The organism is Cohnella pontilimi (assembly GCF_005049045.1).
Lineage (GTDB): Bacteria > Bacillota > Bacilli > Paenibacillales > Paenibacillaceae > Cohnella > Cohnella pontilimi.
The window spans coordinates 288,357-346,027 of record NZ_SUPK01000003.1; the positions used below are offsets into that span (position 1 = coordinate 288,357).

The 57,671-nt window shown below is 53.8% G+C and carries 56 protein-coding genes and 1 pseudogene (1 of these 57 only partly in view); 19 read left to right on the forward strand and 38 right to left on the reverse strand.

Features of this window, described 5'->3' with window-relative positions; all coding sequences use genetic code 11:
* Nucleotides 1-190 precede the first annotated feature (190 nt).
* Nucleotides 191-349: a hypothetical protein gene (locus tag E5161_RS20735; RefSeq protein ID WP_169306630.1), complete on the forward strand. Its 159-nt coding sequence runs from the start codon at nt 191-193 to the stop codon at nt 347-349.
* On the opposite strand, the gene E5161_RS08130 is transcribed toward E5161_RS20735, so the two are convergent.
* The 4 genes from E5161_RS08130 to corA all read right to left on the reverse strand — a co-directional run bounded on the left by E5161_RS08130 (nt 346) and on the right by corA (nt 4,019).
* A complete protein-coding gene (locus E5161_RS08130) occupies nt 346-996 on the reverse strand; it encodes a LysE family translocator (protein ID WP_136777219.1) in 651 nt (216 codons plus the stop codon). The two genes, E5161_RS20735 and E5161_RS08130, sit on opposite strands and share 4 nt — an antisense overlap.
* A gap of 32 nt (nt 997-1,028) precedes the next feature.
* Entirely contained in the window at nt 1,029-1,709 is a 681-nt protein-coding gene (locus E5161_RS08135; RefSeq protein WP_246042145.1) for an HAD family hydrolase, read from the reverse strand.
* Between the two features lie 15 nt (nt 1,710-1,724).
* On the reverse strand, nt 1,725-2,939 hold the full coding sequence (locus E5161_RS08140) for an MFS transporter (protein WP_136777220.1): 1,215 nt from the start codon (nt 2,937-2,939) through the stop codon (nt 1,725-1,727).
* Between the two features lie 129 nt (nt 2,940-3,068).
* Complete coding sequence (corA, locus tag E5161_RS08145) at nt 3,069-4,019, reverse strand: magnesium/cobalt transporter CorA (protein WP_136777221.1); 951 nt, start codon at nt 4,017-4,019, stop codon at nt 3,069-3,071.
* 153 nt (nt 4,020-4,172) lie between these two features.
* Between corA and E5161_RS08150 the strand changes: the two genes are divergently transcribed.
* Nucleotides 4,173-5,012, forward strand: a complete 840-nt coding sequence (locus E5161_RS08150) for an alpha/beta hydrolase (protein WP_136777222.1) — start codon at nt 4,173-4,175, stop codon at nt 5,010-5,012.
* Nucleotides 5,013-5,086: 74 nt separating this feature from the next.
* Here the strand turns inward: E5161_RS08150 and E5161_RS08155 are convergent, their stop codons facing one another.
* Nucleotides 5,087-5,503, reverse strand: coding sequence for a c-type cytochrome (locus tag E5161_RS08155; RefSeq protein ID WP_136777223.1), 417 nt, complete (start codon nt 5,501-5,503; stop codon nt 5,087-5,089).
* A gap of 270 nt (nt 5,504-5,773) precedes the next feature.
* Between E5161_RS08155 and E5161_RS20740 the strand changes: the two genes are divergently transcribed.
* Nucleotides 5,774-5,917 carry a hypothetical protein gene (locus tag E5161_RS20740; RefSeq protein WP_169306631.1) on the forward strand — a complete coding sequence of 48 codons (144 nt, stop codon included), beginning with the start codon at nt 5,774-5,776 and terminating at the stop codon, nt 5,915-5,917.
* A gap of 251 nt (nt 5,918-6,168) precedes the next feature.
* On the opposite strand, the gene E5161_RS08160 is transcribed toward E5161_RS20740, so the two are convergent.
* Nucleotides 6,169-6,726, reverse strand: coding sequence for a manganese efflux pump MntP (locus E5161_RS08160; RefSeq protein WP_136777224.1), 558 nt, complete (start codon nt 6,724-6,726; stop codon nt 6,169-6,171).
* Between the two features lie 134 nt (nt 6,727-6,860).
* Between E5161_RS08160 and E5161_RS08165 the strand changes: the two genes are divergently transcribed.
* From E5161_RS08165 to E5161_RS08195, 7 genes are all read left to right on the forward strand, one after another.
* Nucleotides 6,861-7,319: a WGxxGxxG family protein gene (locus E5161_RS08165; protein ID WP_136777225.1), complete on the forward strand. Its 459-nt coding sequence runs from the start codon at nt 6,861-6,863 to the stop codon at nt 7,317-7,319.
* Between the two features lie 142 nt (nt 7,320-7,461).
* A complete protein-coding gene (gene pqqA / locus E5161_RS21395; protein WP_425456483.1) occupies nt 7,462-7,533 on the forward strand; it encodes a pyrroloquinoline quinone precursor peptide PqqA in 72 nt (23 codons plus the stop codon).
* Nucleotides 7,534-7,581: 48 nt separating this feature from the next.
* Entirely contained in the window at nt 7,582-8,502 is a 921-nt protein-coding gene (pqqB, locus tag E5161_RS08175; protein WP_136777227.1) for a pyrroloquinoline quinone biosynthesis protein PqqB, read from the forward strand.
* A gap of 1 nt (nt 8,503) precedes the next feature.
* Complete coding sequence (pqqC, locus tag E5161_RS08180; RefSeq protein WP_136777228.1) at nt 8,504-9,217, forward strand: pyrroloquinoline-quinone synthase PqqC; 714 nt, start codon at nt 8,504-8,506, stop codon at nt 9,215-9,217.
* Nucleotides 9,214-9,492: a pyrroloquinoline quinone biosynthesis peptide chaperone PqqD gene (pqqD, locus tag E5161_RS08185; RefSeq protein ID WP_136777229.1), complete on the forward strand. Its 279-nt coding sequence runs from the start codon at nt 9,214-9,216 to the stop codon at nt 9,490-9,492. Before pqqC ends, pqqD begins: the two co-directional genes overlap by 4 nt.
* Nucleotides 9,483-10,571: a pyrroloquinoline quinone biosynthesis protein PqqE gene (gene pqqE, locus E5161_RS08190; protein ID WP_136777230.1), complete on the forward strand. Its 1,089-nt coding sequence runs from the start codon at nt 9,483-9,485 to the stop codon at nt 10,569-10,571. The genes pqqD and pqqE overlap by 10 nt, the downstream gene beginning before the upstream one ends.
* Before the next feature lie 7 nt (nt 10,572-10,578).
* Entirely contained in the window at nt 10,579-11,559 is a 981-nt protein-coding gene (locus tag E5161_RS08195) for a dipeptidase (protein WP_136777231.1), read from the forward strand.
* On the opposite strand, the gene E5161_RS08200 is transcribed toward E5161_RS08195, so the two are convergent.
* The 3 genes from E5161_RS08200 to E5161_RS08210 form a co-directional block, all read right to left on the reverse strand.
* Entirely contained in the window at nt 11,526-12,638 is a 1,113-nt protein-coding gene (locus E5161_RS08200; RefSeq protein WP_169306632.1) for a carboxypeptidase-like regulatory domain-containing protein, read from the reverse strand. The genes E5161_RS08195 and E5161_RS08200 overlap by 34 nt on opposite strands.
* 85 nt (nt 12,639-12,723) lie before the next feature.
* Nucleotides 12,724-14,445 carry a pyrroloquinoline quinone-dependent dehydrogenase gene (locus E5161_RS08205; protein WP_169306633.1) on the reverse strand — a complete coding sequence of 574 codons (1,722 nt, stop codon included), beginning with the start codon at nt 14,443-14,445 and terminating at the stop codon, nt 12,724-12,726.
* Nucleotides 14,446-14,691: 246 nt separating this feature from the next.
* Entirely contained in the window at nt 14,692-14,940 is a 249-nt protein-coding gene (locus tag E5161_RS08210; protein WP_136777234.1) for a hypothetical protein, read from the reverse strand.
* Nucleotides 14,941-15,143: 203 nt separating this feature from the next.
* Here E5161_RS08210 and E5161_RS08215 point away from each other — a divergent pair, with 203 nt between their 5' ends.
* Nucleotides 15,144-15,554, forward strand: coding sequence for a cupredoxin domain-containing protein (locus E5161_RS08215; protein WP_169306634.1), 411 nt, complete (start codon nt 15,144-15,146; stop codon nt 15,552-15,554).
* A gap of 146 nt (nt 15,555-15,700) precedes the next feature.
* Nucleotides 15,701-16,195: a hypothetical protein gene (locus E5161_RS08220; RefSeq protein ID WP_246042146.1), complete on the forward strand. Its 495-nt coding sequence runs from the start codon at nt 15,701-15,703 to the stop codon at nt 16,193-16,195.
* Between the two features lie 27 nt (nt 16,196-16,222).
* On the opposite strand, the gene E5161_RS08225 is transcribed toward E5161_RS08220, so the two are convergent.
* From E5161_RS08225 to E5161_RS08335, 23 genes and pseudogenes are all read right to left on the reverse strand, one after another.
* The gene (locus E5161_RS08225) at nt 16,223-16,537 is read right to left on the reverse strand and encodes a KGG domain-containing protein (protein WP_136777366.1); all 315 of its coding nucleotides are present in this window, start codon (nt 16,535-16,537) and stop codon (nt 16,223-16,225) included.
* 178 nt (nt 16,538-16,715) lie between these two features.
* Entirely contained in the window at nt 16,716-18,830 is a 2,115-nt protein-coding gene (locus E5161_RS08230; RefSeq protein ID WP_136777236.1) for an amylo-alpha-1,6-glucosidase, read from the reverse strand.
* 20 nt (nt 18,831-18,850) lie between these two features.
* Nucleotides 18,851-19,687 carry a carbohydrate ABC transporter permease gene (locus E5161_RS08235; RefSeq protein ID WP_136777237.1) on the reverse strand — a complete coding sequence of 279 codons (837 nt, stop codon included), beginning with the start codon at nt 19,685-19,687 and terminating at the stop codon, nt 18,851-18,853.
* A gap of 16 nt (nt 19,688-19,703) precedes the next feature.
* Complete coding sequence (locus tag E5161_RS08240) at nt 19,704-20,579, reverse strand: carbohydrate ABC transporter permease (protein WP_211246711.1); 876 nt, start codon at nt 20,577-20,579, stop codon at nt 19,704-19,706.
* A gap of 87 nt (nt 20,580-20,666) precedes the next feature.
* Nucleotides 20,667-22,052 carry an ABC transporter substrate-binding protein gene (locus E5161_RS08245; RefSeq protein ID WP_136777239.1) on the reverse strand — a complete coding sequence of 462 codons (1,386 nt, stop codon included), beginning with the start codon at nt 22,050-22,052 and terminating at the stop codon, nt 20,667-20,669.
* A 178-nt stretch (nt 22,053-22,230) separates the two neighbouring features.
* Nucleotides 22,231-23,250: a LacI family DNA-binding transcriptional regulator gene (locus E5161_RS08250; RefSeq protein ID WP_136777240.1), complete on the reverse strand. Its 1,020-nt coding sequence runs from the start codon at nt 23,248-23,250 to the stop codon at nt 22,231-22,233.
* Nucleotides 23,251-23,417: 167 nt separating this feature from the next.
* Nucleotides 23,418-26,342, reverse strand: coding sequence for a glucoamylase family protein (locus E5161_RS08255; protein WP_169306635.1), 2,925 nt, complete (start codon nt 26,340-26,342; stop codon nt 23,418-23,420).
* Between the two features lie 540 nt (nt 26,343-26,882).
* Entirely contained in the window at nt 26,883-27,368 is a 486-nt protein-coding gene (locus E5161_RS08260; protein WP_136777241.1) for a DinB family protein, read from the reverse strand.
* 284 nt (nt 27,369-27,652) lie between these two features.
* Nucleotides 27,653-27,874: a hypothetical protein gene (locus E5161_RS08265; RefSeq protein WP_136777242.1), complete on the reverse strand. Its 222-nt coding sequence runs from the start codon at nt 27,872-27,874 to the stop codon at nt 27,653-27,655.
* Between the two features lie 19 nt (nt 27,875-27,893).
* Nucleotides 27,894-28,742, reverse strand: a pseudogene (rpoD, locus tag E5161_RS08270) (RNA polymerase sigma factor RpoD); the annotation flags it as partial.
* 302 nt (nt 28,743-29,044) lie between these two features.
* Entirely contained in the window at nt 29,045-30,559 is a 1,515-nt protein-coding gene (locus E5161_RS08275; protein ID WP_136777243.1) for an alpha/beta hydrolase family protein, read from the reverse strand.
* A gap of 30 nt (nt 30,560-30,589) precedes the next feature.
* Nucleotides 30,590-31,363, reverse strand: coding sequence for an ABC transporter permease (locus E5161_RS08280; RefSeq protein ID WP_136777244.1), 774 nt, complete (start codon nt 31,361-31,363; stop codon nt 30,590-30,592).
* Nucleotides 31,356-32,276 carry an ABC transporter ATP-binding protein gene (locus E5161_RS08285; RefSeq protein ID WP_136777245.1) on the reverse strand — a complete coding sequence of 307 codons (921 nt, stop codon included), beginning with the start codon at nt 32,274-32,276 and terminating at the stop codon, nt 31,356-31,358. The genes E5161_RS08280 and E5161_RS08285 overlap by 8 nt, the downstream gene beginning before the upstream one ends.
* A 95-nt stretch (nt 32,277-32,371) precedes the next feature.
* Nucleotides 32,372-33,295, reverse strand: coding sequence for a sensor histidine kinase (locus tag E5161_RS08290; protein WP_136777246.1), 924 nt, complete (start codon nt 33,293-33,295; stop codon nt 32,372-32,374).
* A 4-nt stretch (nt 33,296-33,299) separates the two neighbouring features.
* The gene (locus E5161_RS08295; RefSeq protein WP_136777247.1) at nt 33,300-34,004 is read right to left on the reverse strand and encodes a response regulator transcription factor; all 705 of its coding nucleotides are present in this window, start codon (nt 34,002-34,004) and stop codon (nt 33,300-33,302) included.
* A 171-nt stretch (nt 34,005-34,175) separates the two neighbouring features.
* Nucleotides 34,176-35,135, reverse strand: coding sequence for a Gfo/Idh/MocA family protein (locus E5161_RS08300; protein ID WP_136777248.1), 960 nt, complete (start codon nt 35,133-35,135; stop codon nt 34,176-34,178).
* 510 nt (nt 35,136-35,645) lie between these two features.
* Complete coding sequence (locus E5161_RS08305; RefSeq protein ID WP_136777249.1) at nt 35,646-35,972, reverse strand: SCP2 sterol-binding domain-containing protein; 327 nt, start codon at nt 35,970-35,972, stop codon at nt 35,646-35,648.
* 21 nt (nt 35,973-35,993) lie between these two features.
* Nucleotides 35,994-36,428: a PaaI family thioesterase gene (locus E5161_RS08310; RefSeq protein ID WP_246042147.1), complete on the reverse strand. Its 435-nt coding sequence runs from the start codon at nt 36,426-36,428 to the stop codon at nt 35,994-35,996.
* Nucleotides 36,429-36,452: 24 nt separating this feature from the next.
* The gene (locus tag E5161_RS08315) at nt 36,453-38,141 is read right to left on the reverse strand and encodes a long-chain-fatty-acid--CoA ligase (protein ID WP_136777250.1); all 1,689 of its coding nucleotides are present in this window, start codon (nt 38,139-38,141) and stop codon (nt 36,453-36,455) included.
* A 28-nt stretch (nt 38,142-38,169) separates the two neighbouring features.
* The gene (locus E5161_RS08320; protein ID WP_136777251.1) at nt 38,170-39,951 is read right to left on the reverse strand and encodes an acyl-CoA dehydrogenase family protein; all 1,782 of its coding nucleotides are present in this window, start codon (nt 39,949-39,951) and stop codon (nt 38,170-38,172) included.
* A 33-nt stretch (nt 39,952-39,984) separates the two neighbouring features.
* A complete protein-coding gene (locus E5161_RS08325) occupies nt 39,985-41,169 on the reverse strand; it encodes an acetyl-CoA C-acetyltransferase (RefSeq protein ID WP_136777252.1) in 1,185 nt (394 codons plus the stop codon).
* A 24-nt stretch (nt 41,170-41,193) separates the two neighbouring features.
* Complete coding sequence (locus E5161_RS08330; protein ID WP_136777253.1) at nt 41,194-43,590, reverse strand: 3-hydroxyacyl-CoA dehydrogenase/enoyl-CoA hydratase family protein; 2,397 nt, start codon at nt 43,588-43,590, stop codon at nt 41,194-41,196.
* On the reverse strand, nt 43,590-45,776 hold the full coding sequence (locus tag E5161_RS08335; protein ID WP_136777254.1) for a heterodisulfide reductase-related iron-sulfur binding cluster: 2,187 nt from the start codon (nt 45,774-45,776) through the stop codon (nt 43,590-43,592). The genes E5161_RS08330 and E5161_RS08335 overlap by 1 nt, the downstream gene beginning before the upstream one ends.
* A 166-nt stretch (nt 45,777-45,942) precedes the next feature.
* On the opposite strand from E5161_RS08335, the gene E5161_RS08340 reads away from it, so the two are divergent.
* The 3 genes from E5161_RS08340 to E5161_RS08350 are packed head-to-tail and all read left to right on the forward strand — an operon-like array spanning nt 45,943 to nt 48,309.
* The gene (locus E5161_RS08340; RefSeq protein ID WP_136777255.1) at nt 45,943-46,524 is read left to right on the forward strand and encodes a fatty acid metabolism transcriptional regulator FadR; all 582 of its coding nucleotides are present in this window, start codon (nt 45,943-45,945) and stop codon (nt 46,522-46,524) included.
* A gap of 22 nt (nt 46,525-46,546) precedes the next feature.
* Entirely contained in the window at nt 46,547-47,314 is a 768-nt protein-coding gene (locus tag E5161_RS08345; RefSeq protein WP_136777256.1) for an electron transfer flavoprotein subunit beta/FixA family protein, read from the forward strand.
* 20 nt (nt 47,315-47,334) lie between these two features.
* On the forward strand, nt 47,335-48,309 hold the full coding sequence (locus E5161_RS08350) for an electron transfer flavoprotein subunit alpha/FixB family protein (protein WP_136777257.1): 975 nt from the start codon (nt 47,335-47,337) through the stop codon (nt 48,307-48,309).
* 61 nt (nt 48,310-48,370) lie between these two features.
* Here E5161_RS08350 and E5161_RS08355 read toward each other — a convergent pair whose 3' ends face one another.
* A complete protein-coding gene (locus E5161_RS08355) occupies nt 48,371-48,688 on the reverse strand; it encodes a winged helix-turn-helix transcriptional regulator (RefSeq protein ID WP_136777258.1) in 318 nt (105 codons plus the stop codon).
* A 199-nt stretch (nt 48,689-48,887) separates the two neighbouring features.
* Here E5161_RS08355 and E5161_RS08360 point away from each other — a divergent pair, with 199 nt between their 5' ends.
* Genes E5161_RS08360 through E5161_RS08375 form a run of 4 tightly spaced genes read left to right on the forward strand, consistent with a single transcriptional unit; the run spans nt 48,888 to nt 51,859 of the window.
* The gene (locus tag E5161_RS08360; RefSeq protein WP_136777259.1) at nt 48,888-49,295 is read left to right on the forward strand and encodes a DoxX family protein; all 408 of its coding nucleotides are present in this window, start codon (nt 48,888-48,890) and stop codon (nt 49,293-49,295) included.
* Nucleotides 49,296-49,309: 14 nt separating this feature from the next.
* Nucleotides 49,310-50,158, forward strand: a complete 849-nt coding sequence (locus E5161_RS08365; RefSeq protein ID WP_136777260.1) for a VOC family protein — start codon at nt 49,310-49,312, stop codon at nt 50,156-50,158.
* A 33-nt stretch (nt 50,159-50,191) separates the two neighbouring features.
* Complete coding sequence (locus E5161_RS08370) at nt 50,192-51,244, forward strand: LLM class flavin-dependent oxidoreductase (RefSeq protein ID WP_136777261.1); 1,053 nt, start codon at nt 50,192-50,194, stop codon at nt 51,242-51,244.
* Nucleotides 51,245-51,265: 21 nt separating this feature from the next.
* Complete coding sequence (locus E5161_RS08375; RefSeq protein ID WP_136777262.1) at nt 51,266-51,859, forward strand: NADPH-dependent FMN reductase; 594 nt, start codon at nt 51,266-51,268, stop codon at nt 51,857-51,859.
* Between the two features lie 55 nt (nt 51,860-51,914).
* On the opposite strand, the gene E5161_RS08380 is transcribed toward E5161_RS08375, so the two are convergent.
* From E5161_RS08380 to E5161_RS08400, 5 genes are all read right to left on the reverse strand, one after another.
* A complete protein-coding gene (locus E5161_RS08380) occupies nt 51,915-52,412 on the reverse strand; it encodes a DUF1854 domain-containing protein (RefSeq protein WP_136777263.1) in 498 nt (165 codons plus the stop codon).
* Nucleotides 52,412-54,604 carry an ABC transporter transmembrane domain-containing protein gene (locus E5161_RS08385; RefSeq protein ID WP_136777264.1) on the reverse strand — a complete coding sequence of 731 codons (2,193 nt, stop codon included), beginning with the start codon at nt 54,602-54,604 and terminating at the stop codon, nt 52,412-52,414. Before E5161_RS08385 ends, E5161_RS08380 begins: the two co-directional genes overlap by 1 nt.
* A gap of 26 nt (nt 54,605-54,630) precedes the next feature.
* Nucleotides 54,631-54,897, reverse strand: coding sequence for a CD3324 family protein (locus E5161_RS08390; protein WP_136777265.1), 267 nt, complete (start codon nt 54,895-54,897; stop codon nt 54,631-54,633).
* A gap of 546 nt (nt 54,898-55,443) precedes the next feature.
* Entirely contained in the window at nt 55,444-55,770 is a 327-nt protein-coding gene (locus E5161_RS08395) for an STAS domain-containing protein (RefSeq protein WP_136777266.1), read from the reverse strand.
* Between the two features lie 15 nt (nt 55,771-55,785).
* Nucleotides 55,786-57,671, reverse strand: the 3' portion of a protein-coding gene (locus E5161_RS08400; RefSeq protein WP_136777267.1) for a FapA family protein. Its footprint extends 175 nt past the window's final position; only the last 1,886 of its 2,061 coding nucleotides appear in the window; its start codon lies off the right edge, out of view — the gene reads right to left on this strand; it ends in the stop codon at nt 55,786-55,788.

Genomic DNA, 57,671 nt, shown 5'->3' on the forward strand with positions numbered 1-57,671 from the left:
CACGTCGACGCTCCTTCAACTCTCATGCTCTATATTCTAGCCGAAATATGGTGCATCGAGTAGCTCCTTGGTAACCCCCACCCACCGGTGGGACCCGCTTAACGATCATCCGCCGCCAAGCACCGCCGGCCGGGTGGGCGCATATCGTGTAACACACGTTACGCGCTCACGCGAAAAAGGAGGAAAGACCATGGCCAAAACTAGGCGCCCCGGCAATCGGCCCCTGCTGCGCAAGGGCTCCATCCAAGCCGGGCTTTCCCGGTCTGCGAAAAGAAAAGCACCCGCCACAAGAGCAGGCGCTCGCAAAGGCGGCAAGGTGCGCATCCATCACCACACTCCTGCCCCTTAACCGAACAAAAGAAACAGCGCAAGCGTCGCGTATAATAGACCTTCCGCGATGCTTGTCCGGCGGCGGGCGGCTTCCCCTCTCTGTAAATATCGCCTTCCTAACCGTCCCGCAAACATCGCAACCAAGTGGAAAATGACGAGCGATTGAAGCAGAAACGTGAAGCCCAGAACAAACATTTGCACCGGCACAGGACCCGCACCTTGCCGGACGAAGCTCGGAAGGAACGCAATAAAAAACAGCGATACTTTGGGATTCAGCACATTCATCAAAATCCCCCGCCGATACAACCGGCCATAGGACATAGCCACAGGCCGCTCCTGCCCGGCAGCCACCTCCGAAGCCGAAACCGGCGCCGCCGCCGGCTTCGCAGGCTTCAAGCACATCCACGCCAAGTACAACAAATACAAAGAGCCGGCCGTTTTCACGGCCGGCATGGCGTAAGGCAAACCGTACACGACGGCGGAGACGCCCAGCGCCGCGGCGGAGATGTGCGCGAGAAGCCCCGTGCACAATCCCAGCGCGATGGCCGAGCCCTGCTTCGGCCCGCCTGCGGCGCTTTGGGCGATGACGAATAGGATGTCCGGGCCGGGCATCAACGTCAGAATCACGGAAGCCCCCAAAAATGCCATCCAAACGCCCATGTCCATCCGCCCGTCTCCTCTCTCCATTTTCGCATCACTTAATCGATCGATTTCAGAGCCAGCTTCTCCAGCAATTGCTCCAGCGGTTGATCCGCCAAGGAATCGATCAGCAAATCCGCATCGGCGCCAAGGAAATCCATCTGCCTCGTCACCGCATTGGGTACGGCGATCGCATGCATGCCCGCTTTTTTCGCAGCCGTCAAGCCGTGCAGGGAGTCCTCCACCGCAACGGCTTCCGCCGGTTTCACGCCCAAATCGGCGACAGCCAGCCGGTATAAGGCCGGATCGGGCTTTACCCGCTCCACGTCATCCGACGTGCGGATCGTTTCAAAATACTCCCGTATCCCCTTGGACCGCAAATGCCGCTCAATCCATTCCCGCGTGGAGCTGGACGCGAGTCCGATCGACAGCCCGAGCCGCCGCGCCTCCTCCAGCCATTCCTTCACGCCTGCGCGCAGCTCCGCCTGGTCGGCTTTTTCCGTGAGATCCGCCTCATACCGCGCCCTCATCAGTTTATGATCCAACGGGCGTCCGATAAGCTGCTCCAGATCCGCATAAGGATCATAGGGGCCGCCGACGGTGCCGATCCCGAGCGCCCATCGGGCGAGCGCCAGCTCCTGGCCGTGTTCCTCGAAAATGGTGCGGACCACCTCGAATGCCAAAGTTTCCGTGTCCAACAACGTTCCGTCAAAATCGAATACGATCGCTTTTATAGCCAATGTGTGTCAGCACTCCTATCTCTCGTTAACCATTTCTCTGAGTACGCCGCGGCGCCACACCGCTCCCAGGAAAGATATCGCGTAACAAACGGACGCTCCGATATAAATCATCTGGATCCCGTAGCGGTCCGCCAGCCACCCGGCCACCAGCAGCGAAACGCCGAACAGCACGGAAATGAGCGTCGTTCGAGCCGCGAATACGGACGGCATTTCTCGTTTCGGAGCGGCAAACTGGATCATCGTCGTCCCGGCCAATCCGGCAGCGGATTCCGCGAAACCGATCACCACCATGACAGCCAGCGCCATCTCGGGATGTACGGTGAACGAGAAAATCAGCACGCTCAAGGCCAGCCCTCCGCTTCCGGCGAGCAGAAGGAAGGCCAGCTTCCGCCTGGCGTCCTGGACGAACTGGCCGATGCCCCAATTCGCCGCAATCAGTCCCGCGCAGAATGCTCCGTTCATCCAGCCCCACCATACTTCGCCGACGCCTAGCTGCTGTTCTGCGAACACGAGAAGCAGCGCTCCCGCGAACGCGGCGGATAACAATCCGCCCCAAACATCCATCCAAAGCAGCAGGCGCAGTGAGGGCACGCGCAAGAACATTTTCCAGCCTTGCAGTAAGGACTTGGCTCCCCCCGCCTCCTCTTCCTCCTCGGACGCTTCGAATCCGGACTCCTCCCGAATCAGCAAGGAAGACACACCAGCAAACAGCAACAAGAGAGCCGCGACCCACAAGGACGCAGCGGAACCCAGCGCGGACACCGCAATGGCTCCGCCCGCCCATCCGGCAAGCGAACAAGCTTGGCTGACAGCTCCCAATGTTCCGTTTGCTTTTAGAAGCTCATCATTTTCTACGATCCTAGGCACCAAGGAAGATCTAGCGGGACCCGCGACTCCTTCCAGCACGGATAATACCAGGACGGCGGACGTGAGCCATTCCACCTGCGCGCGCCCGGCGAACGTTCCTAAATACAACGCCAGTAAAGCCAGACCACAGCATTGAACGAGCAGGCAGAACGCGAGCAGCCGGCTGAGACGGTATCTCCGCAGGACAAGCGGCGCCCCGAAGCTTCCGGTCGACATGCCGATCACCCTCAGCAGCGGGAAGAGTGCGGCAACGGCAGCCGAGCCGGTCTGGCGGTACAACGTGGTCACCAACGCCAATATATACAAAATATCGCCCAGCGTCGAACAAGCCTGGCCGGATAATACATAACGAAGCCGTTTCATCCGTCAGCACCAATCCTTATTTATTTAGTTGTCAAAGTTACAGGATTGGGCTGTCGGCTTACAACGGTATCCCTCCGTTCCTTTCTCCTTGATTTCAAGTATATCATTCGACTGGCGAATACGTTCGGGTTAATCGAACCAGCCTTTGCGTCTGAACCATATGTACATACCGATTCCCAGCCCCGCCATCACGACGAGCACGGTGAAATAACCCCAACGGGTGTGCAGCTCGGGCATATTTTCGAAATTCATGCCGTAAATGCCCGCGATAAAGGTAAGCGGCATGAATATGGTCGTGATCACCGTCAGCGTCTTCATGATCATGTTCATCCGGCCCGAGCGGATTGAGTCGTAGCTGTCTCGTAAATCCGAAGTCATCTCGCGATTGGACTCGATCATATCCGTCAGCTTGAGGAGATGATCGTGGATATCGATAAAATAGGCGATGTGTTCGCGGACGCCGGGAATTTTGTCGGTGTTGATGACCCGGTACAGCAAATCCCGCATCGGAATGACCGTCCGGCGCAGCCGAAGCAGGTCCGTCCGGATTTCATACACTTCGTTGATGAGCGTCTGCAGCTTCTCCTTGGCTTCGCGGTCTTCCATATCGTTCATATGGTCCTCGATGCGGTACAGCGTCGGAAAATAGTTGTCGACAATTTTGTCCAAAATCAAATAGGCGATGTAGTAATGGTCTAGTTTCCGGGACCCGGCATTCTCCTTAACGCGCCGCCATGACTCTTCGATTTCGTGTGAAGGGTTGAGATGGAATGATACGATTCCCCGAGGCCCCAGAAATAAGTTGAGCTCGTCCGACTCCAGCGTCGATGGATCCACCGCGTGCAGTACGAAAAAATGCGTATCCTCATAGTGGTCGAGTTTGGGCCTCTGCAGCAAATGCAGACAGTCTTCGATCGCGAGCGGATGAAAATGAAAATAGCTGTCCAGCAGCTTCGTTTCTTCCTCCGTCGGGCAGTCAAAATCGACCCAGAACCACTGGATGGAAGGTTCGGTCAAGTTATGCAAAGGAATGTTCTCGATGAATTCCCCTTGTTCCGTTACGGCCAGCGTACGAAGCAAACGCGATCACCTCTTACGGCTCATTATGCCCCTCCCGCCATCCATTTGGCAACAATTGCTCTTGAAGTACCGGCTCGAAGGAGACTATCGGCAAAGTATCGAATAATGTGAGATAATACTTTCACCTATTAGAGCGCGGAAGGGGTTTTCTCCTTGAAGTATCGTGAGTTTCAGTGGCATTCCCCCGAAGGCAAGCCGGGCTTCGCTTGCGAATGGCTGCCCGATGAACTTTCCGGCATACAAGCGGTCGTAGTTATCGTTCACGGCATGGGCGAGCATACCGGCCGATATTTGCACGTGGCGGATCACCTGACAACTCACGGCTATGCGGTTTTGGCGTTTGACCAGCATGGCCATGGGAGGACGGACGGCAAGCGAGGACATATCCGTACATACGACAACTTGCTGGAAGGCGTCGATTTCCTGCTTGCTGAGGCCGAGCGGCTGTTTCCGGAGAAGCCCCGCTTTCTATTCGGACACAGTATGGGCGGCAATGTTACGCTCAATTATTTGCTCCGACGGCGTCCGCAAATTGCGGGTGCGGTGGTGACGGGCCCTTGGTTGAAGCTGGCGTTCGATCCGCCGGCCGTCCGGGTTGTTATGGCCCGCGCGATCAATAGGCTGTATCCGGCCTGGACGGACAACCGGCCGCTTCAGCCCAATCATTTGACCTCGGATCTCGAGATGGTCCGGCGCATTAAAGAGGATCCTTTAGGCCATGGCAGCATTACGGCGAGATTTTTCCTCTCCGTACAGCACGCCGGCCTTTGGGCGCTGAAGCATGCTTCGGAGCTGTCGGTGCCGGTGCTGCTCATGCATGGCGGCGACGACAAAGTGACGTCGATCCACGCGAGCCGCCGTTTCGCCGAGTTGGCAGGCGATAGGTGCAAGTTCATGGAGTGGCCGGGACTTCGCCATGAGCTCCATAATGAAGCGGAGCGCGATAAGGTGTTCGCCGTGATTCGCGAATGGTTTGCCGAGCGGTTGTCATAAGCCTTGGCGCACAAAGACCCGATTCTTCCGGTGTTTCCGGTTGAATCGGGTCTTTGGCTATGCTATGAGCCGAGTTACTTCTTCGCGCTCAGCCAGTTCGCCAGCGCATGAATCTGGTCGTCGGACAGCGTGCCTTTGAAAGCGGGCATACCGCCGCCGCCGTTGCTGATTCTGGTCGCGATGTCATCCGCGGACAAGCGGGCGCCCACGTTGCTGAGCGCCGGCCCCGCCCCGCCGCTGAGATCGGCCGCGTGGCAGGCCAGGCATTGCTGCTGGTACAGAGCCGTCGCATCGGCGGTGCCGCCTGTGGGCGACGCCGTCGGCGAAGCTGCCGGAGAGCCGCCGGGCGAAGCCGTCGTCGTTGCCGTAGGCGTTCCGGCTGGCGTTCCCGCCGGAGGAGTCTGGTCCGGCGCGCCATTATTGTTTCGGTTGCAGGCCGGCGCCAGGAAAATCAAAGAGAAGCCGAGTACGAGTACTCCAATTTTCTTCATTCCACTTACCTCCCGATTCATCGCTTGAACAGCGTGGGGTCAACTGTTAGAGTCCCCCAATTGAACCGGGCCATACGCCAGGTTCCTTCTCATCCCCTGAAAATTTCGCCAAAAGAATACGAGACCCGCAAATGGACATTCTAGGAGAAGCAATATTGCCATTTTTGGCAGCAGCAGGTGACGAGATGGACATTCAAAACGACCTGGTCGGCCATTTGACCGAATTGCGCAAACGGTCTCCTCATCGTCGGCGCAGGTTTTATCACCGCGATGTGCGGAGGCTTGTACCTCTCTCCTCATATTCTCCGGCAGTTGAAGCAGCTTTCGTCCGCGGCCTCGATCAACGGCATCATAGAGGACGACAAAGCCGAGCCGATCGAGCTCGGGAAAGAAGAGCGGCACAAGTTGACTTGAGCGGCGACATTAAACAGTCCCGCTTCTCCTGGACGAGAGACGGGACTGTTTGCGTCGGTTGCTTATTGCACCTGTAAGACTGTCCCACAATCTTATTTCCGCCGACCGCAGCTCTCGCTTACCTGTAAGACTGTGCCACCATCTCATTCCCACCGACCGCTGCCCGAACTCACCTGTAAGTCTCGTCACGTCCGTGTACATGACGCCGAAGGCAACCCCAGTCCCTTGCAGGGTTGCTCGACATCACCGATTCAGCTATACAGGAAGGCAAAGTTCTCGATAAGCATCCAAACGCCTATCAACCCCAGCACAACGCCCGACGCTTTTTCGGCCCATTCTCCAAGGTAAGGCTTGAGTTTGGCGCCGAAAGTAACGCCGATCATGGAGAATGTGAACGATTGGACAGCTATCAGTATGATCGTGAGCACGATTGGCGCTTGCATCAATCCGGCGGTAAAACCTACCGCGAGCTCGTCCAGGCTGATGCCGGTCGCCACCGCAATTAACGGCCACCCGGCGAGCGGTTTACCATGCGCCGTATGATCATCCTCTTCCCTGTCGAAAAAAAAGTAAATTGCCACTCCGATCAATAACAGAGCTCCAATCACGGATATCGCGCCTTTAAAATAATGACTGAGCGCTCCTCCGATGATGATGCCGGCAATCGGCATAAGGGATTCGGCTGTTGCGAACACAAGCGCGTAATTTATCTTGTTCTTAGGCTCTTTTCTTAGTCCCAACGAAGCGGAGACGACTAACGCATCGAAACCTAACGACAAGGTTAAGATCCAAGCGAACACCATTTCCATGACGATGCTCCTTCCGTCCTGATTACCAATATATAAGCTTGGACATCTCTATAGTACAGGCTTGGTATAAGTTCGCAGCATTCGTGAGACCTTAACGGAAGGATATAAATCATAACTCGAAGGCAGGTAAGTCCATGAGAAGCACAATGTTACGCGGATTAATTGTCGCAGTCGTATTTCTCCTATTTGCGGTTCCGGCTTATGCCCATTCCGCAACGTCAAACGGAGGAAACGGCGGGCTTGGCAACGGAATGGGAACAAATACGCAGGGTGGCATGCACGATGGGATCTCAGCGCATCGACACGGTAACAAGATAAACGTCCAGTCGATCGACGGCTCCACAATAACGACGCACAAGCGCGATGTCAGCATATATGGAACAGGAACGGGCACTCAGTTCTTGAACGTAAACGCGAATGATTCCAAGATGACGGACGGTAATCCGGGGGATCGAACGCAATCGTACACGAACGACGGATATCGCGCGCTGGGGACAACTTCCTCCAGAGGCATGGGATGGGGTTGGCTCGGGTTGCTCGGATTGCTCGGGCTATTCGGAATTCGGAGCCGTAATCCGCAACGCGATCGCTAAGAAGAGATGCCAAAGATTAACGATGCAGGTCACCTTCCGAAAGCGGATGGGATCTGCATCGTTATTTTTGCTTCTTGGACATTCTGATGCCGACATACAATCAATCAGAAACACGTTGCGATTTCAGGAAGGAGGTGTCACCATGTGGGTTAAACCTGAGTTTAAGATCGTTGAGCTTTGCGCCGAAGTGACGGCCTATGCATATCGCAAATGATGGAGTATGCCGGAGAATCCGGCATCTCTTTCCTAAAGGGGATTCGTGATGATTATTAAGCTGCTGGGCTCCGCCGCGGGAGGAGGATATCCTCAATGGAATTGCGCTTGCTCCAATTGCAATCGCGCGAGATCAGGCGACCCATCCGCGCGCCCCAGAAGGAATGATTCCCTGGCCATAAGCCCGGATGGCAGTCGTTGGGTTCTACTGAACGCAAGCCCGGATGTCTGTCTTCAGACGGAAGAGAACGTGTGCCTCCATCCGGGTCCATCCATGCGCGGCTCCCCCATTCAAGTCGTCTTCCTTACCGACGCGGAATTGGATCATACGACCGGACTTCTTCAGCTCCGGCAAGGCTCGTCCATTGATGTCTATGCGACGCCGCCTGTTCTCGGCGCGCTTACGGACGGCTTTCCGGTGAGACGGATCGTAGAACCTTACTCAAGCTTTAGGTGGCACGAGATGAGTTTGGAGGAATCTTATGCCCTTTTTGGGGCAAAATTATCGATATGTCCGTTTTATTTGGGCGATAAGCCCCCTCGGTATATCAGCGCGAGTCCGTTTCGAGAAGCGGCTCAGCAGCTGGAAGCCTGGAGCGTCGGCTATCGCATAACAGACCTGGGGACGGGCGGAATCGCCGTCTACGCACCGGGGATCGAGGCGTGGTCGGAAACGCTGGAGCGGCATCTGGACGGCGCGGATTGCGTTTTCTTGGATGGAACCTTCTGGGTTGGCGACGAGCTGCGAAAACTTGGCGTATCGGAATTGCATGCTTCCGATATGGGTCATCTTCCTGTTGCCGGATCCGACGGAAGCGCCGAACGGTTCGCGCACTCGCCGGCCCGACGCAAAGTATATATTCACATCAATAATACGAATCCCATTCTGCTAGAGGATTCGCCGGAACGGCGAATGTTGACCGATATGGGCATCGAAATCGGATTTGACGGGATGGAGTTGGAGATTTGAAATGTTGAAATCGAATTTGCTCTCGAACGAACAATTCATATCGTGCTTACGACAAGTAGGAGAGGATCATTATCACGACAAGCATCCCTACCATATCAAAATGCACGAAGGCAAGCTTTCCCCTATTCAACTGCGGGCTTGGATCGCGAACCGGTTCTATTATCAGAAGAATATTCCGGTCAAAGACGCGCTTATTCTGTCCAAGCTGCCATCCCGGGAAGATCGCCGGGAATGGATTCAGCGGATCATCGACCATGACGGCCGGGAAGGCAACGATGGCGGCATCGAGGCTTGGATTCGTCTGGGTGAAGCGGCGGACATTCCGAGAGAAGAAATGTTGGATGAACGCCACGTGCTCCCTGCTGTCAGGTTCGCCGTCGACGCCTACGTGAACTTTTGCCGGTTGGAGCCCTGGCACATCGCCGTTGCCTCCTCCTTGACGGAGCTGTTCGCGCCTACGCTCGTCTCTAAGCGGATCGGCGTATTCGAGCAGCTATACCCATGGATTCGTCCGGAAGGGCTTGCCTACTTTCAAGCCCGGCTGACTCAAGCTCCACGCGATGCGGATCACGGTTTGAGCCTGGTATTGCGCGAATGCAGGGATCGCAGAGACCAAGAGCAGGCGATCGATGCTTTACGGTTCAAGTGCAATGTTCTCTGGGCACTGCTGGATGCTTTAAGCTTGGCGTACCCTGACGAGGAGAACGGCAGATGAGCGCCGTAAAGCTGTCGGATCGGCCGAGTCTGCGCAGTCCGGGCCTGATGAAGTACGACAAAGCCCGGCAAACGGAATTGTTGCTGCTGCCGGAGCGGGTCGTCGAGCTTAACGATACGGCGGGTGCGATTCTCCGGCTTTGCGATGGTCAGCGTACGGTCACGCAGTTGATCGAAGAACTCGAGACGGTATACGTCCAGACCGGCCTGGGGGACGATATCGTCGCGTTCATCTCTTCAGCGGCGGAGAGGGGTTGGTTGGAACTATGCAACTAGATTTGCCGTACGCATTGACCGCGGAAGTCACGCATCGTTGTCCCCTTCACTGTCCCTACTGCTCGAATCCGATCGAGCTGCGCCAAAGGGAGAATGAGCTGTCGACTGATGAGTGGCTGAGCGTGCTTACGCAAGCCGGTGATCTTGGGGTTGCGCAGGTTCATTTCACGGGAGGAGAACCGCTGCTGCGGCAGGATCTGGAGGTCCTCGTCCACTGTGCCAGGGAAGCGGAACTATACGTCAATCTCATCACTAGCGGTATAGGATTGACGGAAGAGCGTCTTAGACAGCTCTCGGAGGCCGGAATTAACAGCGTTCAGTTGAGTGTACAGGCCTCATCCGCCAAGCTGGCCGATTCGATCGCCGGTTTTAATTCGCACGAACTGAAACGTCAAGCCGCGCAGCGTATCCGCGCCAGCGGACTCCCTCTGCATATGAACGTCGTCCTTCACCGGGCCAATCTTCACCAGATCGAAGAGATTATCGAGCTCTGCGTGGAATGGGGAGCACAGCGACTGGAGTTGGCCAATGCCCAATATTACGGATGGGCTCTGCGTAACGTTCAGCAATTGCTGCCGCGAAGGGAGCAGCTTCAAGAAGCCGAAGCCGCCTATGTTCGGGCGCGCGAACGCTTCCGCAATCAAATCGAACTTCTATGGATCTTGCCTGATTATTATGAAGAGTTTCCGAAACCCTGCATCGGCGGCTGGGGCAGGCTTTCGCTTACGGTAGCGCCGGATGGACGAGTATTGCCCTGTACGGCTGCATCTGAAATTCGGAGCTTGTCGTTTGAGAATGTGAAGGAACGTGAACTATCCTGGATATGGAAGCATTCCCCCTCCTTTAACGCTTTTCGAGGCAGCGATTGGATGCCGGAGCCTTGCAAAAGCTGCGAGCGCCGCGAGCTGGATTACGGCGGATGCCGCTGTCAGGCTTTCCTATTGACGGGCGACGCACGGACAGCGGATCCCGTTTGCAAGTGGTCCCCTCATCGATACGCGATCACGGATCGCATTCGCTCGATCGAGAATATCGATGATCATGCTCCCGCTCCCGTTTATTCCTACCGCGGCAGGTGATCGGCGCATGAAAATATTCGACGCTCATTGCGACGTACTGAGTAAGCTGCTGGAGAACCCGGGACTGGATTTTGCCCGTGGTCATGAAGGTCTGGACGTTACGTTGGAGAGAATGCTGGCATCGGGCATCCGCGTGCAAAATTTCGCCGTGTATTTGCCTGAACGATGGTCCGGCGATTTTAAGCATGTCCTGGAAAGCGTCGACTTGTTCCATGAACGCATTCTTGCCCTTCCGCAAATGCGGTTTATTCGCACGAAAACCGATTTGCGACTCGCCTTGAACGAAGATCGGATCGGAGCGATGCTGTCCCTGGAAGGGGTAGATTCGCTTCATGGGAACTTGGCTTTACTTCGTATCCTCTACCGCCTCGGCATAAGGACCGTCGGGATCACCTGGAATCGTGCCAACTGGGCGGCGGACGGCGTTCTGGAGGCTAGAAACGGCGGTTTTACCGCTGCGGGAATGGATTTGATCCGGGAATGCAACCGGCTGGGCATGATCATGGACGTCTCCCATCTTTCCGAGAAAGGCTTTTGGGAACTCATCGAAGCGTCCCGAAGGCCCGTTATCGCTTCCCACTCCAACGCAAAATCGATCAGCAATCGCTTAAGGAATTTGACGGATGCCCAAATCGTCTCCCTCATTCAGACCGGGGGCGTCATCGGGATTACGTTCGTTCCCCCGTTCGTGAGCACGGAAGAACCGGTCTCGATGGATCGAATTCTGCTTCACATCGATCACATATGCGCGTTGGGCGGGAAGCGCCATATCGGCTTTGGTTCAGACTTCGACGGGATTCGGGAATGGATCGTCGGACTGGAACATGCAGGGCAATACGACCGATTGGTGAATCTGCTGCTGAAGCATTACCGGGAGGAAGACGTCAAGCTCTTTGTATTCGGCAATTGGTTCAGATTCTATATGGAGCATTTGCCCGAAGAATCGGCGTTAGATCAGGGAGCTGCAGCGAGCAGTCTCGGATCATGATTGCCCGGTTGCACAAAACCGACAGGCAGCTCGTCCCCAGCCTTCAGAATCTTGTCCCGCGCGACGAATTTCGTTAGCAGGGTTTCGAAAAAAAGCGGACGTTTCTCCCATACGTCCTTCGGCACCGTCAGCACGAAACGGCCTTCACGGTCGGGAATCGTCACGAAATAGGGAGTTCCAGGCGGCACGTCGAGTCCTGCCAGCAGGCCGGTGTATGTCGCTCCTTTCGAGGTCGTGCAGACCAATTCGGAAGGCTTATCGTCGATCACCGAGCCTTCCCTGGGCAGTCGGATCCGAAGGTCTACGCTCGTATTTCGGGGGAGAATAAAGACTTTGCCTTCCGGCAACTCGAATCGGCGCGTGCCGACGATTACCGTAAGATTCGTTTCCTCTTCCTCCGGCCAGTAAAACATTTCATATCTCCCGTTTCGATCCGTCGGGGTTGACTTGGCGAAGCTTTCTCCGCCATCCCGGTCAATCCATACGATCGCGTCCTTCACCGGACTGCCATCGGCATCCACGACTTGCCCCGAGATACGATACTTATCTACACGGAAAAAGGAAATCCTGTCCCCCTTCTCGATCCTAAATCGAGCGTGCACCTTGACTTGGCTCGCGTCCGTATCGGAAGGCATAACCTTGGTCACCTCGATCGGATGGTAAACGGTGATCGCCGAGGACGCCGAAAGGATGGTATCGGCCTCTCCTTTCTCTATCGGCTTGCCCGCGATCGTTGCGTCTTGGACCGACACTACGCGAACGAGCTTGTTGACGATCAGACTACGATCGACGAGCAGCTCGAATGTGCCATCTTTCTTGGTTGGGATGGTTCTTCCTTGCGTACCCGCTTGCACGAGGGCATTCGCTACCGGTCGTTCACCGTATGTAAGCTTGCCTTGAATGGCCGTTAGATGAGAGCCGTCACTCTCCCACGTTTTAGCGGTAAATGACGTCTGTTCAAGCTCCATCCGGCCTGGGTGGACTTCCGGTTGCGCATTCACGTCCGCATGGGAAGCCGTACATAACGTGATTCCAGCAGCTAAGAGCACGATTAGCCGTGTTTTGGTTATCGTTTTCAATGAATAGGTCTCCTTTCCCAAATAAGGCGGACAAGACGATTCGTCTTGTCCGCCGTGCCGAATTGTCCGCCGTGCCGAATCTGAGTTATTTCGTGGAATGCGCTCCGCCCGTCTGGGCATTGCCTGCCTGACCTTGCGTCTTGTCGCCTCCCAGACCGAACACATGCACTTTCGGCTTCGTTCCGCCTGTGGTGAAGACAATGTACTCCTTGCCGTCAACGGTGAAGATCGACGGGGCGGCTTGCACGTTATCCCCGGATGTCTGGAACGTCCAGATCACCTTTCCCGCCTTAATATCCAGTGCATTGATCTTGCCGTCCAGCTCGCCGAAGAACGCCAGTCCCGAATCCGTGCTCGTCAAGCCGCCTCGCTGCGGATCCGTCGTCTTGATCTGGTAAGCTTGCTTGCCGGTATCGACGTTGATCGCGGTGACCGTACCGAATGCCTTGACATTAGGCACCTCTCCCATTGTCGTGCCGAAAGCCGCCGCACCTGGAAAATCCGGGGTTGCCGCTTCCGCTTCGGTCTTCGCCGATTTGTAGAGAGTAGGCGACTCGACGCCCGGAATCAAGACGTAATTCGTAGCGGGATCGTAACATTCGGGCGCATAATTCTCACCGCCGAGCACTCCGGGGTAGCTGACCGTGCCTCCGGGCGTGGGCTTCTTGCGATCAATCTTGGCAAAAGGAATACCATCCCATACGACATCCCCATTTGCCGCATCCCAGGCAAACCATAAACCTGACTTGCCGCCTTCCACGACCAGCTTCTTTTTCTGCCCCTTCACCGTGGCATTAATAATCATCGGAGAGGCTGCCGCGTCATAGTCCCACACGTCATGTTTGACTTCCTGCTTGGCCCAGACGAGCTTGCCGGTCATTGCGTTGACAGCCACGACCGAATCGGTGTGCGGGTTATCTCCCGGACGTTTGGCACCGTAGAAATCCGGGGCAGGATTGCCCACCGCAAAGTACATGATGTCGGTCTCTTCGTCGATCGCAACGGGATTCCACACCGTTCCGCCCCCTTGGAACTGGCTTTTCGCCAGCCAATCCTGGCCTTTTGGCGGTACGGTCCAGAAAGGAGATTCCCAAGCCGGCGTCAAATCGCTCGCCTTGAACGCCGCTACGAAACCTCGAACGCCGTTATCGCTGCCGCTGCTTCCGATATAGACGTTGCCCTTGTAATATTGAGGAGCGGTCGTCTCATAGTACCCGTTCTCGAGTGTAACCCCATCGATATAGTCGGCAATTTTGATCATTTTCACCAACTGGCCGGTCTTCTGATCCAGGGAGATTAGCGAGTTGTCCACCGCGAGCATAAACACTTTCCCTTCGCCAACCGCGACGCCGCGATTCGCGATAATCCCCGCTTTCGAGAAGCTGGCCGCTTGCTCAGCCGTAGGTTTCCAATGCCAAATGGTATTCCCCGTCACGGCGTCAAACGCGAACACCTGGTTCCCCGCCGTCGTCAAGTAGATGACCCCGTCGACGACGACGGGATACGACTGATTTCCATTCTTGACGTCCTTGTCGAGTGACTTCAGGTCCGCGGACCAGATGACGCCAAGATCCTTGACGTTATCGACGGAGATCTCCTTGTAAGGGACATGACGGTTATTGGCCAGCGTAAAGCCATAAGAGCCCCAATTTTCAAAGGAGGTGCCGGTCACGCCGGTTGCGGAAGGTGGTGCAGATGCGGTTTGTCCTGGCGTTGGCGAAGGTGCGACATTATTGTTGTTGTTTCCGGTACACGCGCTAAGCGCAATGACTAACGCAAGAGCCACTCCGATTTTTGTTTTTTTCACGATTTCAACCTCCAAGATGGATGAGTGTGCGACTTCTTGACTCATGGAAAGATCCCGCTTCAAGCAATCCTCGTTACTAGTGGTATTTCCTAATTCGCGTAAGTTATGTAAGCGGACGCCGTTTCAATCTCCCCGTTTTCGTTCTTGAACGTCAAAAAGCCCTTCCGGCTTCCGATCGGGAAGCGAAAGGGCTGTTGAGCTTGTTTTGTAAGGTGTTGGAAAAACCGGGAGCCGGGCGCTCCCTTTTTAAGATTGAATTTCGTAGCTCGTTGGATTCTTGGGATCGAGGATGCCGGCCGTCTCCTGGTCACTCTGTGAGTCGGAAAGCCTTCCGAGTTTCCAGCCGATCCCGATATTCAACACCGCCATCGCCCCGTATAAGACAAAGTCTCCCCAAGGCTCCGGAAGCAAAAGATCGGCGAGAAGCCAACCGCCTGTCAAGGAGAATCCCATCAATGCGCCTTTCGCAGGCGATTTCATAAAAATTTTAGCCATCACACATCCTCCTTTTTGCATGCGTCGCATAATAAGCCCATATGAAGATCAGCATATAATCTGAATCCGGTTCTTGATTCCCCTACTCCGACTGTATGTCGGGGACAAGAGCGATTATGCAACGAAATCCCATCCGGCCAAGGATAACTTGGCGAGCAACGGAGATAATAACACTGATTAACTCTGGGAGGCATTTACGCTACATGAAACGGAAATCCGTGAAATTATGTATGGTTCTCGCGCTGTTCACCATGTTCGCGCTTAACGCATGCGGCAAATCAAACAATCAAATCTCGAATCCGCAATCTCCTTCGGCGCCTTCCTCGCCTCAGAAGGCAGGGGGTGGCGGAACTACAATAGAAATTACGGAGAATGCCGTAAACTGGTCGTTCAGCCAACCCGAGATCAGAGCCAAAGTTGGCGACACGCTTAAGCTTCACTTGATCAACCAAACAGGGGTTCACGGGTTGACGATTGATGACCTGGGCGTGAATCTTAAGGACGGCGAAACCGCGACGATCAAATTGGACAAAGCCGGTACATACGACTTTTATTGCAGTATTCAGTGCGGACAAGGCCATGACAATATGGTAGGGCAGCTTATAGTCGAATAATTGAACGAACGAAACTTGGGCAGCGTCACGATTTTTACGCTGACCTACGCGGTCAGCTCCGGTCAATGAGCGGAAAGTCGCATTGATTTTGCCGCCTGATGTTCTATAATAAGGTCTAATGTTCAAAGAAAGCTCTGGTGAAGTGATTGCAAAAACGAAGTCTCGAACAGAGCATTCGCGAATGGCTCCGGATTTCGGGGAGTACCGTGAAGGTTGTGGTGAAAGACCGTTTTCCCGGCGGCCGGCTCGTCGGAGGGAAGTATCACCCGGCTACTCACACTGTCACCTTGTATCAGGAGTGCATCCGCGAGCAATGCCTGCAGTTGTTCGGTACAGAAGCGTATTTCGAGGAATATGCCGCCATTGTGTTCGCCCATGAGCTTGGGCACGCGGAGGACCGGCAATTGGACCAGCTGACGGAATTGCTGGAAAGTCGGCTGCTTACCGGTTCGGAGAAACAAACGATCGCGCTCAAGATTGAGAAGAACGCCTGGGCCTACGCCGCCAAGCTGTTTTCGGATTGGAAGCAGGCGGCGTTCCTTCAGCAAATCGTTTATCAATCTTTGGAGCCCTATTATACGGCAATTAGCAAACAATCCGCGGCTGCCCGCCGCAAAAACAAACAACCGGCTACTGCGTGAGCAGTGCCGGTTGTTTATTTTATTCGATTAATCGTCGTTACGTTGACGTGCACGCGCTTCGCCGCCTTTGCGGCCGGCTTCTTCGCGGCTCATTTTCCCGTCATTGCCGCCGCTGTTGCCGCGGGACTCGCCGCCTTTTTGACCGATTTCCTGATAGAATTCACGGTCATGCGAGTCGGAAGTGGCCTCGCCGCCTTTGCGGCCGATCTCTTGATAAAATTCACGGCCATGAGATTCGGCAGTGGCCTCGCCGCCCTTGCGGCCGATTTCTTGGTAGAATTCGCGGTCGTGGTTTTTGGCCGTCGCTTCTCCACCCATACGTCCTGCTTCTTCGCGGCTCATTTTCCCGTCGTTGTTCCCACGGTTACCTCCATTGTTACGCGCCACTCGAATCACTCCTTTTGGGTTAAAATTGATGTCTCTCGACAACCTTTTTTTACCCGGGTGATTCCTTGTCAAACGCTCTTCATTCTAAGAAAACTCTTATGCAAGAAGTTGGTTAACCGACGTGAATATGGGTTCATGCCTTCGCGATTTTCCAGCCTGTCGTGTTGCTCACGATCTCGTAGACAAAACCTTCCGGCTGCCGCTTAATCTCGATTTCCAGCACACCACTTCCAAGACGCATCCTCCGGACCGACAAAGTGTTCATGCCGGACGGCAAAGCGGGACGCAGCGCAATTTCCCGGTTCCCATAATCCAATCGAAGACCCATCATCGCTTGAACGAAGACGAGCGGTGTGGCGGCCGCCCATGCCTGCGGAGAGCATGCGACCGGATAAGGCACCGGCTTTCCTTGCTCCGCGGAATAGCCGCAGTAAAGCTCCGGCAGCCGGTTGTTCTCGAAATAAGATCCTGCCAGCAGCAGCCCTTCGACGACCGTCATCGCTTCTTTATGGAAACCTTCGGATGCCAGTCCGATCAAGCAGATGGAGTTGTCGTGCGGCCATACGCTGCCGTTATGGTAACTCATCGGGCTGTAAGCCGTCTCGCCCACGGCCATGGTGCGGATGCCGTATCCGCCGAACAATTCCTTGGACACGAGCTTTTTCGCTACCGCCGCTGCACGGTCTTTTTGCAGCATACCCGACATCAGAACATGACCCGGATTGGACGTCACCGTCTCTACCTGCTTGCGGTCTTGGTCCAGCGCCATCGCATAAAATTGATCGCTTTCCACCCAGAATTCCTTCTCAAACCGCTCCTGCAGCTGCTCCGCTTCCGCAGCCAGCTTGGATGACCACGCAGCCATATTTTCGCCAGCCCCGTTTACACCCGGCAGCAGCTCGGACAGCAGACGCTTCGCCTGGTACACATATCCTTGCACCTCGGCAAGGGAGATCGGTGCCTCGGCGAACTGTCCGCTCCGATGAACGGCAGAATTGCCCGAGTCTTTCCAGCCCTGATTCGATATCCCTTTGGCCGATTTGCGATCGTAGGACGTAAATCCGCGGCCGTCCGGATCTCCGTACACATCGATCCATTCCAGCGCACGTTTCACATTCGGCAGTAGCTGCTCCAGCAGCTGCTTATCGTCCGTCCAACGCACGTATTCGCCAAGCAAAATCAAAAACAGCGGCGTCGCATCCACTGTGCCGTAATACGGTGTGAATGGAACCTGATCCGTGTTCGCCAGTTCGCCCTTGCGAAGCTCGTGCATGATTTTGCCGGGCTGCTCGTCTCTCCACTCATCGACCTTCTCGCCTTGGAACTTCGCCATCGTAAGAAGGGTGCCTTTAGCCAGCTCCGGATGAATAGGCAGCATTTGCAGCGCGGTAATGAGACTGTCGCGTCCGAACGGTACGGCATACCAAGGCAATCCGGCCACCGGGAACCGGCCTTCGCCCACATCGGTCAGCAAAACACGCACGTCCAGCAAACCGCGATCGTACAGCCGGTTGAACAGGTCATGATCGCTCGTCACCGCGGTAGATTGCTGTTCCCAATCCGCATAAGAATCCCTGAGCGCTTGAATGGCCTGCGCCTGCGGATGGCGCTGCGGTTTGCGGCCGTCAATCACCGGCGTGAAGAACAGATCGACCGCATGGGATTCGCCCGGCTCCAGCTCCATTTCGTACGTCACCGACGCTCCCTCGGCCGATACACTCACATCCAGCGGCTTCTCGCCCCACTCGACCAGCAGCTCGCGCTTGACCCCGTCGAGTCCGTCGTAACCGATCCCGACGCCGGATTCCAGCTGACGGATCGGCTTTTTGCTGCCGACGTTGCCGTTTTGGAAGCCCCGGACAATGAACATATCCGCGAAGTCGGCGTCGAAAGCGACGGAAATCCGAAACTTCGTGCGGACCGGGTTAAAGTTGGTCGCCTTGATCGTTTCGTACAGCACATCCTCATAAATGAACCGGGTCCTGTCGATTTCGACGGTTTCGCGCCACAGCACCAGTTCGCCGTTTTCCCGAACATCATGATTGGTGAGCAAAATTTGCGAAATATAGTTTTGATCCGCTTCAGAGGCGAGCAGAATCGGCTTGTCGCCGTTGATCGTGACCGTGAGTTTGCTGAGGAACCGCATGTCCTGCGTATATAATCCTTGGCCTGCCTTGCTGTCCGAAATATCCCCGGACAAATCCGTCAGCAAGAACAAATCGTTTTCTTTAATGACTCTGTATTCCATTTCTGCCACCCCGTTTGTTGTTAGCCCTTCACACCGGAAGACGCCACGCTGTTTTGCACTTGCTCCTGCACTAGCAGATAAATGATGATACCCGGTAGGATAACCAACGTCAATGCCGCGAACAGCCGCGTGTAATTGTACGAGAACGCTTCGTTAAAAAATTGTACCGCAACCGGCAGTGTGCGGTTCGCTTCATCCGCCGTCAGCACAAGCGCATAGAAGTATTCGTTCCACGCCTGGATGAACATGAGCACGCCGGCTGTCACCATCCCGGACTTCGCCAGCGGCAGGTTGACGTTCCAGAAAATCCGCCAGAAGCCCGCGCCGTCAATGATCGCCGCTTCATCGAAATCTCTCGGAATCGACGCGAACGACAATCTCAGAATGAACAAAGCGAGCGCCATCCCGAACGACGTGTACACGAGAATGAGCCCCGTTTTCGTATTGTACAGGCCCAATTTGTTAATCAGAGCGAAGATCGGCTGAGCGCGCGAATAGCCCGGCACCAGCAGCGTAATGGTACATAGCACGAACAAAAAGTTTTTACCGCGGAAATCGAATTTGCCGAAAATGTACCCCGCCAGCGAGTAAATGAAGACCGCGATTAGCGTGGCCGTCACGGCGACGATCAACGAATTTTTAAAATAGCTCAAAAAATTGTACTGGGTGAACACGTCCGAATACACTTGAAAATCCAACGTTTTCGGTATCGAAAACGGGTTGCTCAGGATTTCCTTGTTCGTTTTGAAGGAGGACACGACAACCCAGACAAGCGGAAAAATCGAGATCAGGAACGTAAAGAGCATGACCCCATAGGAGAAAATCCGTTCGGGGATTTCTCTGACTCGCACTTTCATCCGGTTCGCACCTCCGTTAGTATGTTCTTTCGTTCATTTTGAACGCCCGGTTGATGATAACCATCACCAGCATCCCGAGCAGGATCATGATGGTCGCCGCGGAATTCGCATAGCCGTGCTGATAGTTGACGATTCCGTCGTAGAGCATGAGCGTTATATTGTAAGTATCGTTACCGGGGCCGCCTCGAGAGGTCAGGGCCACTTCCTCGAACCCGGCGATCCGGGCCGTTACGGACAAAATGATGCCGGTAGCGATGGCATTCTTGACGAGTGGAATGTTGATGAAGCGTGTGACCTGCCATTCGGAAGCGCCGTCCAACAAGGCGGCTTCGTGCACTTCTTTCGGAATGGCCATCAGATCGTTATACACAATTAACGTTACATACACCGCGTAGAACAACCAAGTCAAAGTAATGGCGAAAAAAGCTGCAGGCGATTCGTAAAACCAGCTCACGTGAAAGTTGCCGAAACCGAGCTTGCGAACACCGTTATTGATGAGCCCATACTCATCGTTAAAGATGAGATTGTAAATCATCGCCCAAGCGGCGGAGGAGATGACCATCGGAATCATGAAAGCGCCCCGCACCAGTCGCCAGCCGAAGCGCTTTTTGTATAACACGAAAGCGACCAGGGTACCGAACCCTACGTGCGCGGTTGCGGCGATGAGCGACCATAGAAACAAGTTCTTCATCGAGATCAGGAAGGTATTGTCGTAACTGATCAATTTCACATAGTTGTCGAAACCGACGAACACGGGCTTGCTCATGCCGTTCCAATCCGTAAATCCGGTGACCAAGACGGTCAGGATCGGAATGAGATAAAACAGGCAAAGAACAGCGATCGTAGGCGCCAAAAATGCGGCAATCCACAATTTCACCCACTTGTTCTTCATAAATCCACCTGCCTTCCTAAATTTCCTCCGATAATCCATAGAGCCTCCCACTGGGAGGTGGAAGGCTCATCCTGCATCAGTTGCGAATTACTTTTTAAATTGCTGAGCTTTCTGGGTCAACTGCTTCGCGAATTGCTCCGGCGTTACGGAACCTTTCGCCAGCAGCGCCAGGTAGCGCCCGAACTCGGACTGACCGATTTGGTTCGGCCATACGTCTTGCATCGCTTTTACGAGCACTTTCAGGTCGGTCGTCGATTGCTTGTTGAACTCGCCAAGAATCGGGCTGACCTTGGAGTTGACTTCGTCGGAAGCCGGCAGGTTCGGAGCGAATCCGCCTTCCGCGATCATCCATTGTTTCAGCTCTTCCGGCGTCATGCGGAATTCCATAAAGGCGAGTGCTGCGTCGGTTTCGCCTTGGGAAAGTCCATTCGGAATCCACCAGGAGTAGCCTTGCACGTTGTCGATGCCTACGCCGCCAGGGCTCAGGGAGAAGCCGACTTTCTGGTCAAATCCGGCAGGCGCTTTGGTCGTGTCGGAGAAATCGCCGACCATCCAAGGACCGTTCGCGATCATAGCCGCTTTCTCGTTCAAGAAGGCGTTCGCTGCGTCGGCGTATTTCGCGCCGATTGCGTTCGGGCTGGAATACTTTTGCAGCCATTTTTGAATTTCAGTAAACGTGGAAACCCACATCGGAGACGTGTAATCGTACGTGATCGCCGTATCTTTCAGCACGTCGGCGCCGCCCGGCTGGCCAGCCAGGAATGCGGTGCCGAGAAGCATCGTGGTCCAGCCGTTCTCGCCCGTCATGAGGGACAGCGGCGTGAAGCCTGCTTTTTTCAACGCTTCGCACGCTTGATCGAATTCTTCGAACGTCATTTGGGAAATCGGCTTTGTGATGCCGGCTTTTTGGAACATTTCTTTGTTGAAGTAGATGCCCGTCGGACGGGTAACGGCAAGCGGCATCGTGTAGATGTGGCCGTCTTGCGTGTTGAATTTCACGGAATCTTCGATGAATACTTTTTGCAGGTCAGGCTTGGTGTCCAGCCAAGGCTTCAGGTCGTAAATTTCACCGTTCTTGATCAGCTGCTCGATGAATTCGCGGTCGCCGGATTCTACCAGCGCCGGGAGCTTCTTTTGCTGCCAGAGCAACTTGATTTTGTCTCTATACTTGTCGTCCGGCACTTCTTCAATTTGAATTTCGTATTGGCCCTCGTATTTCTTGTTGAAGCGATCGATTTGCGGCAGGAAGAACTTCGCGCCGACGTTCGCTCCTGCTTTGTAATGAGGAATTTTCAGTACGACTTTCTCTGCCGGCGTGGAAGCCGATGCGCTCGGGCTTGCCGACCCGGACGCACTCGGAGTTGCGCTCGGGCTGCTTTGGCTGCCCGAGTTGTTTTTGTTTCCGCCGCATGCCGTCAAGATCAACAGAAAGCACAAGCTCAGAACAGAAGCGATTTTGTAGCTTTTCTTCATTCCGATACTCCCCTTCACTTCATTTAAAATATATTTAAAGATTCCTGGGTAGGAACTCTTTAAATCTGTCGAAAACCTGCTGTTTTCCAAAACCGTTTTCAATTGTTATCACAACCGTTGCAGCGCTTACAAAAAGGTTATTACCCAAAACGCTTTGGATTTACTGCAAAAGGCATTGTTAACTGAGCCTCTTCGTGCTTTCGCGTACGACCAACTGATTCGCCAGCACCACTTTGTGGCGCACTTGCCGGCCCTCCAGCATATCGATCAGAAGCTGTGCCGCTTGATAGCCGAGATCGTATTTCTCTTGCCGGACGGTCGTCAGCTTCGGCGAACAGTAGGAAGCAATTGAAATATCATCGTATCCGATGAGCGAAACCGAATCCGGGATCGGCCGGCCCATCGCTTCGCACGCCTTCATCGCGCCAAGCGCCATCAAATCGCTCGCGCAGAAAATCGCGGTAACGTCCGGGTGACGCTGCAGCAAGCCGCGTGCCGCCGCTTCCCCGCCTTCTTCGGAAAAACGTCCGTCTTCCACCAGCGCGGGATCGTACGGAATGCCCGCCTCTTGCAGGCCGAGTATGTATCCCGATAATCTCTCGCGGCTGACCGAAGCCTCCATATGACCGTTGATCATGGCGATCTTCCGGTGGCCCAGCTGGGCCAAATGAGCTACGGCTTCCCTTGCCCCGGCGACATTATCGCTCGTGACATGGCCGACCCATTCGCCGTCGATCGGAATATCGATGAGCACACAAGGAAAATCGGGCTGATTGATGACTTCCGCCAAATATGGATCGCTGGTTTTCAGCCCTTGCAGGATCGCACCGTCCACGTTCCGCTCTCTGCACAAATCGGAGTACGACTTATGCAATTGCTTCTTGGGATTGGTGCTGAACAATAAAATATCGTAGTTGAGCTCGCCTGCGCGGTCGTTGATGCCGCACAACACTTCGAATGCGAAGGCATCCTTGGCGTTGGAACGTTTGATCTCCGAAATGATTACGCCGATCGTGTTCGTTTTTTTGAGCACCAGACTTTGCGCCTGTGCGTTCGGCCGGTACGACAGCTCTTCCGCCAGCTTCTTGATCCTGTTCCGCGTCTTCTCGTTCACGTCCGGATATCCGTTCAACGCCCGGGACACCGTCGTAATCGATACGCCTGCCGCCTTTGCCAGATCCTTAATGGTTGTTGCCATGCTTGAGGTCTCCTGATTTCCAAAACGTTTTCGGTACGGTACGACTCCATTATAGGCGACAAAGAAAACGATTACAACGTTTTTTTATCCAGCTTTGTCCATCCCGAATAAAAGCCGGGAAACAAAGGGATTTCTCCCCTTGCCGCCCGGCTTTTCCATCTTCGTCCTTACTTCTTCTTGTCTTTCACGACAATCTTGGTCGGTGCACTTGTCACTGTCGCTCCCGTCGCAGGAGCGTGGTCGGATTTCGGTGTCACCTCGAATTTCAAATATTTGTTGGAGTCTCTCTGCTGCGGGATGTAGGTTCGGGAAGTCGCGTCTTTGATGAGCTTGTATTTTCCGTTCACTTCATCCGACACGTACCAACGGTATACGCTGCCCTGCTCTTGATCCCCGCTGGCGTCATAGAAATCATACATGCCGTACACCGGCTGGCCTACGACCGGATTCGCATCCTTCGTCAGATCCATCTGCGTCAGCTTCGATACTTTGAAATTATCGAAGTAAACCGTTCCGGTGTTGTGTTTGTAAGCCGGGTCAAGGAAAATCAAAATTCTTTGCACATCGCCCAGCTCGTTTTTCAATCCGGAGATATCCCAGGTGAGCGTCTTCCATTGCCCGTTCGTGTCGCCTTGGAAGGAGTGCTCGTGCTGGCCGTTCACCTCTTCGAATTTCAAGATGATGTTGTATTTGCCGTTCACGTCGAAGGACAGCGTGTCTCCTACGAAATAAGGCTTCGTCGGGTCGACGGTTCCTTTCAAGTACGCCCAATCATACAAGCCTTTGTTGTAATCCACTTTCAACGCGTAGCTGCCGTCTGGCGTCACGGTGTTGTCCTTGGTCAGCTGGTAAACATTGTCCCCGGAGTCTACCCATCCCGGATTGATGCCTTGTCCGTCGAAATTATCGATGATGGTGTCGGTGATGGCCGGAACCGTGGTGACCGTCACGTTGCGGGCTTGCGGCTCGGCGATTTCCACTTGCTTCGTGGCGGAGCTAAGCATAGCTTTGCCCGTAATCGGCGTGCCGTTCTCATCCGGAGCGGACACCGGGGTCACTTCGAATTTCAGGTAATTGCCCACGTCCGAGCCCTGAACGGTATAGGTTTCGGACGTTGCTCCCGGGATCGGCTCATAGGTGCCGTCGGCGGCAGACGATTTCAACCAACGATACTGAGAATTCCCTTCCGGCAGACCTTCCGGGGAGAAATACTCATAGCTCGCTTTCAGCGTGCTGCCGACTACCGGCAAGCCTTCCAAGAGAATGCTGGAGGCGACCGGCCCTTTGCCGTTCACTTGCACATCGTCCAGGTAGAAGGTGCCGTTGGCCTGATCCGCGCCTGGTGCCGCAAAGATGAGCAGCCTTTTCACGGACTGCAGTTTTTCTTTTTCAGCCGCTGTAAATACCCATTCGATCTGGTGCCAATCGTTGCCGGTTACCGTAAATGTTTTTTCGATCGGCTGCGTCGCCGTCTCCAATTTGAACAGCAGCGTGGCATCGCCATAAACCGAAGCTTTCAGGGAATCGGAAGACGAGAAGTTTTTGTCCCCGTCGAATGCGGCCCCGAAAAAGGCCCACGCATTTCCGTTTTTGTTGTAGTCAACCTTGAGCGCCCCTGTACCCGTGTGGGTTACGTCGCTTACGGGAGTCAAGGTGTAGACGCCGTCGCCGTTGTCCTTCCATCCCAGGTGATTGTGATTGCCTTCGAAGTCGTCGATGATGTTGGTTCCGGCTTGCAGCAGCCCGACTTTCTTCATGCCGGCCTGCACATATTTGTTCTTGTTCATCAAGTTCCAAATCAAGCCGCTTCTGTAGTTCTCGATCATGAGAAGCGTAATGCCTTTGTCGATTCCGATGACGTCCGGCCCGTACCAGCCCTCAGCGCTTAAATCCAGGTTATAAGCATCCTTCAAGCCGTACTCGCCGATCAAGTTCGGATACGAGTAGTAATGACGCAGAGCCGAGATGACTTCCTGCGGCGTGAATACAATCGAACCGAGCGCTCCTGCAGGCATCATCGTGCCGTCGATCCGGTGCTGGTCGTTGCCGAAGCCGGAAGGAGCGGAACCGTAACGGCCTTCGTAACCGTAAGGTCCGTCAGAAGCGGTTAACCCCCATCCGTCGGGTCCGAATGTTTTGTATTTGGCGGAATTGTCGATCGCATACTGCCTGCTGGATTTCGTCGCGATCACCGAGTTATTCCACCAGTTCACTCCTTGCTTGTCCACCATATTGCGCATATCGAACCAAGCGAAAGAGAATTGGTGCGTAAAGATGGATCCGAACCAGGAATGGATGAATTCCGGATATCCGCCATAGGAAGCTTTATGCCGCATAAAGCTGTAGAACATGTCCTCGTTTACCGGGTGTGTGGGAGAAGCGGCTCCAAGGAAATACAGCATGAACTGCTCGGCGTAAAAATCCCAATGGCCGGCAAATCCGTGCTCCGGGGAGTAACCCATATAAAATTGGTTGAATTTATCTCCCGGGTTTTTGTCCCGGTACCATTCCCAATCGACCTTCCGATACAACTGGTCGGCGAGCGTTTGAATCTCTCCTCCGAAATATTCGCCCGCCGATAAAGCCCCGTTGATCGCAATTCCCGTGTCGATGACCGACACTTCCGAGGTGCCGTAACGCTTGGCGGTATTCATGTCGAGGAAGTGATAAAAGAAGCCGTTCACCTGATCCGCATGATTCAGTAACGTTTGGAGAGTGCCTTTCACACGGTCATAGCCTTCTTGCTTCGTAATCCAACCGCGTTCCGCGCCGATCACGATCGCACTGAGGCCGAAGCCGACCGAAGCCACGCTGCTCATATTTTGCGCACCCAGCTCCGTACCCGGCGCACGGTCGCGCACCAAGCCGTAACCCGGACTGGCCGGATCCGTATTCGCCTCTTGCCAGAAGAAATCGAACGACTTGCGGCTTTCATAGTCCAACAGCTGGTCATCCGTCATCGATGCAAAATCAGTCGGAGCGGCATGGACAACTCCGGTGGAGAAGCTTGGCGAAACGACGAGGCCCAATACCAGACTCAAAATGAGCGTGATATTCGCCAGTGAGAGATGACTGCGGCGCTTATCTTTCATCCTGCTATTCCTCCTTAAAATGGTTGTACATCTTGTTTGTTACCGTTTTCATATCATAGTTTTCGAAACGTTTCGATTCAAGCGAAAACCGGTTAACTTGGAAAATTAAGAGAAAGGTCCCGATCACTGATCAGGACCTTTCTCCATTTTTCGATTCGTTTCGATGATGTAGGTAGTTCGGAAGTCGGTACACGTTTGTCCGCTGAGCATCGGAGAGCCGCCACACTGACGGCCCGTGCGAGGATTGACATAAATAAGTAGCACACTGCTACTAGACAGCCAGCGAACCCAGGTGATCAGCGCAAATAAGTAGCACGCTGCTACTAGACAGCCAGCGAACCCAGGTGATCAGCGCAAATAAGTAGCACGCTGCTACTAGACAGCCAGCGAATCAAGGCGATGGACGAAAATAAGTAGCACACAGCTACTAGACAGCCAGCGAACCCACGTGATTGGCGTAAATAAGTAGCGCACAGCTACTAGACAGCCAGCGAATTCAGGCGATCGGCGCAAATAAGCAGTGCACAGCTACTAGATGGGTTATTGATCTTCTTGCGGAACTGGCAGAAGCCCGCGGCCAATCACGTTTGCCGACACCGGTTTTTCACCGAGCTCGCGGGACCAAACCGAAAGCTGCCCAATGTGGTGAATTTCATGGGCTATCACGTGACGCAGGATGGCACCCTTCGCAAAGCTCTGATTCCACCAAGGAACGTATACGGCTTGTTTATCCATTTCCTCTTTCCAGGAGGACACGAACGATTCCACGAACGGATGCAAATCGGCAGACAATTGCCGCACCTTGGCCAAGGTGTCATATTGGGCAATTTCGAATTCTGGTTCTTCCAACTCACCCTGCAGAAACCACAACCAGCTGTATTCCACATCGACGATGTGGAGCAGGGTTTTCAAGATTCCGCCGACACCCCCTACTCGAACTTTCAACAATTCCTCGTGAGGAATTCGCTCGCACCAATCGAACCAATCTTCTCTCACCAGCCAGTTGTACTGAAACATCGTTTGCATGTAATCGCCTCCGAATGTTGAGTGAAATTCGAAAATACGCGCCGTGTAACTCCCATGCCACAACAAAAAAGCCATGGGCAGCAGCCCACGCTAAAAGGAATCGATCATTTCGACCATCGTCAGGTGCTCGAAACGCCGAATTTCTCCGCCCGGGGTGCCAATTTCGTCCCAATATCGTTCTGTATGGTCACCATGGCACCCACCTCCTTGGAATCATCTGACATAACTGTACTCAATGGGACAGTCCGCCGTCAATGTATCAATCAGCTTAAACAGTTTTCATCTCACAGCTGCCGCCATTCCACGACGAACTCGCCTTCCAGTCCGCGTCCGCCTTCGAATCGGCTGTGCTCTTCGAGAACGTTGCCGCATTCGCAGGAGATTTGATCCGCCCCGTAGTTATCCGTTCCGAAAGTAATCGGCTCGTTCCGATAATTACGCCGGCCGGGAGCCACTGTCAATTCTCCGCCGCAATTCAAACAACGAATGACAAAACCAGACTTCATCGTTTATCCGCCGCCTTCCTTAGTCTTCGAGAAACTCTTTGAGACGTTTGCTCCTGCTCGGATGACGCAGCTTGCGCAAAGCCTTGGCTTCGATCTGGCGAATGCGTTCGCGGGTGACGCCGAATACTTTGCCGACTTCCTCCAGCGTGCGCGTACGGCCATCGTCGAGTCCGAAGCGAAGCCGAATGACATCCTCCTCGCGGTCGGTGAGCGTGTCGAGAATGTCCTTCACCTGTTCCTTCAGCAACTCCTGCGCCGCGGCATCTTCCGGGGCGGCAACGTCCGGATCCTCGATAAAATCGCCTAATTTCGAATCATTCTCCTCACCTACCGGCATCTCCATGGAGACCGGTTCTTGGGCGATTTTCTGAATTTCGCGGATTCGCTCCACGCTCAGCTCCATGACTTCCCCGATCTCTTCCGGCGTCGGTTCACGGCCGAGCTCCTGAACCAGCTGCCGTGTGACGCGAATCAGCTTGTTCATCGTTTCGATCATGTGCACCGGAATCCGGATCGTTCTCGCCTGGTCGGCAATCGCGCGGGTGATCGCTTGGCGGATCCACCAGGTGGCATAAGTGCTGAACCTGTAGCCTTTGGTGTGGTCGAATTTTTCCACGGCTTTCATGAGACCGATATTCCCTTCTTGGATGAGATCCAAGAACAGCATACCTCGTCCGGCATACCGTCTCGCGATGCTGACCACCAAGCGGAGGTTGGCCTCCGTCAGCAGCCGTTTCGCTTCTTCATCTCCACGCTCGATTCGCTGGGCGAGTTCAACCTCCTCTTCCGTGGAAAGAAGCCGGGAACGGCCGATTTCTTTCAAATACATTCTCACCGGATCGTTCGAATCTACGCCCGGCGGCAGCGAAAATTGTTGCAGGCTCTGCAGCTCTTTGTCTTCTGTGGCCATCTCCAGCTCCCCTTCTCCAACCAAGTGTTGACAAAGCAATCCGGTTGTGTTACGATATGAACAAGTATGTCTTAGAGTAAATCCCATTGTAACATTTTTCATAGGCAAACACAATATATTTGTACCCATAAAAATCAAAGTGCAGGGATACTCCACTGACGACCAAACGTTTATGATTTTTCGCACAATAAAGTAATAAAGAAAGAGGAACCTGCTGAGTGCGGTTCCTCTTTATTATTAAGCTATCGGACACTTCCTTCTCAATGAAGCTGTACATTTTTCAATTCGGGGTAACTTTGAAGCAAGGAGTCTAGGGAGACTTTCGCGTTCCCCAAATGCCGGTCGAAGAAGGTGGACACGACGGCGCTCGAGATGACGAGACATCGCTCCGGGTTAACACTCCCATGTATTCCGATCACCTCGCGTACCTTGCCGATCCCGAAGATTAGGCCTAAGTCGGTGAACAACAAGTGATCGCTTCCTTCAATTGCGTATAAGTTACCTGACGCCTTCAAGACGTCGGCAAGTCCTCGCGCATATTCAACCGATCGCTCGTAAACGGCTTCATATGCTTCCTTACTGCCGTACATCGAGACGGTAATTTCTTGATCGAGCTGCGGCATATCATCATACTTCTGCAGGAGACTTTCCCGTTTCTCAATCGATTGAAGATGATTATACGTGTTCGCCACCATGAGATAGGGGGCCATCGGGACACTGTCAAGTTTAGGTGTCACAAACACGCGCCCATCCAAGTTGACGGCCGCCTTCACTCGGGGTTCGTTGATGGCCAAATTATAAGCAACCGCTCCGCCGACGGAATGGCCGATTGCTCCGATATGATCCATATCCAGCTTGCCTTTGAACATCGACTCCATTCGGCCGGCATTCATATCTCCCAACTCGTTGATGACGAACTTAGAATCGTCGAACATAATCTTCGTTAGAACTTCGCCGGGATCCCCTTCGCTAAAATCGGTCGCCGCATCGCTATGATGTACGATTCTATCCGGGAACGCCGTCATGGCGGATATATACGTATGATCGATCGCGACAACCACATAGCCATGACTGGCGAGGTCCTCGCTCAGGGCTGCTTGGACTTCCATGGAAGCTCCTGCTCCGTGGGAGAACAGTATGACCGGGTATTTCGCTTGCTGATCGGAAAGCGCGAGATCCTCTTTGGAATGCGTCTTTACCAGTTTCAGGTGGTCCAACACGAAAGACGGCAGCCCTTGATAAAACTCGGTAAACGCCCGGATCTGCTCCTGATCGCCACGGAAATAACGTGCATAAGGCTTGGAGTTTTCCTTCTTGGCGGGATAATACACTTTCACCATCAACTCGCGCTTTGTCGGTGTTTTGTCCAGAAACGGATCGTTACGCTTTTCATCGACAAGATGGACGTACTTCACTCCAACGGTATAGCTGCCGGTCGGCTTGGGCAGCGCAAATACAGGAAGTGCATATGTGAGGAAAAAAGAAATGGCAAGAATGACTATTGAAAAAAGAAGCGTGACCGCTTTTATTAGTCTGGGAGTTTTGACCGCGCAAAACTTCGTGCTCGATTTGATCAAGGCATAGATGGCTAACAACCCGACAAACAGATACGAGAATGCCATCTGGTAACGGAACCCTTCCACGATCCCGTGCAGTATGAGTACGGCCGCGTTTGCCCCGGCAGTACCTAGCCATACATTCTTTGAGTGCTTGCCATTGCTCAGCAGCAATGAGAGCACATTGATGGCGATCAAGATGAATTCCAATGTCCTCATCGGATGAACTCCTATCCAGGTTTTATATGCTTAAGAACCGCTATGCACGTCGTGCTTGGAGTAATAGACGATACTGTAGAGCAGTCCGGCAAGGAACGTAATCGACAGGATCGACAGTGCCGGGACCGCGAACGGATTGGGTCCGTCGTTGTCGGCGATGCCTTGGGCGAGGTCTCGGACCGGCCAGAACGGGGTGAGCCAAGGGAACATAATGTTTTGGCGCCCGTGTCCGATTTCGCCGATGACGGTAACGATTGTCGTGAATACGCCGAGCACTGCCGTCGGGATGACGTTCTTCCCAACCATGCTAACCGCTGCCGCTACAGGTATCGTACCGAACGAGAGGATGCAGATCAGCGCGTTCGTTTTCAGCCCAGTCCAGATCATATGAACGTCCACTTTGTTATTCAGAAGCATGAGAAAGACGACGATAAATACCGATGCGCATGACAGCACGGTCGTCATCACGATCTGCAAGAACACGACCGCCAGCTTAGCCATAAGGATGTTCACGCGCGAGACAGGGTAGGAGAATAGTTGGTTGATCGTCCGTTCCTGATACTCACGTGCGAAGATGTAGGCGGTAATCAGGGCGAATATGGCCGGACCCATCATGATGAGAAACATCCCTTGGCGATAGAACATGTCCTGAATGTCTATGGCTGCAGACGTTCCGTCGGGGGTAACCCTCGGCAGGAAGGCGCCCAACGTCACCAGATTGGCCGGCAGAGCACCGAGCAACACCAGCCAACGGATTTTCGAATGCCTCAGTTTGAGCAATTCCGCGTAGATTACGTTAAGCATGCGATTCACCTCCGGTTAGTCTGAGAAAATAGTCTTCTAGACTATCCCCCGACAGCAAGATCTGTTTCACGCCTACTCCGTGGCTTATGAGTGTAAGGTTGACCTTGTCCGACTGCTCCAAATAATCGTACAGATGCACAATTCCGGGACCTGCAATGCGATAATCGGACACGCCGAGCTTCTGCTCGAGCACATAGGCCGCCTTTTTGTCGTCGTCGACCATGACCTCGAGGTAGTTCCGGGTCTTTCTCTGCAATGTGTCGTAATCGATCTCCTCAAGCAGCCAGCCGCGATGGATAATGCCGACCCGGGTAGCCAACTGCTCCACCTCGCTGAGCAAATGACTGGAAATAATAAAGGTGATGCCGCGTTGCCTGGCCAGATCGCGGAACAGCTGGCGAATTTCTTTGATTCCGCTCGGATCCAGCCCATTGGTCGGTTCGTCCAGAACAAGCAGTTCGGGATGGTGAAGCAGAGCTCGGGCAATGCCTAATCTTTGCTTCATCCCGAGCGAGTAGTTTTTCACCTTCTGATTTCGCGCATCGAGCAGTCCTACCATCGCAAGAACCTCTTCCATGATCTCTTTGTTGCCCATCCCCATCAGTCGGCGGTGGACTTCCAGATTCTCGACCGCGCTCAGGTTCAAATAAAATCCTGGATATTCGATGATGGCGCCGATTCGCTCCATCGCCCGAGCTCTGCCTCCGCTTAAGCTTTCGCCGAACAGCTCGATCTCGCCAGCCGTCGGTTTGATGAGGCCCAAAATCATGCGCAGCGTGGTCGTCTTGCCGGCGCCGTTCTGGCCGAGAAACCCGTAGATGTCACCGGACCTGATGTTCATATTCAGGTCGTTTACAACCGCCTGGTTTCCGTAGCGTTTGCTCAAGTTATTCGTTCGCAATACATAGCCCACGGATATCAACTCCTTTCGAAACCCAGTGTATCCTGCACTTCTCACATGCCGTTAATAATTTCCTTACAAACTCCTTAAATCGAAAAAAAGCCCGATCAGATTCTGATCAGGCTAAACGAAAATACAGTTTTCTCATGCGGGGCACTCGTTACGGCTATGCGCCCTCCCTGTTTCTCCACAAGATTTTTCGCTATAGTGAGCCCGAGTCCGGTGCCTTGCAGAGTGCTGTTCCTCGACGCCTCGCCGGTATACAGCCGCTCGAAGATACGAGGCAGATCCTGCTCCGCAACGCCATTGCCGCGGTCCCATACTTCCACCCAGACAACGTTCGGCTCTTCACGCAGGCTGATCCCGATCTCCTTGCCTTCACGTCCGTAACGCAGCGCATTCGAGATAAGGTTGTTCAGGATACGGCGCAGGTGTGCGGCATCCGCTCGAACATATACCGGCTTGTCCGGAAGCTTGATAATAGGTGTAATGTCGGCTTTCGTAAATTCGGGATAAAAGTCGAGGAGAATCTCGGGCACGAGCTCCGTCAGATTGACTCGCCCGAACTCGGGTACAGAGTCATCCGCTTCCAACCGGGCCAACTCGAAAAAATCCTGCAGCAGTGTGAGCAAAGCATCCCCCTTGCTCGCCGCTATACGAAGGAAGTCTGCTCGTTCTTCTTCGGACAGCGTCTCGTCCCGCTGCAGCGCTTCCATATAGCCGAGCAGCGAAGTCAACGGAGTACGCAGGTCGTGCGAAATATTTGCAATCAACCGTTTGCGCTCCTCCTCCAGAAATCGCATCCGATCGTATGCCTGCTGAAAGTAATCGACGAGCCGGTTCAGTTCCCCGCCCAGCTCTTGCATGGCCGGTTGTCTTGCATGCACGCGGTAGCGCATATTCATATTGCCGTTGCGTATTTCCAGCGTGGTCCAGGATATCTTCTTCAGTTCGCGCAGGAGATGGCTATATTTGAATAATAGAAATAGGCCGACTATGAGGAAAATAAAGATAACAACCGTCTCTACCATTCGATCACCCCTCGCCGAGCTTGTAGCCGAAGCCCCAAACCGTTTGAATGTACACAGGGTTTGACGGGTCCTTCTCGATTTTGGTGCGGATCCGGTTTATATGGACCATGACGGTGTTGTCGTCGGACATGCTCTCTTCCTGCCAGACGGATTGGAAGATTTGAGATTTCGTAAAGACGCGGGTCGGAGCGGATAGAAAAAGCTTCAGAATCGCAAACTCTTTGGCTGTAATCGGTTTCTTCTGTCCCCCTACGGTAAGCTCGCACGTCCCGGTATCGAGCTCCAGATCTCCGTATTTCAGCACCTTCGGCACCGCTGAAGCGACATCCGCTGCGCCAAAGCCCAAATAGCGGCGCAACTGTGCCTTCACTCGTGCGAGCAGTTCACCGATCGTAAACGGCTTCGCCATATAATCGTCGGCTCCGAGCTCGAGTCCTCGTATTTTGTCCATTTCCCGATCTCTGGCAGACAAAATGATGACCGGAATCGTCTTCGTCTCGCGGATTTTCCGCAAAATTTCCGCCCCGTCCGCAAGCGGCAGCATCATATCGAGAATGACCAGATGGTACTCGTGTTTCGCGATTTCCGAAAGCGCGTCTTTTCCGTTATAGACGGAATGCGCTTCGTATCCCTCTTTGCTCAAGTATTTGGTCACCAGTTGATTGATTTCGATATCGTCCTCAATCACGAGAATACAAGCCGTTTGCATCCGTATCCCCCGTTCGGCGAAATTCCGTCAGCCAGATTGGCAATTTTCCGAAAATTCAGATTTAAATTTTATCACAACTGATCAAATGACAAAACGAATCATACCGACACGGCTCTTCTTCCGCATGTTCAGATGTTTTCTGAAACTTCTATCCATTCTTATTAGTGGTCCTTACCCTCGCAACAGCGATTCGAGCGTTTGCTGAATTTCGTACCCTTCCGCGAAATCGACCAGTCTCGCCTTTTCTCCCCGTATCGCAGCCGCCAACTCATCCAGCAGCCCCAAAGTACGGTCGATTTCCGGCAAAGGGACTTCCGTTAGAGGTTCGTTCATTCCTCCGGCTTTGACGACATTCCAATCTTGAAGAGATAGTGTTCCTTGCGAGCCGTACATCGTGAAGGTGATGTTCTCTTTTTGAGCGATCTGGCTGAGTCCGTCGAACAGGACCGGCACTCCCCCGTCCAACTTCGCGCTTGCGAACATCGCGGTCTCGCACAAGGCAGGATCAGCCGGATATTGAACATGGGCATTCACATCCCGGATTGGCCCCAGTATGGCCCGGATCAAATGGATGAAATGAGGGAACACCTCGCGAATGAAGCCACCCTGCTCCCGGCCGCCGATCCAATGATTTTGCTGCCACGGTCTTGGCCACGTATGAAAATGTGCCTTCAACTCTACTCGCTTCAATTCGCCTAAGAAGCCTTCCGCTATCCGTTTGGCCATTTCCGCGTACGCCGCGCGATAGTAGGTAGGGAAGTTCATCGCATGGACCACGCCTGCCGATGCCGCGGCTTCGGACATTTCCTTCGCCTCTTCTTCCGAGTTGGCGAGAGGCTTCTCGCAAAGAACATGCTTCCGTGCCTTGAGCACATCCATCACAATCCCGTGATGAAACTTGGGAGGCACCCCTACATATATGAGATCGATAGCCGGATCGTCAAGGATCGTACGATAGTCGGTTGTCCAAGCCAACCGGTGAGTTTCCGCCGCCTGTTTCACGCGTTGTTCCGATGCGTCGCAGAGGACTGCAACCTGAAAAGCCGGATGCGCCCTCAGCGCCTGAAAAACTCTCTCCCCGACTCCTCCCAATCCGATAATACCCGCTCTTATGACCTTTTGCTGATCCATTTTCGCCCCTGCTTTCTACGACAAGATAGTAACAGCATAAGCTTCCGGCCCCAGGCTCGTCCAATGTCCAACCAACGTTCACCGTTACTAATAAGAATGCCGCGCAGTCTTACACCACACCAACCACGTTCACCGTTACTAATAAGAATGCCGCGCAGTCTTACATACCAGCCGTAGTTGTGGCTTGCTTCATTAAGCCGGTGTTGTCAGGGTAACCCCCTGCCGGCAGCGGGTTGCTGCAACCGTTAAGAGGTTCCCATCGGCTTAAACCCCGCTGACGACGGGTTGCTGCAACCGTTAAGAGGTTCCCACCGGCTTAAACCCCCGCTGACGACGGGTTGCTGCAACCGTTAAGAGGTTCCCACCGGCTTAAACCCCTGCCGAGCGCCACCCAGCGTGGTGGTTAAGAGGTTCCCACCGGCTTAAACCCCTGCCGGCGGCGGGTTGCGGTCGCGCTACCGCGCACAAAAAGCCTCCAAACCGCGCCGTAGGCGGGATTGGAGGCTTTGCTCAATTGCTATAATGCTTCAGCGCTTCCTGCAGCTTCAGGGCGAGACCGAGTTTGCCTTCCACCTTGAGCGAGCCGAGCATGAACGCCATCGTCGTATTGAGATCGTCGCGCAGCAGCTTCTCGAAATTCGCGTCCGACAAAATCAGCGTGCACTCGGGCGTATCCGGCGTCCCTTCCGACACCTCGACGCGGCCGTCGCGGAACTTCACTTGGAACGAGCCGCTCTCGGATAAGTCGAATTGGTACACATGCTGAAACGATCGAATCGGCTCCGGGTCGGCGTTCATTCGTTCCGCCACGGTCCGCAGCTCGTCGATTACGGCCATCTTCTCCACCTCGATCGTCGGTCAGTTGTCCTGCTTCTCGATGACCCGGAACGTGCCGGTTCCGAAAGCCAGCAAGTCTCCGTTGTCGTTCCTGGCGTAGGCTTGCGTCGTGACCATTTTGCGGGATATGTGCACGATTTCCGCCGTCACGATAATTTTGCCTTTCCCCGTGGGCGCCACGTAGTTCAAATTCAGATTGGTCGTGACGACGCTGTCCTGCGGTCTCGCCACCATGGCCATTAAGCCCATCGCCGAGTCGATCAAGGTCGCATGGACGCCGCCGTGCAAAATCCCGATTAGATTCAAATGATGAGGCTTGATGTCCAGCGATACCGTGATCTGCTTTTCCGTCAACTCCACAAACTCGCAGCCCAGCAATCCCCAGAACGTGGACTCCGCTTTCTTCTGCCACCGCTCTAATTGCGGATGAATATTGGCCATGTTCATTTCCGTCATTGCGCGTAAGTCCTCCCTTGCTGCTCAGCCGCTTTTTTGGTCCGTCAACTTGTCCATATCCTCTTCGATCAGCTTGCGGCGAAGCACTTTACCCGCCAGCGTCTTGGGAAGCGTTTCCCGGAACTCGTATACTTTGGGAACCTTATACGCCGCCAGCCTTTCTTTGCAAAAGCTCTTGAGCGCATCCGGATCGGGGCTGGCCCCCTTCTTCAGCACGATGTACGCTTTTACGGTTTCGCCCCGGTAAGCATCCATAATGCCTGCAACGGCGGCTTCTTCCACATCCGGATGTTCGAACAGCACTTCTTCCACTTCTCGCGGATAAATATTGTACCCGCCCGCGATGATCATATCTTTTTGCCGGTCCATAATGTAAAAGAAGCCGTCTTCGTCCATTTTGCCCAAGTCCCCGGTCAGCAGCCACCCGTCCTTGAGCACCTTCGCGGTTTCTTCCGGCCGGTTCCAATAGCCCTTCATCACCTGGGGGCCGCGAACCGCCAGTTCGCCGATTTCTCCCGGGTTCATATCTTCCAGCGTACCTGGCTGCACGATGCGCGCCTCGGTGTCCGGAAACGGGATGCCGATGGAGCCGGACTTGCGCTTCTCCCAAATATTATTGGCGTGCGTAACCGGGGAAGCTTCGGTCAATCCGTAGCCCTCAATCAGCTTGCCGCCGGAGAGCTCCTCGAAACGCTCCTGCACATGATGCGGCAAGGGAGCGGCCCCGCTGATGCACACGTTGATGGAGGAAAGGTCGACCTTATCGATGTCCGGATGGTTGATCACCGCCACATACATAGTAGGCGCGCCCGAGAACGTCGTCGGTTTTTTCTTGTTGATCATTTGCAGCACTTGCTTGATTTCGAACCGGGGCAGAAGAATCATTTTGCCGGCCAAATAAACGCTCTGATTCAAAACAACGGTAAGGCCGAACACGTGGAAAAAAGGCAGTGCCGCCAGCATGGTTTCCTTGCCCGTCTCCGCCTTGTAAAACCACATCCGGTTCTGGATCGTGTTCGCCACCAAATTGGCGTGCGTCAGCATGACGCCTTTGGCCAGCCCGGTCGTTCCGCCGGTGTACTGGACCAGGGCGAGATCCTCGTTCGCATCCACTTTCACATCCACGGGCGTGGCCGGCGACTGCTTCAGAAACTCCGTAAAGGACAGAACGCCGCCGCCGTACTGTACGGTGACCGCTTTTCCGTCCTTTCTTTGTTTCAAGCCGTACAAAATGTTTTTCGGAAATGGAAGATAATCTTGAATGGACGTCACGAGAATGTGATCAAGCGGCACTTTGTCCGTCGTTTTCTTCACCCGCTCCAGCAGCTGATCCAGCGTCACAATGATTCTGGCGCCAGAATCCGACAATTGATGCTCCAGCTCCCGGGGCATGTAGAGCGGGTTCGTCATCACGACGATCCCGCCCATCAGCAGCGTCCCGTAGTAAGCGATCACCGTCTGAGGAACGTTGGGCAGCATGACCGCGACCCGGTCCCCCTTGCGAACGCCCAGCCGAAGCAGGGCATTCGCAAACCGGTTGGCCGAGTCCAACAACGAGCGGTACGTGACCTTTTTCCCCATAAATTCCAGGGCAACTTGATTCGGATAGCGGGCTGCGGAATCCACTAAAAATTGGGCCAGATTTTGATTCGGGTAATCGATGGTCGGCGGAACTTCCGCAGGGTAATGCTGCAACCAAGGTTTGTTCGGCATGGCCGGCACCCCAATCTCACAAAGTGAGTTATACGACGTACTTTTCCGCTTCGATTACTCTGGCTGCAATATCACGTTTCAGACCGATCGTATCGACCGGCGTTTTGCGGGTGAGCTTCTTCAGCACCGACAGCTGCGTGCGAAGCATATCGCCCTCTTCCATATGGGCCAGCACTTCTTTGGCCCAGTTCTCGATCCGCGCAAATTCTTCATGAATATAGACGACAGTCATGTCGATCGCGTTACGTGCTTTCTCCTCGCCGGCTTTGTCGATCAGCTTGCGCGTCCGCAGCAGGGCGCTTTCCATCGCGAACACGCCGATCATGATATCCGCCAAATGGCTGAGCACTTCTTGCTCCTGCTCGAGCTTCATTTGGTACTTCTGTACCGCCTGAGCGCCGACCATGAGGAAGATCTTTTTGGCCATCGACAGCATGTGCGCTTCTTGCTCCAGCGTTCCTTCGAACAGCTGCGGTACGAGAGACATGAGTTCGGACTGCAGCGCCATCGCTTTCTGCATGAGCGGCAGCTCGCCCTTCATCGCCCGTTTGATCAAAGCGCCGGGGATGAGCAGCCGGTTGATTTCGTTCGTTCCTTCGAAAATGCGGTTGATGCGGGAATCGCGATAAATCCGTTCGATGCGGTACTCTTGAATGAAGCCGTAGCCGCCGTGAATTTGCACGCCTTCATCGGCGACGAAATCCAGCGTTTCTGAACCCAGCACTTTGTTGATGGAGCACTCGAGCTGGTATTCGGCAATCGCCTTCGCCGACTGGTAACCGACGTTGTCGCTGCCGTGGTCGACTTCTTTCAACCCTTCGTCAAAAAGTCCGGCCGTCCGGTACAACACGCTTTCCAGCACGAACGTCCGCATGTTCATCTCCGCCAGCTTTTTGCCGATCAGCGGGAAGGACGAAATTTTGCGGCCGAACTGCTGCCGTTGATTGGCGTATTTCGACGAATACTCGATGGCGTCCTTCGAGGATCCCAAGCAGCCGGAAGCCAATTTGAAGCGTCCGATGTTCAGAATGTTGAAGGCGATCAAGTGGCCTTTGCCGACTTCCCAGAGCAGGTTCTCCACCGGCACATGCACGTCTTCGAGAATGAGCGGGCACGTGGAGGACCCTTTAATGCCCATCTTCTTCTCTTCCGGCCCGATCGAAACGCCCGGCATCGTCCGTTCCACGATGAACGTGCTGAAGTCGGTGCCGTTCACTTTGGCGTACACGATGAAAATATCCGCAAAGCCCGCGTTCGTAATAAACTGCTTCGTTCCGTTCAACACATAGTACTTGCCGTCTTCGGTCAGCTTGGCGGTCGTTTTGGCGCCTTGGGCGTCCGAGCCGGAAGAAGGCTCCGTCAAGCAATAGGCGGCGATTTTCTCGGCGGTTGCGAGCGACGGCAAATATTTACGCTTCTGCTCTTCCGTACCGAAGTAAACGATCGGCAGCGTTCCGATCCCGATATGGGCGCCCGCCGACAGTGCGAACGCCGACGCCTTCGTCATGCGCTCGCTGATCAGCGTGGTGCTGACTTTGTCGAGACCCAGGCCGCCGTAAGCTTCGGGAACGTCGGCGCCGAGGAGGCCGAGCTCGCCGCCTTTGCGCAGCTTCTGTACCGTGAGCTCGTAGTTCAGCTTCTCGATTTCCTCGTCATGGGGAGCGATTTCTCCTTGCACGAAGTCATAGGCCGTGTCGCCGAACATGCGCTGCTCTTCCGTGAAATCTTCCGGCGTCACGATTTTCCGGTAGTCGAGATCTTCGATGATGAAGCTTCCGCCCAGCACTTTCTCATTCAGCACTTTGCTCATTCGTTTCCTCTCCCTGTTCCCGAATGGTAGATTTTATTCCGCGTGAACCTCAATAACGCCCGCAGCGCCCATACCTCCGCCGATACACATCGACACAACTCCGTACCCGCCTCCCCGGCGGCGAAGCTCGTGAATTAAAGTAGCCGAAAGCTTCGTTCCCGTGCATCCGAGCGGGTGTCCAAGGGCGATCGCGCCGCCGTTCACGTTCACTTTCTCTTCGTCGATCCCCAGCTCGCGAATGATGTGCACGCACTGGGAAGCGAACGCTTCGTTGATTTCAAACAGCTTCACGTCATCCAGCGTGATGCCGGCCATCTTGAGCGCTTTCGGGATCGCTTTGACCGGACCGACGCCCATAATCTCGGGTTCCACGCCCGACAGCGCGAAGGAGCGGAACGTCGCAAGAGGCTTCAACCCGAGCTCCTGGGCTTTTTCCTTGCTCATGAGCACGGCAGCCGCTGCTCCGTCGCTCATCTGCGACGAGTTGCCCGCCGTTACGGAGCCGACTACCTTAAACGACGGTTTCAGCTTCGCCAAACCTTCCACCGTCGTGTCGGGGCGTACGCCCTCATCCGTATCGAAAACGAAAGACTTCGTCTTCACCTTGCCGGCATCATCCACGCTCTTCAGCTCGGCATGCACGGGAACGATTTCGTCCCTGAACTTGCCTTCCGCAATCGCGCGGGCCGCTTTCTCGTGCGAGCGCGCAGCAAAACGATCCTGATCCTCGCGCGAGATGTTGAACCGCGAAGCGACGTTCTCGGCGGTGTGTCCCATGCCGATGTAGACTTCCGGCATTTCCTCCACGATCTTCGGGTTCGGCGACACTTTGAATCCTGTCATCGGCACATGACTCATGCTTTCCACGCCGCCGGCGATCACCACATCCGCATGGCCCAGCATGATCCGTTCGGCAGCGAACGCGATCGATTGCAGCCCGGACGAGCAAAACCGGTTAATCGTCAGCGCAGGAACCGTGTTCGGGAACCCCGCATACAGAGACATAATGCGTGCAAAGTTCAAACCTTGCTCGCCTTCCGGCATTGCGCAGCCGATGATGACGTCTTCTACGTCTTCTTTTCTTAAACCCGGCGCCCGCTTCACGACTTCTTCGAGCACGATTTTGCCCAAGTCGTCCGCCCGCGTCTGGACCAGGCTGCCTTTCTTGGCCTTGCCGACCGCGGTTCGCGCGACGGATACGATCACAGCTTCTTTCATCGGATTCTCACCCTCCCCGGGATGTTAGTTGCGAAGCGCTTTGCCTTTGGTCAGCATGTGCTGCATGCGCTGCTGCGTTCGCGGCTCTCCGGTCAAGCTGAGGAAAGCCTCCCGCTCCAAGTCGAGCATGTATTGCTCGGTCACCAACGAACCGGCCGGCACATCGCCGCCCGCCAGCACGTGCGCCAGCTTCTTGGCGATGAGCAGGTCATGGTCGCTGATATATCCGCTTTCCTTCATCGCGATGGCGCCAAGCTGCAGGACCGCTTTGCCTTCGGATCCGACGACGCGGATTTTCTCTTCGCGGATCGGCTCGTAACCGGCCTGCGCCATCCGCAGCACCGCTTGCTTCGCTTCGTAAATCAAGTGATCCTGGTTGGCGAGCACGCGATCCGTCGGCCGCAAATAGCCCAAGCGCTTGGCATCGTGTCCGCTCGTCGACACCTTCGCCATGCCGATCGTTTCGAACACTTGATTGATGAACGGCTGCAAATCCGCATCCGGATGGCGCACGTGCTGGCTGACCCGCAGCGCCATCTCCTTACAGCCGCCGCCCGCCGGAATCAGACCGACTCCGACTTCGACCAGACCGTAGTAGGTTTCGGCAGATGCAATCACTTGATCGGCCGGCATGCACGCTTCCACGCCGCCTCCGAGCGTCATGCGGTGCGGAGCCGCCACAACGGGCTTCTCGAGCCGCTTCAACTTGTACATCGTATTCTGGAACATCCGGATAATCGCATCCACTTCGTCCCATTCTTCGTCCTGCGCTTCCATCAGCAGCAGCATCAGGTTCGCGCCGACGCAGAAGTTGCGGCCCTGGTTGGCGACGACCATGCCCTCGAAGTTCGTGCGAACTTCATCCACGCTTTGCTGAATCATCGTCAGGATGTCGGCCCCGATCGCATTGTTCGGCGAATGGAATTCCAGACAGACCACGCCGTCGCCGAGATCGATCAGGCTTGCGCCGCTGTTCGATTTCACGACGCGGTTCTGTTCCTTCAGCGTACGCAGCGAAATCACTTCCGGGCGCTCTTCGACTTGTTTGTATTGACCGCCATGCACGTAGAACAAGCTGCCGTTATCTTTGCGGTAGAACGAGGTGTTCCCTTGCGATATCCAATCCTTCACCCAAGCGGGAACGGACAAGCCTTCTTTCTCCATCTTCTCCACGGACTTGACCAAGCCGATGGCGTCCCATGTCTCGAACGGGCCCATCTCCCAGTTGAAGCCCCACTTCATGGCCTCGTCGATCTCCTGGATCGAATCGGCGATTTCGCCCACTTTCTCTGCGGAATACACGAGCACCTGTTTCATAATATTCCAGGCCAGATCCGAGTAGCGGTCCCCGCCGGTGATGAGCGCCTTCGTTTTCTCCCGGGCGCCTTTGGCCAGCTTCGCAGCTTCGAGCGAGCCGGATGATGCCTTCTTCTGCGGCTGGTATTCCATGGTCTGAAGATTTAGAGAGTGGATTTCGCTGCCGTTCGAACCTTTCCGCTTCAAATAGAAGCCTTGTCCGGACTTCTCTCCCAGCCAGCCTTTGGCCACCATGCTCTTCAGCACTTCCGGCGACTCGAACGCTTTCTTCTCTGCCGCGTCCGCCACGTTGGCATATACGTTATCCGCGACATGCACGAACGTGTCCAGCCCGACAAGATCGAGCGTGCGGAAGGTGGCGCTTTTCGGCCGTCCCATGGCGGGACCGGTCACGGCGTCCACTTCCTCCACCGTGTAACCTTTGTCCAGCATCTCTTGCAGCGTGATCAACAAGCCATAAGTACCGATCCGGTTTGCGATAAAGTTCGGCGTATCCTTCGCCAGCACGACGCCTTTGCCGAGTACGGTTTCGCAGAAGGTTTTCATCCGGCCGACCAGGTCACGATCCGTACGTTCGCCGGGAATGATTTCAAGAAGCTTCATATAACGCGGAGGATTGAAAAAATGCGTGCCCATAAAATGTTTCCGGAACTCGTCGCTGCAGTCCGCCGACATCGCGTTGATCGAGATGCCCGACGTGTTGGAGGAGACCACCGTACCGGGCTTCCAGTGCTGTTCGACTTTGCGCAGCAGTTCCTTTTTGACCTGCAAATTCTCGACGACCACTTCGATAACCCAATCCACATCCGCAATTTGCGCCAAATGATCTTCCAGGTTGCCCGGGGTGATGCGTGCTGCGAACGAGTCGTCGTACAGCGGAGCCGGCTTCGTCTTGGTCAGCTTGGCAATGGCGCTTGCAGCCAAACGGTTGCGCACCGCCGGGTGTTCCAGCGACAAGCCTTTGGCCGTTTCTTCGTCCGTCAGCTGCTTCGGCACCATGTCGAGCAACAGACAAGGAATACCGACATTGGCCAGATGGGCGGCGATGCCGGAGCCCATAACGCCCGAGCCGATTACGGCCGCTTTGCGAATCGGTTTGTTCATTAGGTCGTGACCTCCAGTTCAATTCGATTATCGGAGCGGAGCGGGCGGTCGCCGAATACGGACTGCTCCAAAATCTCCGCGATATCCCTTGCCTTGACGCTTTCCTCGACTTCCTTCATCTTCGTGCCGTCCTCCACCATGGTGAGGCAATAAGGACAAGCGCTGCTGATAACGGTCGGATTGACGGCCAGCGCTTGCTCGGTGCGGGCCAGGTTCACCCGCTTGCCGGACTTCTCTTCCATCCACATCATGCCGCCGCCGGCTCCGCAGCACATTCCGTTCTCGCGGGAGCGCTCCATTTCCGCCAGCTCCACACCCGGGATCGCCCGGAGCACGTTGCGGGGTTCGTCGTACACATTGTTGTAGCGGCCGAGGTAGCAGGAATCATGGTAGGTGATGCGCTCCTTCACCTCGTGCTTCGGGTTCAGCTTGCCTTCCTTGATCAGGCGGTCGAGCAGCTGGGTGTGATGGTAAACCTCCACCCCTTCGAGTCCGAATTCCGGATACTCGTTTTTGAACGTGTTGAACGTATGAGGACATGCGGTCACAATTTTGCGAACGCCGTATCTTTGGAACGTCGCGATATTCTCCATGGCAAGCTGCTGGAACAGCATTTCATTGCCCATACGGCGCGGCGTGTCGCCCGAGTTCTTCTCCTCGTTGCCGAGAATGGCGAAGCTGACGCCCGATTCGTTCAACAGCCGAGCGAACGCACGAGAGATTTTGCGGCTGCGCAAATCGTAAGAGCCCATCGAGCCGACGAAGAACAAGTACTCGAAATCCGGGTTCTCTTTCACCGTTGGCACTTGCACGCCTTCAACTTCTCCCGTCCACTTGGCCCGGTCGTTGCGGTTCAAGCCCCACGGATTGCTCTGACGCTCGATGTTTTGCAGCGCGCGCTGGCCTTCATGCGGCATGCTTCCCTGCATAAGAACCAGATGACGCCGGAGATCGACGATTTTGTCCACATGCTCGTTGCCTACCGGACATTGGTCTTCGCAGTTGCGACAAGTCGTGCACGCCCAAATTTCGTCTTCCGTCATCACATCGCCGATCAGTTCCAGCTCCTCGGGCTTCTTCCGCTGCTCCACCCATGTATGCTTCTGCCAAGCCAGTGTCGGGCGAATGTCCGTGATGCCGTCCAGGTTCCACTCCACTTCATGAGCGGACGACGTATCGAACGCGTGAGCGCTGCTGCCGCCGGCGAATACGAATTCCGGCACCCACGGAGTCTTGCCCGTTACCGCCGCGCCTTTCTCCTGCAGATGATCACGCAGTTTGGTGATCAGATGCATCGGCGACAGCACTTTGCCTGTATTGGAAGCCGGGCACACGTTCGTGCATCGGCCGCATTCCACACAGGCGTAGAAGTCCATCATCTGTTTCTGCGTAAAATCCTCAATCTTCCCGACCCCGAACGATTCCGCCTCTTCATTTTCAAGATCCAGCTTTCTCAGGCGGCCCACCGGCTCCTTGCGGCGGAACCAGATGTTGACCGGAGCCGTGATGATATGGAAATGCTTCGACTGCGGTACGTACACGAGGAACGACAGCAAAATGAGCAAGTGCGCCCACCAAAAGACCATGAACAGCGCGTGCGCCGCATTCGTGGAAACGCCTTGGAAAACCGCCGCGATCCCCGACGAGATCGGAGCGTACCCGGACGATTCCAGCCCGAGCCAGACGCGTTCCATTCCGAGCGACAAGAGCACGGACAGCATCAAGAAGAAAATCAAATAGAGGACAATGCTCGGCTTCCAGCCCTTCTTGAGCCGCGCCAGCTTCTCCCCATACCTTCTGTATCCGGCGTACGCTATGGCCGCAAGAATCAGGAACACCGTAATCTCTTGAAGCAGCCCAAACACTTCATACCCCGGAACCGGAAGATGGTGCCGCCCGCCGGTCAATCCTTTGATGATGAGATCCAATGCGCCGAACTGGAGGATGATGAATCCGTAAAAAACGACGATGTGCATCATGCCGCTTTTCGGATCCTTGAGCAGCTTCTTTTGCCCGAACACTTGCGAGAGGAACTCGGCCCATCTGCCCTTGCCCATCTCCTTGAAGTCCGACGGCTGCCCGAGCTTTACATAGAGCCAGCGATGGTAAACCGTCTTATAAAACAAATACAGGCCGTACCCGGTCACCGCCAAGAACAACAAAAGATTCACCGTCTGCCCGACCATCGTCCCACCCTTCCTTTCTCTCCTGCGAAAGTAAGCGGTTGCAAAGTCTTTTCATAAAAATCTTATTGGGAAAACATTGACTTCAAGCACCGTTTCCCAGTAAGATGGAGAAAAATGAATGAGTATTCATTCAGTTACCATGAATTTTATCACTTGAGGTGACACCATGGCAAGTAGGAAGCAGGAAAAATATGTACAGATTTTGGATGCCGCGCAGAAGGTCATCGCCGAAAACGGTTTTCACGGTTCCCAGGTTTCCAAAATCGCCAAGGAGGCGGGGGTTGCCGACGGTACCATTTATCTTTATTTCAAAAACAAAGAAGATATCCTGATTTCGCTGTTCCAGGACCGGCTCGGCGATCTGGTCGACATGTTCAACCAAAGCATTCGCGAGACGAATTCGGCCGACGAGGCGCTGCACAAAGTGTGCGAGATCCATTACACGCAGCTGGAGCAAAACGTCGATCTCGCCTATGTGACGCAGATCGAGTTAAGACAAAGCTCGCTGGAACTCCGCAAAGCGATCGGATTGGCGGTGAAGCCCTACATCGAGCTGATCGAGCATATTTTGGAGCAAGGGGTCAAGGAAGGCACGTTCCGGGCCGACCTCGACATCAAGCTCACCCGGCTGCTGTTGTTCGGCGCGATGGATGAAGTGGTCACCTCGTGGCTCATCTCGGGGCGCAAGTATTCCCTATCGGCGCAAGTCGACAAAACCGTCGAGTTTTTCTTGAAAGGCTTGAAATAATCCAGGGAGAGGAGCTTGCCGCATGAATATTTATGTCATTTTGAAGCAAACGTTCGACACCGAGGAGAAAATCGTCCTGAAAAATGGAGAAGTGTCCGACGATGGCGTGAAGTTCGTGATCAATCCGTACGACGAGTACGCGGTGGAGGAAGCGATCCGGCAGAAGGAGCAACACGGGGGCAATATCGTCGCGGTATCTGTCGGGCCCGAACGCGCCGCGGAAGCGCTGCGTACTGCGCTGGCGATGGGAGCCGACGAGGCCGTGCTTATTTCGGACGACCGAATCGGGCATGACGAATTTAGCGTCTCTCAAGTATTAGCCGCTTTTATGAGCAAGCAATCATACGATCTCGTCCTCGGAGGCAACTTCTCGATCGACAACGGAAGCGGACAAGTCGCTGTACGTCTTGCGCAATTGCTGGGCGTTCCGCATACTTCCTCCATTACAAAGTTGGATGTGAACGGTGGTCAAGCGGTCGTACAGCGGGACGCCGAAGGGGATACGGAAACTTTGGAGGTCTCTCTCCCTGCTCTGTTTACCGCCCAGCAAGGGCTTAACGATCCGCGCTACCCGTCGCTGCCGGGCATCATGAAGGCGAAGAAGAAACCGTTTCAGCAGTTGGGACTTGACGAGATCGGCGTTGCGGCGGCAGACATCGCGCCTCGGACCAGGCGGGATTCTCTCTCGCTTCCTCCTGAGCGCAAAGCGGGCAAAATTCTGAAGGGCGATCTGAGTTCGCAGACTGCCGAGCTCGTGAACCTGCTGCGTACCGAAGCGAAGGTCATCTAATCCACGGGGAGGAATATCGGATGGGCAAATCATATGTAGTGGTGGCGGAAGTCCGCGGAGGCAAGCTGCGGCATGTCACATTGGAAGCCGTTCAAGCCGTCTCTTCGGTGAAGGATGACGGGGATACGGTGTCGGCGGTTCTGCTCGGTCATCAAGTTGCTTCTCTGTCCGATGAGCTGGCGCAGTACGTGAGCGGCCAGGTCGTCGTGGTGGATGATGCGGCGCTCGAAACGTACAATTCGGAAACGTACTTCGCGGCGTTGAAAGAGGTGTTAGGTTCACTGCAGCCGCATGCGGTGTTCTTCGGACATACGGCGGCCGGCCGTGATCTGGCGCCGATGGCGGCGGCTTTCTTGAAGGCCGGACAAATTTCCGACGTCATCGGCGTCGAGAAATCCGGCACCGGCGTATTGTACAATCGCCCTCTCTATGCGGGCAAAGTATTCGAGAAGAAGAGCTTTGTGGAAGGCCCGCAAGTCGTAACGGTGCGGCCGAACAACTTCGCCGCCGCACTGCCCGCCGGCTCCTCCGCCGAGATCGTGAAGAAAGACTTCACGGCTCCGGGCACGCTGCGCTCGGTCGTCAAAGACGTGGTGCGCAAAACGTCCGGCAAGGTCGACCTGACGGAAGCCAAAATCGTCGTCTCCGGCGGCCGCGGCGTCAAGAGCGCCGACGGATTCAAGCCGCTGGAGCAGCTGGCGGAAGTATTGAACGCTGCGGTCGGCGCTTCCCGCGGCGCTTGCGACGCCGGCTACTGCGACTATGCGATGCAAATCGGGCAAACGGGCAAAGTGGTGACGCCGGAAATCTACATCGCCTGCGGCATCAGCGGCGCCATCCAGCATCTCGCCGGCATGAGCCAGTCGCGCATCATCATCGCAGTCAACAAAGATCCGGAAGCACCGATTTTCAAAGTTGCAGACTACGGCATCGTGGGAGACCTGTTCGAAGTCGTGCCTCTGCTGACGGAAGAGCTTAAGAAAGCTTTGGCCTGATCGAAATAAAGATTGCTTTGGGCAAAAAAAAGGGCAGTTGGCTGACAGCCGGCTGCTCTTTTTATTGCGATTCTGCCTCTAGCCAGCTTTGGGACCAATTTTCAATATCCCTCAAAACGGGTTCGAAAGCTAATCCTTTATCGGTTAAGGAATATTCAATCCGAACAGGAGTTTCCGGATAAATTTCCCGTTTTACAATTCCTTCATTCTCCAAATCCTTTAGCCTCTCCGAAAGAACCTTGCCGCTTACTCCGATCGCAGCTTCAATATTACAAAACCGTTGAGGACCGGATAACAACTGATAAATAATCAGCCCAATCCATCTTTGGCTTATTAAACTCATGGCTTTATCAAACCTCGGACAAATCGATTTATCCAATTAGAATCACTCCTTCCTTTTTCTATTATACCACCTTCGAAAAGTAATACCATTACTTTTTACAATATACATACTTGACGTAATTCAATTTCATTTATAAAATAACTTACATAAAGTAACTAACTGAAAAATTGAATCTCGTCATTCGATGATTCGGTTAGACAACAAGAATTCATCATAAAGAAGGAGTGCTTAGCAAATGGTAAGAAAAGAAGCTGTCGGATTGACATTATTGAGGGTGTTTTTAGGTCTCACTTTCTTCATACACGGGTTTTCCAAATTCCAAGGCGGAATTGCGAATACCGTGGACTTTTTTGACAGTTTAGGTATATTTGGCTTTGCCGCTTACCTTGTCGCTTTGATTGAACTATTTGGCGGCATCGCGATGGTATTAGGGCTTGGAACAAGAGTTTTCGCCGGTTTATTCGCGATTATTATGGCTGTTGCAACGCTTAAGGTAAAACTTGCTGTCGGGTTCCTTGGCAATGGACAAATGGCTGGTTATGAGCTTGAGTTGGCTTTATTCGTAATTTCCATCTATCTTGCCTTGAAGAACAAATCTTACTGGGCATTAGAAAATGTGCTTTTTCGCTCAAATATTTCTTAAAAAGGGGAATTTTCATGAATTTTCATCGTGAACCCAACACTTATGTCGGGCAAGTGAACCTTAAGGTTCAAAACTTAGAACGTTCTTTGAAGTTTTATCAAGAAGTTATCGGCTTTAAGGTCCTGGAACAAACAGAAAAGTCAGCTAACCTTACGGCAGATGGAAAAACGGTTCTGTTATCCATCGAACAACCGGATCATGTTGTACCCATGCAGGGAAGAACGACGGGGCTGTACCATTTCGCCATTCTCCTTCCGACTCGTTCCGATTTGGCTCAGATTGTCGTTCATCTTGCTAATATGGGGCTGCGGTTGGGTTCTTCCGACCATTTGGTCAGCGAAGCTCTTTACTTGTCCGATCCGGATGGAAATGGAATTGAAATTTATAGGGACCGAGATCCTTCGGAATGGAAATGGAAGAATGGCGACGTGCAAATGGCGGTTGACCCCCTGGATTTCAGGGATCTTCTTTCGGGGGTGAACCAGCAGACATGGAATGGGCTGCCGGCTGATACCGTGATGGGGCATATCCATTTGCATGTTTCGGAATTAACCAAGACAGAAAATTTTTATATCAAGGGGCTTGGCTTCGAAGTTGTGAACCGATTTGGGCCTCAGGCGCTTTTCATTTCGACTGGAAAATACCATCACCACATTGGATTGAATACGTGGAACGGTGTAGGGGCACCCCAACCGTCGGAAAACAGTGTCGGTCTTAAATCGTTTACCTTAATTTATCCCAATGGTCCGGCAAGAGATCGCGCTGTAGCCAATTTGCAAAGTATGGGTGCATCCGTCACAGAAGAAAATGGTGCATTTATGACAAGTGATCCATCCGGTAATCGAATCCTCTTGCTGGTTTAACCGGAGGGTCGTTATGGAGCGGGGGTACGACTTATGAATTCTGGAATAGAAATTGGTCTTTACACGCTTGCAGATCTAGGACCTGATCCTCATACCGGACAAACGATAAGTGCAAAGCAAAGGGTTAAAGAAATCGTTGAAGCCGCAAAACTTGCGGATGAAGCTGGACTGGATGTTTTTGGAGTTGGCGAACATCATCGGTTAGACTACGCCGTGTCAGCTCCTCCGGTTATTTTGGCGGCAATTGCCCAGGTCACCGAGCGAATCAAGCTGACAAGTACAACAACCGTGCTCAGTACAGTCGATCCCGTTCGATTGTTCGAAGACTTTGCCACGTTGGATTTGATCTCGGAAGGACGTGCGGAAATTATCGCCGGACGAGGGGCATTCGTGGAATCTTTTCCTCTTTTCGGTTATGACTTAAACGATTATGACGCTTTATTTTCTGAACATCTGAATTTATTTTTAAAACTTAACCAAAATAAAAAAATCACATGGGACGGTCACTTTCGACCATCACTAAGAAATGCTGAAATTGCGCCCCGGCCTGTGCAAAGAGAGATACCCATTTGGGTCGGTGTGGGGGGAACATTAGAGAGCGCAGCGCGCGCTGGAAGTTTAGGTGTGGGCATGGCAATCGCGATGCTCGGCGGTGATCCGCTGCGGTTTATGCCTTTGGTTGAAGCATACAGACAATCGGGCCTAAAAGCTGGTCATAAGCCTGAAAACTTGAAAGTAGGCGTGACAGGTCATGGCTACATTGCAAAGACTACACAGCAAGCAAAGGACGAATTTTATCCCTACTATTCAAATTATTGGTCTTATGTGAACCGTCAACGCGGGATGTCGAGTTATAAAATAACACGCGCTGATTTTGAACATATGACAGATCCGGGTACAGCCTTATTCGTAGGCAGCCCGCAGCAGATCGTGGAGAAGATCCTTCATCAACACGAAATTTTTGGTCATAAGCGCTTTATTGCTCAGATCGATATCGGCGGATTGCCCTTTCGTAAGGTAGCTGAAGGAATTGAATTGTTAGCGGCCGAGGTCGCTCCTATTGTTCGGAAAGAAACAAGTAAATAAATTGTACAGGTGGTGCGCGACATGGGATTTTTGGACAAACTATTCGGCAATACATCCAAGGAGGATACAACAATGGAAAAGCTAAACATTGGCATTATTTTAGGAAGCACTCGCGAAGGACGTGTGAGCCCGCAGGTTGGAGAGTGGGTTAAGGGAATCGCTGACAAACGCGGGGATGCAAATTATGAAATTGTAGATATTGCGGATTATCAATTGCCATTCTTGGGAACAACCGATGGGACTGAGCCGGGTATTGCGGCTTGGAATCAAAAACTTGCCAACTTGGATGGGTTTGTGTTCATCGTTCAAGAGTATAACCACAGTATTACGGGAGCATTGAAGAATGCTTTGGATTTCGCGCGAGAAGTATGGAACAACAAGGCAGCAGGAATCGTAAGCTACGGTTCAACAGGCGGTGCTCGTGCGGCGGAACATTTGCGCGGCATTATGGGTGAATTAATGATTGCGGACGTTCGTGTACACCCGACTTTGTCCTTATTTACAGACTTTGAAAATGGTACAGTGTTCAAACCGCAGGAATTACATCTAAATAACGTGAACGCAATGTTCGATCAAGTGATCGCGTGGAGCGGCGCATTAAAAACATTGAGATAAGAAAACTAACACCGACCTTTCTATTCAGAAAAGTCGGTGTTTTAAATATCAAAGCTTATATCACGTCCGTAAGCTGCATTCTGCTGTGATTGTCGAGCGCTTTCCAATCCGGTATTTCGCACCTGCGGCCGTTCATATCCGTTAAAATGATGCGTCCTCCGCCCGGAAACTGCATATGCTCGTGAAGGTTGCGCATGGCGAGGCGAGTCGGTCCGAGAGTCGTTTGCAATTCCCACAGCCACAGGTCGTTTTTCTGCTTGACGCTGTCCACCCGCGTCACCCGTGGCAGGAAATAGCGGAACTGCAGCTCTCTTTCGATTTCGCTTGCGCTTTCCGTATCCAACTGCGAGATGTCCCGGATGATCCCGATCTCCTCGTTCTTCGGATTGCGGATGGAGATGAACCGGTTAGGATATAGAAACGGGAACGTCCGGAAGACGACCAGCTCCTCAAACGTTTTCCCGTCGATAACACCTTGGAACACCCCGCCCGGTCCCCGGCTGAAGAATAGGCTGTCGGGCTCGATAATCCGGATATCGTAAGGATCGTTCATCAACCTTCCACCCCCCGGATCTTGGACAGTTCGGTTTGTGCGTCGACCAGCTTACGATAATAGCCGCCTTCAAGGTCCAGCAGCTCTTCGTGCGTTCCGACCTCCACGATTTTCCCCTTATCCAGTACGACGAGCCGGTCCGCATTGCGGAGCGTGGAGAGCCTGTGGGCAATCGCGAAAGTGGTACGACCTTTCACGAGCCGCGAAATTGCCTCTTGAATTTGGCGTTCCGTTTCCGTATCCACGGAAGCGGTCGCTTCATCCAAAATTAAGATACGGGGATCGTGGATAATGGCCCTCGCAATGGCGACCCGCTGTTTCTCTCCGCCGGACAGCCGGTGTCCCCGTTCTCCGACCCGGGTATCGTAGCCGTCCGGCAGCTGCACGATGAAATCATGCGCATTGGCGATTTTGGCCGCCCGCATGATTTCCTCCGGCGTGGCGTCCGGCTTGGAATAGGCGATATTTTCGGCGATCGTGCCGTCAAACAAAAAGGTTTCCTGCAGCACCACGCCGATTTGCTTGCGAAGGTCGGTTTGGCTAATGCCGCGCAGGTCCGTTCCGTCGATCGTAATTCGGCCCTCATCCGTATCGTAAAAGCGGCAAATCAAATTGATGAACGTGGACTTACCCGCTCCGGAATGCCCGACCAACCCGATCATTTCACCGGCCTGAACTTGCAGGTTAATGCCTTTTAGCACGGGATGATGTTTTTCATAGCCGTAAGTCACGTTGTCGAACACAACGTGACCCTGGATCACCCCGATTGGCGCCGGGTCGATCGCTTCGGGCACATCGGATGGGGTATCCATAATTTCAAATACCCGGTCCGCCGCCGAAATCGCGTGACTCGCCCAGTTGATCATTTGGCTGACCCATTGAAGCGGCCCGAACAGCATCGTCAGGTAGGCGATCAAGGCCATCAGCGTACCGAGCTGCAGCTGATTCCCGATCACCTGGGAGCCGCCGTTATACCAAATGAGCAGCGTCCCGATCCCGGCAATGAACGCGAACAGTGGGAACATGAGCTGCCACAAACCCTCAATACGGATATTGTGGCGCACCAGCTCACGGTTGGCATCGGAATAACGGGATATTTCCGTCTTCTCTTGGCCGAAAGCTTTCACCACACGAATCCCCTGCAGCGAATCGCCGACCAGCACATTTAAGCGGAAAATGGATCTCCATTGCTGGTACCACCGCCGGCCGATTTTCGGCCATATTTTCAGGGAAGTGAGCACCATCACGGGCATCGGAAGAAGCGCGAATAAGGTCAGCTTCCAATCGAGTCCGAACATGATGGCGAATATAGCGACGATCCGAAGCGACTCGCCGGCCACCCAGATGATTCCGTCCGTCATGAATTGCCGCATCGCCTCGGAATCGCTGTTCACCCGTCCGATGAACTGGGAAGTCTGTCTGCGGTCGAAAAACGCGAGAGAAAGCCGCATCAGCGATTTATAGATGTCATCCCGCAAATCCCCCATCAGCTTGGAGCCGACCCAAACTCCGATCAAGCCGCGGACCGTTTGCATCGCAGCCATGAGGAGCATTGTGGCGCCGAGTCCGAGTACAACCCAGAGCAGCGCGGAACCTGCGGTTTTCGGCTGCAGCACGTCATCGATCATGACTTTCGTCAAAAATGGCGGAACGAGCTCCACCACGGTTGTACAAAGCAGCAACACCGCGGCGAGTATCATTCGGCTCTTGTATGGTTTGGCATACCGCAGCATGCGCGCCATGACTTTACCTTTGCTTTTGCAGATCGCGCATACTTGCGTGCCTTCCATCAGAGGATTGCCGCAGGTCGGGCAGTAACGCGGAACCTCTTTTTCCGATAGCGCCGGTCGTTCTTCATTTTTGGACATGGCGGTCAACAGTTTGGCCGCATAGCCGAACACGGAAGATAAAGCTGCCGTATATCTGGCAATCACGACCGGCCCGTTCAGCGTGTCCGCCACAAGCGTGCCGCCTCCGACTCCTCCTGCCGCCCGCGCTTCCTTCCATTCTCCGGCGGCAATGTTCAAACAGGAAGAACCGTCAGCACGCCAAGTGGAGACTTCCCGCTCCGTCACCGTGACCCATAACTCTCCAAAATGCCCATCCAGCTGCAAATCCGTTTTCGTGCTGAAAATCGGTTCCCCGGACAGCTTCGATCGAATCGCTTCCGGGAGATTCGTCTGAATCGACATGTTCTCCTCCATCTGAGCTCGGCATTTCAGCGGGTTTTCACGATGATTTTGCGGATGCTTTCGCCGGACAAATGATATTTGCGTTCCAATTCCGAGATGCTCCATCCATCTTTATAGAACCGGTAGATCTCTTGATTGCGTTCAGCCAGCAGCTTCCGGGTTCCGCTGACTTCTCCCCAACTGGCGCGTTTTTCGCTCGGTTTAGGGATGTAGACCAGTTCGCCCGGCATATATTTTTGAAGCTCTTTTAACAAACTAGGGGGAAGCACATCTCTCCCGTTTTTGTAGATCACGCTTAACGTCCTCCTCGTACATATTACGAATTGAAAATGATGCTTCAGATTGGTTTAAAACCATGTTTTTCGTCCTCCTTATCGTTATTTTGGAAATAAAAAAACACGAATGCGGATTCGTGCCTCCAAGAAACCTATTCGCTTGGAAGTATCCGGGTATAAGGGATATTCAGTTAAGTTTCCATCACCCGAGCCGCACTGAACATGTCAAACACCCCTTTCCCCTAGATTGAATAGTCACTTCTTGAGTATACGCGATACCCATTTCGCGTTACAAGAATTATTTACCAAATTTACTGAAAAAGAGGAGGCCTTGCGGCCCCCTCCCCTTTATGGTGATCTCCGTTAGACGGAGATCACCTCATGGTTGTAGATCACTTCGATCACACTCCTTTCCTCTTCATTCGTCGGGCCCGACATCTACATTTTACGTCCCGCGGGTAGGGGGAGAAAAGCGAAAGAACCGCTATAAATGATCTTTACCCAAAACCATGTTGTCACATCGATACTTGGCAGATGAAATGCAATCTGTTCACTGCTGCGCGGTCAACTGTGCTCAAACTCCGGCAACACGTCCGCCCCCATGATGTCGGGAAGCTGAAGCATCTCGAATACGATCCTGACCTCGTCGCTGACATGAAAGATCCGAACCCGGATCCCGCGTTCCCTTAAATGGTGAATCAGCGTGATCAATAAACCAATTCCCGACGAATCGACGAACTGCACCTTGGAAAAGTCAATCTTGATGTTGCTGCAGTCGTATAACTTAGGGGCAATCTCTTCTTCCATCAGCTCAGTCGCGTCAATGTCCAAGTCCCCTTCAAAGGAGATCACGGTTGTCGCTTCCTCATCTATAAGCTCATATTTAAACATTAGACAAGCATCCTTTCAGCCAATGATCAATAATCCGTCGTCCCCTAGACGTGCGGTCACATTGGGCGTCTGTACCGAAAATTTATGCATCCGTTTGCCGACTTGAATGATCGTGCCTTCCATGGCCATTTCAATCTGAATCGTTTCCCGATCGGGGACGACGATCTTGGTACCCACGCCGCCTCTGGTTCCCGCTTCCCCGATCCTCACCCCTTTGGAGGCATGAATTTCTCCTCCGCGGACAACGCCTTCCACATCGATGCTTCCGGCTGCGCGAACTTTCGAATGGTACGTCCCCCGTGTCGAAATGCTGATGTCTCCGCTGCAGTACAGCTCACTGTTATGAACATAGCCGGCTTTGATGAAACAATCGGACTCGTCGTCGCTGTCGCGACTCAGGATATAATGTTGTTCTACCGTGTCTGTCAGTCGGCTAAAATCTTCGACCGACGCCAAATTCGAAGCATTCATCATGACGAAGCCCTTATGTAATTGCTCCCGCAGCTGCAGCCAATCGGCGTCCAGAATGTCGGCTCCGCTGTCGATCTTCTGAATGAACGAAGTCATGATCACCGGAAACGATTTAAACTTTCCATCGCACAATATTTTGATCAAAGACCCCAATCCTGACCTGGAGAAGGATGAGACTTTAAATGCCGAAACCGTCTGGAGCTGTTTAATGGCGGCTTCCATTTGTCTTAATTGCGGAATCAGAGCCCCCAAAATTTCATGGAGCTCGGCGAGCAGCAAAGTGCTCTTCCCTGAGGTGATTTCGCTTCCGATAATATTGTTCTTTACAACAACGGAGCCACCGGAGCTGATTTTCGCCGAATGGACATTTTGATGAACCCATACATTGCCCATCGCCTCAACGAGCATGCCCTCTTGGACCGAGCCCAAAACTTCCACATCTCCGACATAGCGGATGTTCCCGACTTCAAGATCGATATCCTTCCCGATGAGCAGCTTAGGAACAACGGAAATTCTGGCCGTCCTTCCCTTCAACTTGATTTCCGGTTGTCCCGCCTCCGTGGCGATAACCCTCGATCCGTCTTCCAGCACCAGAACGCCGATGCCTTCGTTCAAAACAAGAGGAAAAACTTCGGGAGGAACAACCACTTCTCCGGTGACCGTGGTCCCGGGCGTTCCGGGTACGGGCGGTTCAATCATCCCTAACACTTGTCCGCGTTCGACGGATGGAAACTCTTGAAACTCCCGGTAATCCACTGTGCCGTCCGTACGTTCTTTTAATCCCTTCTTGATTTCGACCTCTTTCAGCGGAACGAAATGCCCATGTGTACCTGGCGTTGGGGGAGTCCCCCGCGCAATGACAAACGTTCCCGGATGAACGCACGCGCAAGCCTTGGCGACTTCGGTATAGTCAACCCCGTAAACGACCCCGATCTCCCTGAGTTTTTCCGTGACCTGCCTGGTGTCGATATCGGTCACAACCGTCTTCTTTTCTACGATTTCGAGTTGGATATAAGAATCCGGGGCTTTGTCCTTTAGCTTGCGTTCCATTCGAAAACCGGGAACGATCTTTAAGGACGCCTCCATTTTGTCCGGGCTGATCTGGAGTTCCCATTCGGGCGCTTGCACGTCTTCTTCGAGTTCCACCCTCAGATCGTCGCTTTGTTTGATAATGACCGTTTTCTCCGCGAGCTCGTTATTTTTATACAACCGCACGTCTTTCCCCGGCGATAGCAGGGGATACTTATCCGGCGCGTCCTTACAGTGAATCCGCCCGTTCGTTACCCACACTTTGCCCGACAAATCCTCGGGTTCCGGAGGTTTAACCAGCTGCTTTGATTGAAGAAGCGCAGCAATCGAAGCTTGCTCCGGCAATGTCAGATTCCGAACCTCCTGTTCGGGATCCGTCTCTCGGAAATCGGCCTTTCCCG

Excerpts from the sequence above, each read along its gene's own strand:
- E5161_RS20735 (WP_169306630.1), top strand. The coding sequence starts at position 191 with ATGGCCAAAACTAGGCGCCCCGGCAATCGGCCCCTGCTGCGCAAGGGC.
- E5161_RS08130 (WP_136777219.1), bottom strand. The coding sequence starts at position 996 with ATGGACATGGGCGTTTGGATGGCATTTTTGGGGGCTTCCGTGATTCTG.
- E5161_RS08140 (WP_136777220.1), bottom strand. The coding sequence starts at position 2,939 with ATGAAACGGCTTCGTTATGTATTATCCGGCCAGGCTTGTTCGACGCTG.
- E5161_RS08155 (WP_136777223.1), bottom strand. The coding sequence starts at position 5,503 with ATGAAGAAAATTGGAGTACTCGTACTCGGCTTCTCTTTGATTTTCCTG.
- E5161_RS20740 (WP_169306631.1), top strand. The coding sequence starts at position 5,774 with ATGTGCGGAGGCTTGTACCTCTCTCCTCATATTCTCCGGCAGTTGAAG.
- E5161_RS08160 (WP_136777224.1), bottom strand. The coding sequence starts at position 6,726 with ATGGAAATGGTGTTCGCTTGGATCTTAACCTTGTCGTTAGGTTTCGAT.
- E5161_RS08165 (WP_136777225.1), top strand. The coding sequence starts at position 6,861 with ATGAGAAGCACAATGTTACGCGGATTAATTGTCGCAGTCGTATTTCTC.
- pqqB (WP_136777227.1), top strand. The coding sequence starts at position 7,582 with ATGATTATTAAGCTGCTGGGCTCCGCCGCGGGAGGAGGATATCCTCAA.
- pqqC (WP_136777228.1), top strand. The coding sequence starts at position 8,504 with ATGTTGAAATCGAATTTGCTCTCGAACGAACAATTCATATCGTGCTTA.
- pqqD (WP_136777229.1), top strand. The coding sequence starts at position 9,214 with ATGAGCGCCGTAAAGCTGTCGGATCGGCCGAGTCTGCGCAGTCCGGGC.
- pqqE (WP_136777230.1), top strand. The coding sequence starts at position 9,483 with ATGCAACTAGATTTGCCGTACGCATTGACCGCGGAAGTCACGCATCGT.
- E5161_RS08195 (WP_136777231.1), top strand. The coding sequence starts at position 10,579 with ATGAAAATATTCGACGCTCATTGCGACGTACTGAGTAAGCTGCTGGAG.
- E5161_RS08210 (WP_136777234.1), bottom strand. The coding sequence starts at position 14,940 with ATGGCTAAAATTTTTATGAAATCGCCTGCGAAAGGCGCATTGATGGGA.
- E5161_RS08215 (WP_169306634.1), top strand. The coding sequence starts at position 15,144 with ATGAAACGGAAATCCGTGAAATTATGTATGGTTCTCGCGCTGTTCACC.
- E5161_RS08225 (WP_136777366.1), bottom strand. The coding sequence starts at position 16,537 with ATGAGCCGCGAAGAAGCAGGACGTATGGGTGGAGAAGCGACGGCCAAA.
- E5161_RS08230 (WP_136777236.1), bottom strand. The coding sequence starts at position 18,830 with ATGGAATACAGAGTCATTAAAGAAAACGATTTGTTCTTGCTGACGGAT.
- E5161_RS08235 (WP_136777237.1), bottom strand. The coding sequence starts at position 19,687 with ATGAAAGTGCGAGTCAGAGAAATCCCCGAACGGATTTTCTCCTATGGG.
- E5161_RS08240 (WP_211246711.1), bottom strand. The coding sequence starts at position 20,579 with ATGAAGAACAAGTGGGTGAAATTGTGGATTGCCGCATTTTTGGCGCCT.
- E5161_RS08245 (WP_136777239.1), bottom strand. The coding sequence starts at position 22,052 with ATGAAGAAAAGCTACAAAATCGCTTCTGTTCTGAGCTTGTGCTTTCTG.
- E5161_RS08250 (WP_136777240.1), bottom strand. The coding sequence starts at position 23,250 with ATGGCAACAACCATTAAGGATCTGGCAAAGGCGGCAGGCGTATCGATT.
- E5161_RS08255 (WP_169306635.1), bottom strand. The coding sequence starts at position 26,342 with ATGAAAGATAAGCGCCGCAGTCATCTCTCACTGGCGAATATCACGCTC.
- E5161_RS08260 (WP_136777241.1), bottom strand. The coding sequence starts at position 27,368 with ATGCAAACGATGTTTCAGTACAACTGGCTGGTGAGAGAAGATTGGTTC.
- E5161_RS08265 (WP_136777242.1), bottom strand. The coding sequence starts at position 27,874 with ATGAAGTCTGGTTTTGTCATTCGTTGTTTGAATTGCGGCGGAGAATTG.
- E5161_RS08275 (WP_136777243.1), bottom strand. The coding sequence starts at position 30,559 with ATGAGGACATTGGAATTCATCTTGATCGCCATCAATGTGCTCTCATTG.
- E5161_RS08280 (WP_136777244.1), bottom strand. The coding sequence starts at position 31,363 with ATGCTTAACGTAATCTACGCGGAATTGCTCAAACTGAGGCATTCGAAA.
- E5161_RS08290 (WP_136777246.1), bottom strand. The coding sequence starts at position 33,295 with ATGGTAGAGACGGTTGTTATCTTTATTTTCCTCATAGTCGGCCTATTT.
- E5161_RS08295 (WP_136777247.1), bottom strand. The coding sequence starts at position 34,004 with ATGCAAACGGCTTGTATTCTCGTGATTGAGGACGATATCGAAATCAAT.
- E5161_RS08300 (WP_136777248.1), bottom strand. The coding sequence starts at position 35,135 with ATGGATCAGCAAAAGGTCATAAGAGCGGGTATTATCGGATTGGGAGGA.
- E5161_RS08305 (WP_136777249.1), bottom strand. The coding sequence starts at position 35,972 with ATGGCCGTAATCGACGAGCTGCGGACCGTGGCGGAACGAATGAACGCC.
- E5161_RS08310 (WP_246042147.1), bottom strand. The coding sequence starts at position 36,428 with ATGACGGAAATGAACATGGCCAATATTCATCCGCAATTAGAGCGGTGG.
- E5161_RS08315 (WP_136777250.1), bottom strand. The coding sequence starts at position 38,141 with ATGCCGAACAAACCTTGGTTGCAGCATTACCCTGCGGAAGTTCCGCCG.
- E5161_RS08320 (WP_136777251.1), bottom strand. The coding sequence starts at position 39,951 with ATGAGCAAAGTGCTGAATGAGAAAGTGCTGGGCGGAAGCTTCATCATC.
- E5161_RS08325 (WP_136777252.1), bottom strand. The coding sequence starts at position 41,169 with ATGAAAGAAGCTGTGATCGTATCCGTCGCGCGAACCGCGGTCGGCAAG.
- E5161_RS08330 (WP_136777253.1), bottom strand. The coding sequence starts at position 43,590 with ATGAACAAACCGATTCGCAAAGCGGCCGTAATCGGCTCGGGCGTTATG.
- E5161_RS08335 (WP_136777254.1), bottom strand. The coding sequence starts at position 45,776 with ATGGTCGGGCAGACGGTGAATCTTTTGTTGTTCTTGGCGGTGACCGGG.
- E5161_RS08340 (WP_136777255.1), top strand. The coding sequence starts at position 45,943 with ATGGCAAGTAGGAAGCAGGAAAAATATGTACAGATTTTGGATGCCGCG.
- E5161_RS08345 (WP_136777256.1), top strand. The coding sequence starts at position 46,547 with ATGAATATTTATGTCATTTTGAAGCAAACGTTCGACACCGAGGAGAAA.
- E5161_RS08350 (WP_136777257.1), top strand. The coding sequence starts at position 47,335 with ATGGGCAAATCATATGTAGTGGTGGCGGAAGTCCGCGGAGGCAAGCTG.
- E5161_RS08360 (WP_136777259.1), top strand. The coding sequence starts at position 48,888 with ATGGTAAGAAAAGAAGCTGTCGGATTGACATTATTGAGGGTGTTTTTA.
- E5161_RS08365 (WP_136777260.1), top strand. The coding sequence starts at position 49,310 with ATGAATTTTCATCGTGAACCCAACACTTATGTCGGGCAAGTGAACCTT.
- E5161_RS08370 (WP_136777261.1), top strand. The coding sequence starts at position 50,192 with ATGAATTCTGGAATAGAAATTGGTCTTTACACGCTTGCAGATCTAGGA.
- E5161_RS08375 (WP_136777262.1), top strand. The coding sequence starts at position 51,266 with ATGGGATTTTTGGACAAACTATTCGGCAATACATCCAAGGAGGATACA.
- E5161_RS08380 (WP_136777263.1), bottom strand. The coding sequence starts at position 52,412 with ATGAACGATCCTTACGATATCCGGATTATCGAGCCCGACAGCCTATTC.
- E5161_RS08385 (WP_136777264.1), bottom strand. The coding sequence starts at position 54,604 with ATGTCGATTCAGACGAATCTCCCGGAAGCGATTCGATCGAAGCTGTCC.
- E5161_RS08395 (WP_136777266.1), bottom strand. The coding sequence starts at position 55,770 with ATGTTTAAATATGAGCTTATAGATGAGGAAGCGACAACCGTGATCTCC.